This window comes from Streptomyces angustmyceticus, from assembly GCF_040701845.1.
In the GTDB taxonomy this organism is placed as follows: domain Bacteria; phylum Actinomycetota; class Actinomycetes; order Streptomycetales; family Streptomycetaceae; genus Streptomyces; species Streptomyces angustmyceticus_A.
The window spans coordinates 770,072-827,742 of the sequence record NZ_JBFBHQ010000001.1; the positions used below are offsets into that span (position 1 = coordinate 770,072).

Genomic DNA, 57,671 nt, shown 5'->3' on the forward strand with positions numbered 1-57,671 from the left:
GGCGCACAGCCGCTCCAGGGCGGCGGGCAGCGAGCCGGCCTCCAGGTCGGGCGGGCTCAGCGCGCGGACGAAGCGGCGCGCCTCGGCGAGGTTGCCGACGGCGGCGGTGCGGGCCTGCCGGACGTGGCCGAGGGCGGTGCCGGGCCGCTGCGGCAGGGCGCGCTCGGCGGCCCGCAGCAGCAGCTGGATGCTGGACAGGCCCTGGGCGAGGGTGTCGTGGATCTCGCGGGCCAGCCGCTCGCGTTCGGCGAGCACCCCGGCGGCGTGTTCCGCCGCGGCCAGTTCGCTGCGGGCCGCGGTGAGCTCCTCGATGAGGCGGCGGCGCTGTTCGCTCTCCCGGTAGAGGGCCTCGTAGCCGAGGACGACGGCGACGGCTACGGCGGCGCCCAGGGCGGGACCGACCACGGTGCCCACGCTCAGGGTGTGGGTGTGCAGGCCGAATCCGGCGATGGCCGCGGCGGTGGTGACCGTGACGGCGGGCAGTGCCGCGCGCAGCGGCAGCAGGTGCAGCTGGACGAAGAACATCGGGAAGGCCAGCCAGACGCCGTCCTGGGTGAGGGCGAGCAGCACCGTCCAGAGCAGGGCCACGGCGGTGAGCCAGAGGGCGGCGGCGCCGGTGGACGTGCGCAGCCGGGGCAGCCGGGGGCCGACGGCGTAGACGGCGCACAGCACGGCCGCGGTGGCGGTCACGGCGGGTGCGTTCGGGGCGTGCCCGGCGAGGGCGCGTACGACGGCGAGCGCGAGCAGCGCGGCCACCATCAGGTGCAGGCAGCTGCGCAGCACCCGCAGTACGGGCGTGAGGGAGTGGGCGGTCACGGTTTCTTCGGTCACGGCCCCCTCAGGCTAAGTGGCCTTCCGACCTGCGGCATCAACCAAAGGGTTGACCGCGGGCCGCGCCTTTCGGCCCCGGCGGACCACTCCCCGGCGCGATGCCCGCGCCCTGCCCGGGAGGCGACGGTGGTCCCCGGCCGCCGGGCAGTGGAGTCCGGCCCGGATGTGAGGAGGACGGTGCCGGTGTTCGTCGCCTGGAGGGACCTGGGATTCGCCAAGGGGCGGTTCGCCCTGATGGGAACCGTCGTCGTGCTGATCACGGTGCTGGTGGGGCTGCTGTCGGGCCTGACGGCGGGCCTGGGCCGGGAGAACACCTCGGCCATCACCGCGCTGCCCGCCGACCACCTGGTGTTCTCGGCGCCCGCCGACGGCCGGGACGTCGCCTTCACCGATTCGCGGCTGACGGAGCGGACCGTACGGGCCTGGGCGCGGGTGCCGGGCGTCCGGCACGCCGACCCGCTGGGGATCACGACGACGAAGGCCGGGGCGGGCGGCCGGACCGCCGCGGTGGCGGCGTTCGGGGTGCGGCCGGGGTCGGCGCCGGCGCCTGCCGGGGTGGGTGACGGCGCGGTGGTGCTGTCCGCGAAGGCCGCGGCCTCACTGGGGGCGCGGGCCCAGGACGCGCTGACGCTGGGCGGCCGTACCGTCCGGGTCGCGGCGGTGGCGGGCGCGGCGATGTACAGCCACACGCCGGTGGTCTGGACGTCGCCGGCGGACTGGCGGCGGCTCGCGGGCGGCGCCGGCGGGGACGGCGCGTCCGGCGACCGTCCCGCAGCGACCGTGCTCGCCCTGTCGACCACCGGCACGGCCCATCTGGCGGCCGCCGACAAGGCGCTCGGCACGCGGACCGTCGGCACCGGCGACGCCGTGCGGGCCATCGGCTCGTTCGCCGCCGAGAACGGGTCCCTGCAGCTGATGCGCGGCGCGCTGTTCGCCATCTCCGCGCTGGTCGTCGGGGCGTTCTTCACGGTGTGGACCATCCAGCGCGGCGGCGACATCGCCGTGCTGAAGGCGCTGGGCGCCTCGACCCGCACGCTGCTGCGGGACGCGCTCGGCCAGGCCGTCGTCCTGCTGGTGGCCGGGACCGGTCTGGGCACCGCCGTGGCGGCCGCGGTGGGCGTCGCGATCGGCGGCACGGTGCCTTTCGTGCTCGCCCCGTCCACCGTGCTGGCCCCCGCCCTGATCATGATCGCGCTGGGCGCCGCCGGCGCCGCCCTCGCCGTCCGCCGCATCACCTCCGTCGACCCGCTGACCGCTCTGGGGAGTGCCCGATGAGCCTCGAACTGACCGATGTCACCCTGACCTACCCCGACGGCGATGCCCGGCTGACGGCGCTGGACGCGGTCTCGCTGACCGTGCCCGCCGGGTGTCTGACCGCGGTGATCGGCCCGTCCGGGTCCGGCAAGTCCAGCCTGCTCGCGGTCGCCGCCACGCTGATCTCCCCGGACCACGGGCGGGTGGTGATCGACGGCACGGACACCGCGGGGCTCGGCCGGGCGGCCCGCACGGCGCTGCGCCGCACCGCCGTCGGCACGGTCTTCCAGCAGCCGAATCTGCTGCCGTCGCTGACCGCCGCCGAACAGTTGCAGGTGATGGCCCACCTGGACGGCCGCCCGCCCCGTACGGCGCGGGCGCGGGCCCGGGAGCTGCTGGCCGCGGTCGGCCTGGACGGGCAGGCCGACCGGCGGCCGCACCAGCTGTCGGGCGGCCAGCGCCAGCGGGTCAACATCGCGCGGGCGCTGATGAACGAGCCCGCGGTGCTGCTGGTGGACGAGCCGACCAGCGCCCTGGACCAGGAGCGGGGCGCCGCGGTGCTGGAGCTGCTGGTCGCCCTCACCCGTCAGCGCGCGACCGCGACGGTGCTGGTCACCCATGACCCGGCGCATCTGGCGTCGGCGGACGCGGTCGCCGAGGTGCGCGACGGCCGGCTCCGCCCCCGGGCGGCCGCCCGCCCGTGACCGGGCGGGGCGGGGCCGGCGGGCCGGTCAGCCTCCCGCGGTCCCCTGGGGCTGGTCGTCCGCCGCGTGGGAGAACAGCTTGAGGACCGGGACACCGACCTTGTGGCGGGCGCGGGAGGCCCAGTCGCGGTGGAAGAACTCCTCCACGAAGTGCGGGGTGGTCAGCACGATCACCTCGTCCGCCGCGGTCTCGTCGACGACGGAGCGCAGCAGGTCCAGCGGATGGTCCTCGACCACCTGACCGACGGCTTCCGCGCCGGTGTCCCGCAGCGCCTGCAGGGTGTGGGACAGGGCGAGCTCGGCGGGGGCCTCCGCCCGGTCGCCGCCGGGCTCCTCGCCCTCCCGTACGGCGTCGTCGAACTCCCCGAGGGCGACGTCGTCGATGGCCCTTAGCAGAACATCCTGCTTGCCGCGAGGCTGCATGAGCACGACGAACGAGATCCGGTCATCGCCGTGCAGGGTGGTCACAAACTCCACATCGGCGGGCGTCAGTGGCTTCTCGATCATCAATACGCTCGTGAACACGACGGACGCCCTTCTTCTCTTCGGGGCGCCGCATGGCACGGAGCCCGACAGACACCATCCTGCCCCGTAGCCGTGCGGGACTGTTGGCTTTTAGTGTGCCCAACGGAAGCTAAGCGGAACAGACAATTCCGACGATTGTCACGCCCGACGGTAGCGGGTGAAGAGGAACCCGGCCTCCTCCAGCACCGACGCCAGGGCGAACCGCTCCGGCACCGCGACCGCCGGACCGTTCATGATCCTCGCCGCATCGCCCACGGCGACCACCGGCGCCAGCGACAGGCACAGCTCGTCCAGCGCACCGGCCGCCGCGAACTGCCCCAGCAGCTTCGGCCCGCCCTCCGTCAGCAGCCGGGTGTGGCCCCGCTCGGCCAGCACCCCGGTCACCCGGGCCGGATCGACGCCCCGCCCCTCACCGGCGAACAGCACCTCGGCGCCCGCGGCACGCGCCCGCGCCACCCGGTCCGGCGGCGCGCCCGCACCGGTCAGCACCAGGGTGGGCACCAGCGGATCGGTGAACAGCGGCAGGGTGAAGTCCAGCCCGAGCCCGGCGCTCACCACCGCGATGGCCGGGGCCGGTCCCTGGCCGGCGGCGGCCCGGCGGGCGGCGAACGCCTCCCGGGCGCGGGCCGGCCGGTAGCCCTCCTGCCGCACCGTCTCCGCGCCCACCACCACCGCGTCGGCGAGCCCCCGCAGCACCCCGAAGATCCGCATGTCGGCAGCGCTGGAGAGCGGCTGCGAGCGGCCCTCGTGATGGGCCGCGCCGTCCACGGAGGACACCATGTTCGCGCGCAGCCAGCCGGTGCGGCCCGAGCGCTCCGGGGCATCGGCCGCCGGGTACGCGTAGGCATCGGCCAGCTCGTCCAGCGTCCACTCGCGGTCCGTGGGGTCCATCGCCCCCACCACGGTGTTCTCGCTGTCGGGGGCCGGTACGGAGGGAGCGGTGAGGGGGAACAGGCGTCGCATGGCGGCAGTGTGACATGCCTCGCTCAGCGGACCGGCGGCCCCCGCGCAAGAGATAGGCTGGACGGCTGTGTCGCCTTCCCAGCCCTCTTCCCCGCAGCCCGACCCGATAGCCGGACCGCCGGCCGACGGTGACGACGCGGCGCCCGCCGCCCTCACCGCCCGCGCCCCGCACGTCCCGGCCGACCGCCTGGTCGCCGAGATGGTGCCGCCGCCGCGCTTCCAGGGCGCCCGCTTCGACACCTACATCCCGGACCCGAAGCAGCCCAGCCAGGCCGAGGCCGTCCAGGTGCTCAGCGACTTCGCCGAGAGCATCGACGCCGGGCGGGCCGGCTCGGGCAAGCGCCGCTGGTTCGCCAAGAAGCCCGCGGCTCCCCGGGGCCCGCGCGGCGTCTATCTGGACGGCGGCTACGGCGTCGGCAAGACCCACCTGCTGGCCTCCCTGTGGCACGCCACCCCCGCCCCCGCCGAGCGCAAGGCCTTCGGCACGTTCGTCGAGCTGACCAACCTCGTCGGCGCGCTCGGCTTCCAGCAGACCGTCCGCACCCTCGGCGAGCACAAGCTGCTGTGCATCGACGAGTTCGAGCTGGACGACCCCGGCGACACGGTCCTGGTCTCCACCCTGCTCGGCAAGCTGGTGGACGCCGGTGTGGCGCTGGCCGCCTCCTCCAACACGCTGCCCGGCAAGCTCGGCGAGGGCCGGTTCGCCGCGGCCGACTTCCTGCGGGAGATCCAGGGCCTGAGCGCCCACTTCCGCCCGCTGCGGATCGACGGCGAGGACTACCGCCACCGCGGCCTGCCCGAGGCGCCCGCCCCGTACGACGACGAGACCGTCACCCGCACCGCGTACCGCACCCCCGGTGCCTCGCTCGACGACTTCCCCTCCCTGCTGGAGCACCTGTCGAAGGTGCACCCCAGCCGCTACGGCGCGATGTGCGACGGCATCGAGGCGGTCTGCCTCACCGACGTCCAGGCCGTGCCCGACCAGTCCACGGCGCTGCGCCTGGTGGTCCTGGCCGACCGGCTCTACGACCGCGAGGTGCCGGTGCTGACCTCCGGCAAGCCCTTCGACGAGCTGTTCAGCGAGGAGATGCTGCGCGGCGGCTACCGCAAGAAGTACTTCCGGGCCATCTCCCGGCTGACGGCGCTGGCGCGCGACGCGGGCGCCCTGGTGACCGACGCACCCTGAACGACGGACGACACCCGGGCCGCCGCCTGGTTCCCGGCGGCCCGGCACCGTGGTACACACGAGCGGGTCACGTCACCTGTCCGCCAACAGGGAGTTGCCCATGTCCGCGACACGACGTCAGATCCTGGCCAGAACCGGCGTGCTGGGGGCGGGAATCGCCTTCTCCGGCAGCCTCACCGAGCTCTTCACGGGCACCGCGACCGCCCAGAGCATGGGGCAGCGCGGCTACGGCCCGCTGGTCCCCGACCCGCACGGCCTGCTCGACCTCCCCCGGGGCTTCCGCTACCGGGTCCTGTCCAGGGAAGGCGACCCGCTGCGCTCCGGGGAGGGCAAGGTCCCCAGCAACTGCGACGGCATGGCGGCCTTTCCCGGCTCTCCCGGTCACCGCGGCGGCACGTTCCTCGTCCGCAACCACGAGAACCGCACCGGCTCCCGCCAGGCCGTCCCCACGGTCCGCGAGCTGACCTACGACCCGGGCGGCGAGGGCGGCTGTACGGCCCTCGAACTGGACCGGGACAACAGGGTGCGCTCGGAACGGGTCGCCATCGCCGGTACGTCCACCAACTGCGCGGGCGGCCCCACCCCTTGGCACACCTGGCTGACCTGCGAGGAGACCGAGTTCCGGGCCGGTGAGGAGAACTACACCAAGGACCACGGCTTCATCTTCGAGGTCGATCCGTACGACCCGCTGCGCACCGGCGCCGTCCCGCTGACCGCGATGGGCCGCTTCCAGCACGAGGCGATCGCCGTCGACCCCGGCACCGGCATCGTCTACGAGACCGAGGACGCCTTCGAGAAGCCCTTCGGCCTGTTCTACCGCTTCCTGCCCGCGAAGCCGAGGGGCGGCCGCGGTTCCCTCCGGGCCGGCGGCCGCCTCCAGGCGCTGCGGGTCCCCGGGGTGCCCGACCTCTCCACCGTCCAGCGGCCCGGCACCGCCTTCGACGACGTCACCTGGGTGGACGTGCCCGACCCGCTCGCCCGTCAGACCCCCATCCGCTTCCAGGACTTCGGCCCCGGCGGCATCACCCACGCGCAGAAGCTGGAGGGCTGCTACTGGGGCGGCTCCTGCGTCTACTTCGTCTCCAGCTTCGCGCACCGCAAGGACGGCTCGGCGGCCGACCACTACGGCCAGGTCTGGCGGTACGACCCGAAGAAGCGGCGGCTGACCCAGGTCGTCGTCTTCGGCCCGGACAGCGACCTCCAGCTGCCCGGCGAGTCCCCCGACAACATCTGCCTGGCGCCCAGCGGCGGCCTGATGGTCTGCGAGGACGGCGACGGCGCGCAGCACGTCTTCGGCCTCACCCGGCGCGGCGAGGTCTACGCGATGGCGCGCGGCCGGCAGAACATCGGCACCCCGGAGAAGCCGGAGTGGGGCGAGTTCGCCGGGGTGACCTTCTCGCCCGACCACCGGACGATGTACGTCAACTGCTACACGCCCGGGACGACGTTCGCGGTGACGGGGCCCTGGCATCACTGATCCGGGCCCTGGCATCACTGATCCCGGTCCGGCACCACTGATCCCGGTCCGGCACCACTGATGCCGGTGGGGCAGTCGGGCGGGGGTGTGGGGCGGGGGGCTGGTGGTGCCGGGTGGGGTTTCGGGCGTGGGGTTTCGGGCGTGGGGTTTCGAGCGCGCGGCTGCTCCCCCCCCCCACCCCCGAACCCACCCCCGCCCCCTCCCCCGAAGGGGGAGAGGGGGGAGGGGGCGGGGGAGAAATCCGCGGAGCAGAACCGAGCCCTCGCCCGAACCCCGCCGGAGCAGCTCCGTTGCCCGCCTCCCATCCCGCCGTCCGGCGGGCGCCTCACCCCCGGCGGGAGCTGAGGGCGCACGCGGCGGCGGTGGCGGCGGTCGCGAGGAGGACGGTGCCGGCGAGCGGCAGCCACGGGGTCGTGATGGTGCCGTGGAGGGAGCCGGTGATCAGGTCCGAGACGGCGGCGTTGGCGGGCGAGACGCCCAGTACGAGCAGCAGCAGCGCGGCGAGCATGCCCACCGGGATGCTCCAGCCGGGGCTGCGCAGCACCGGCCAGTTGCTCAGCGCGCCGATCGCGGTGCCCGTCAGCAGGCACACCAGCGCGGCGAGCAGCCCGGCGAGCGCCGCGGGCGCGAGCGGGACGGCCCGGTGGTCGCTGGAGTGCGGGTCGGACAGCACCAGGACCAGCGCCGTGCCCATGAGGGCGAGCGGCACCGCGGCGCAGACCGCGGCCAGCACCGCGGCGAGGTGCGACCGGCCGGGCCCGGCGGCCGCCGCGGTGCAATTGCGGGCGGCCGGCGGCTCGTTGGTGACACAGACCCGGGTCAGCCATACGGCGGTCGGCAGCAGACCGCCGGCGGCGTAGCCGAACGCGTCGAGGATCGGGCCGCCGCTCTGGACGCCGATGGCCAGCCAGGCGGCGTAGAGGATCACCGGCGGCAGCCAGCGGTGCGAGCCGATGAGCAGCGCCGCCTGATAGCGGAGGAGAGCGGTCACGGGAGGGGAGCCTCGTCGGGTGCAGGAGCGGATACGGGAGCGGCAGCGGATGCGGGGGAAGCAGGGGCGGATCCGGGAGCGTCCTCGCCCGGGCCGTCCTCCGGCCGCGCTCCGGTACCGGAGCCGGTGCCGGTGCCCGTGCCGGTGCCGGTGCCGGTGCCCGAGCCGGTATCGGAGCCGGTGCCGGAGCCGGAGCCGGAGCCGGTATCGGAGCCGGTGCCGGTGCCGGTGCCGGTGCCGGTGCCGGTGCCGGTGCCGGTGCCGGTGCCGGTGCCGGTGACCGAGCGGATGTGCCAGGGCGGCCGTGCGGTGAGCAGGGCGCGCAGCAGGGCGTCGGAGTGGACGGCGGGGACCGTCAGCCGGGTCGTACCGTCCGGCTGCGGAACGACCTCCGGCCCGCCGGGCAGCCGTGGTGCTCCGGCGGACGGGTGCCCCGGCGCGCCGGGCAGGGCCGTTCCCGGCGCGGCCGCGGCCTCGATGACCGCTCGGGGGCCCGGCGCGGACGCCGCGGCAGCCGCCGGGCCGCTCTCCTCGTGGGGCAGCAACCGCCCGTCCGCGACCCGGTAGCGGGCGTCGGCCGCGCCCGCCAGCCGCTGCGGGTCGTGGTCGACGAACACCACGGTGGCGCCGTCCGCGACGCGCTCGGCGACGGCACGGTCGAGCACCTCCCTGGCGCCCATGTCCAGGCCGGTCCAGGCCTCGTCCAGGACCAGGAGTCCGGGTGCGGCGAGCAGTGCCTGGGCGACCGCGACCTTCTGGCTCGTCCCCTTGGACAGCTCGGCCAGCGGGGTGCGGGCGTGCCCGGCCGCACCGAAGCGGGCGAGCCACTCGGTGGCACGGCGGGCCGCCTCGGGCCCGCGCAGTCCGTGGATGCGGCCGAGGTGGGTGAGGTAGCCGACGGCGGTGAAGGGGAGCGCGGCCGGGAACCGTTCGGGCACATAGGCGCTGCGCGGGCGGCCGGTGATCCGGCCGGTGGTGGGCCGGTCGATCCCGGCCAGCAGCCGCAGCAGGGTGGATTTCCCGCTGCCGTTGGTCCCCTCGATGCGCAGCAGCGCACCTGCGGGCACGTCGAGCTGCACCTCCCGCAGCACCCAGGGCCCCCGCACCCCGTAGCGCCGCCCTACCCCGTCCAGCCTCATGCGTTCCGGTACCTCCGCTGTCTCCGGCGGCCCCGCCCGCTGCCCCGTCGTCGATGGCCCCGCGCGCTCCGCCTGCCCGTCGGCGGCCGCCCGCTCCGCCGTCCCCGACGGTAGCCGGACCGGCTGTCCGGCGCCCGTGCGACGACGCGGACCGCGCGGCCCGGCGCCAACCCGCCTCCGGGCGGGCGGCGTTGGCCTCCCCGGCCGGCCTGTCGGCGAGCGCTCGGCGGGCAGGTGTCCACAGCGGCGGGGGCGCTGTCGGCGGCGGCTGGCAGACTGGGCGGGTGACCAGCACAGAGACCGCCGGACAGCCCGGCAACGACTCCGAGAGCCCCGTACGCCGCGAGGAGACCGACCGGGACGCCGCACCGCAGTTCGTGCTGCCCCTCGTCGCGCGGATCGAGCGGGCCGAGCCGCCGGCGCGTACGGACGCGCTGGAGACCGCGGCGCGGGCGGTGCTGGTGCTGCTGTCGGACGAGCGGGCGGCCGGGGACGGCGAGTGGGCCGCGGCGGTACGGGACTGGCAGGACGCCCGCATCCGGAAGGTGGTGCGGCGGGCGCGCGGCGCGGAGTGGCGGCGCGCCGGGGCGCTGCCGGGCATCACGGTCACCGGTCACCGCGCCGAGGTGCGGGTCTTCCCGCCGGTCCCGCTGGACGGCTGGCCGAAGGACCTGGCGCGCCTGCAGGTCTCGGGCACGGAGCTGGACGACCCCCAGCTGCCCGGGGCGCCCGCCGAGGGCGCGCCGGTGCTGTGGCTCAACCCCGAGCTGGAGATGTCCGCGGGCAAGGAGATGGCGCAGGCCGGACACGCTGCCCAGCTGGCCTGGTGGGAACTGTCCGAGGAGGAACGGGCGGCCTGGCGCGCGGCGGGGTTCCCGCTGTCCGTACGCTCCGCCCGCGGCGCGGACTGGGAGGACCTGACCCGCAGCGGCCTGCCCGTGGTGCGCGACGCCGGGTTCACGGAGATCGCGCCCGGCTCCTGCACGGTCGTCGCGGACCACCCCGCGCTGCGCAGGGCGCTGCCGGGCAACCGTTGAGGAGGGGCCGCGTCGGGGAACCACAGGGGCCGCCCCGCGGCCGGATCGGGCCACCGGCAGGCCGCAGCACGCGCGAGGTACGGCGGGCCCCACCCCCCGCTACGGCACGTTCGAGCGCCCTCCCCCACCCTCGCACCGGAAGCTCAAATCAAGCTCTGAACTCGTCCGCCGCAGGGTTCGCTCCGCCTTGCCGCGGCCATGAGTACCGACACCACGGAGCAAGAGGGGGAGCCATGGAGCGCCTGGGGACGGGGATCGGCTGGCGGCCGGAAATCGCCGCGGAGATCGCGGAGCTGCCCGGGGTGGACTGGGTCGAGGTGGTGGCGGAGAACGTCTGTCCCGGCCACCTTCCGGACGCCTTGCAGGAGTTGCGCGAGCGCGGTACCACCGTCGTCCCGCACGGGGTCTCGCTCGGCCTCGGCGGCGCCGACCGCCCGGACGCCGGCCGGCTGGCCGCACTCGCCGAACGCGCAGAGGCGCTGGGCGCGCCGCTGGTCACCGAGCACATCGCGTTCGTGCGGGCCGGCGGTCCGCTCACCGCCTCCCCGCGCATGGAGGCCGGGCATCTGCTGCCCGTGCCCCGCACCCGTGACGCGCTGGACGTGCTGTGCGAGAACGTCCGCATCGCCCAGGAGGCCCTGCCGGTGCCGCTGGCGCTGGAGAACATCGCCGCGCTGATCAACTGGCCGGGCGAGGAGCTGACCGAGGGGCAGTTCCTGACCGAGCTCGTCGAGCGGACCGGGGTGCGGCTGCTGATCGATGTCGCCAATCTCCATACGAACCACGTCAACCGGGGCGAGGACCCGGTGGTCGCCCTGGACGGGCTGCCGCTGGACGCCCTGGCGTACGTCCATGTCGCGGGCGGTGTGGAGCGGGACGGGGTGTGGCACGACAGCCATGCCCACCCGGTGACCCGGCCCGTGCTGGACGTCCTCGCCGAGCTGTGTGCCCGGACCGCCCCGCCGGGCGTGCTGCTGGAGCGGGACGAGGACTTCCCCGGGATCGGGGAGCTGGCCGGTGAACTCGACGCGATACGCACCGTACTGAAGGAGGCCCGCCATGTCCGCGCGGCGTGAGCCGGCCGCGGGGACCGCGGCGGACGCCCCCGACCGACCGGACGCCCGCAACCAGCCGGGCGGGGTCAGCCGGCCGGACTCCCGCACTCCGCCGGACGCGGCGCCCGACGCCGGCGCGGGTACCGATGCCGCGCGGGAGCGACTGGCGCTGGCGCAGACCGCGCTGCTGTCCGCGCTGGTCGCCGGGACGCCGGCCCCCGAGGGCTTCGACCGGGTGCGGCTGCGGGTGCAGAGCCGGGCGCTGATCGCCAAGCGGGCCGACGTGGTCGCCAAGGTCGCGCCGGAGCTGCCGGAGATCCTCGGCGCCGGCTACCGGCCCGCGTTCGTCGACTATGCGCGGCACCGGCCCATGAGCGGCGGCTACCGCCGGGACGCCCTGGACTTCGCGGCGCATCTGCTGGCCCGGTCGCGTCCCCAGGACCCGGCCGCGCGGCAGCAGTTGACGCGCTGGTGGCGGGAGCGCGCGGGTCCGAGGCCGCTGTCGTCCCGGCCCCTGGCCCGGCTGGCACGTGCCGTGCGGCGCGTTCTGGGCCGGGGGTGAGCGCGATGTCCTTCGCTTCCTGGGCCTTGTGGGGCATCGGTGTCTCGTCGCTGGTGCTCCTGTGCGGCGCGGTCTCGGTACGTCTGCGGACGCCGTCCGTCCGGCGGCGGGACGCCGTGGCCCACGACGTGTGGGAGACGGCGTTCCTCGCCGGCGGTCCCGGCCGGGTGGTGGACGCCGCGATCGCCGGGATGCACGAGGAAGGCCGGCTGGCGGTGGGCGGTCCCGGCGTGGTGACCGTGCGCCAGGCCTTCGCCCGGGACGCGGTCGAGGCGGCCGTCCTGGAGACGATCGCCCGGACGCCCGGCGGCGCGCTGGGGGCGGTGCGCGCCACGGCGATGCGCGGCCCGGCGGTCCAGGGGGTCGGCGACCGGCTGGCGGCCCGCGGTCTGCTGCGCCGTCCGGAGCTCGGCCGGGGCTGGCGCCGGCTGGCGAGCGCCCAGAAGGCGGCCTGTGCGGTCGTCTTCTTCCTGGCGGTGCTGCTCTCCGTCAGCGGGAGCGGTGCGGACGGCCCGCCGTCGGTCGCCCGGGCGTTGCCGGCGCTGCTCGGTGGTCTCGTCGTGGGTCTCGTCGTGGCGTCGCTGTGCAAGAGGGTGTTCACCCGCCGGATCACCAAGGCGGGCTCCGCCGCGCTGCGCTCGGCGCGGGCGGCGCACCCCCGAGGGGCCGGCGCGGGCGGGGCCTGGCAGCCGGCCGCGGTGGTGGTGGCGCTGGGCGGTACGGCGCTGGTCGCGGACGAGTTGCTGCGGCAGCAGTTCGAGGAGGCGCAGCGTGCCACGGCCGCCGCGCCGGGCGGTTCCGGGTCGTCCGGCGGCTCCGCGTCCGCTGACGGCGGGGGCGGTTCGGGGAGCGACGGCGGGTCCTGGTGCGGCTCCTCGGACGGCGGCTCGGGGTCGGGCTGCGGCAGCAGCGGCTCGTCGTGCGGCGGTGGCTCGTCGTGCGGGGGCGGTTCGAGCTGTGGCGGCGGTTCCGGGTGCGGGGGCGGCGGCTGCGGCGGCGGGAGCTGAGGCCCGGCGCCCGCCGCCGCCCGTATCGTGAGAAATTTTGTGGCGGTATTTGTACTCATCCCGTAGAACCTCGGGCATGTGGCTCTTCTTCTTCCTCCTCGCCTCGGGCGTGGCGGCGCTGTCCTGTGCGCTGCTGTGCCGTGCCGCGGTCGCCGCCGCGCGCTCCACCCGGCCGGCGCCGGGGACCGCCTCGGCTCCGGCCGCCGAGGGCGACCGCGCCGGGCTGACCCTCTATGAGATGGCCTATCTCTCCGGCGGCCCGCACCGGCTCGCCGACCTCGTCCTGGTGCTGATGGCCCAGCAGCGGCGGCTGCTGCTCACCGAGACGGGGTGGGCCACCGTCGTCGACCCGGTCGCCGAGGACGCCGTCGAGCGCGCCACCCTGACCGCCATCGGCCCCGGAGGGCAGCGCCGCATACCGCAGATACGGGAGTCCCTCTCCGGGGACGCCGCGGTGCGGGAGGTGGCCGACCGGCTGGTGACCGACGGGCTGGCGCTGCCCGCCGCGGCCCGCCCGGGTATCGCCACCGGGGTCCGCCTGGTGCGGGGTGCCGCGCTGGTGGTGGTGCTGTGTGCCGCCGCTGCCGCCTGGATGGCGCCGGCCGGCGCGGACGGCGGGCTGCTCCTGGGCTGGTTCGCGCTCCCGCTGGTCCTCGCCCTCGGCACCTGGGCCGTGGCCCGCTTCGAGCTCCATCCGTACAGCGACTGGGCCACCGAAGCGGGAGAGCAGCAACTGCCCCGCGCTTCCGGCTCCCCCGTCCCTCTTCCCTCCCTCACCTCGTTCGCCCTCCGCGGCCCCATCGCCCTCACCGACCCCACCTTGCGCGCCGCGCTCCACTCTTCCGGGGCATAGCCTCCGACACCGGTGCCAGGTGCTTTACATCGACAATCGGCGCCCCAACTATCCCTTTTGTATGCACACACGAAGGGACGGCCAGTGAGAGCACTTGCGTTGTACGGCACCATCGGGTCGCTGCTGGTGACCGCCCTCGCCACGGCCCCGGCGGGCGGCGCCACGGGGGCCGCCGCGCCACCCGCGCCCGTGGCGCACCGCATCGGCTTCGGCCGCTGCGCACCGGTGGAGCACATGCCGTCGTCCGTCGAGTGCGGCACCCTCACCGTTCCCCTCGACTACGCGCGCCCCGACGGCAAGAAGATCCACCTCACCGTCAGCCGGATCCGGGCCACGGCGCGCCACGAACGGCAGGGCGCGCTGGTCTTCAACCCCGGCGGCCCGGGCGCGTCCAGCATGGAGTTCCCGCTGTACGGCGGGCTCCCCAAGTGGAACAAGCTGGCCCGCGTCTACGACTTCGTGGGCTATGCGCCGCGTGGTGTGGGCCGCTCGGCGCCGCTGTCGTGCCAGGACCCCAAGAAGTTCGCCACGGCGCCCACCGACAGCCGGGCGCACCCCGACGCGGCCTTCAAGCGCCGCAAGCTGGCCCAGGCCAGGGAGTACGCCCGCGGCTGCGTCCGCCGGGCCGGCGCGGACCTGCCGTACTACAACTCCGTGAACAACGCCCGCGACCTGGACATGCTGCGGGCCGCGCTCGGCGAGCGGCGGCTGAACTTCATGGGCGCCTCGTACGGGACGTACTTCGCCGCGGTCTATGCGACGCTCTTCCCGGGCCACGTCCGGCGGATGCTCTTCGACAGCGTCGTCAATCCCGCGCCCCACAAGATCTGGTACCGCAACAACCTCGATCAGGACATCGCCTTCCAGCACCGCTGGAACGACTGGCTGCGCTGGGCCGCCAAGCACCATGACCGCTACCACCTCGGCAGGACCACGAGGGCGGTGCAGCACTCCTACGACACGGCCGCGCACCGGCTGCGCCACCATCCGCTGGAGGGGAAGATCGGCGCCGGCCAGTTGCAGTCGGCGTTCCTCAAGACCGGCTACAACGACGCCTTCTGGCCGATGCGGGCCGAGGCGCTCTCGGCGTATCTGCGCGGCAACCCCAAGCCGCTGACCGCCCAGGCCCTGCCGCGGCCCGGCGGCAGCAGGGACGAGGAGAACGGCAACGCCGTCTACACGGCCGTGGAGTGCAACGACGCGCGCTGGCCGCACGACTGGCGGACCTGGGACCGGGACAACACCGAGGTCGCCCGGATCGCGCCGTTCGAGACCTGGGACAACGCCTGGATGAATCTGCCCTGCGCCTTCTGGCCCGACCGGGCGGAGACGGCCGCGGCCGGACTCGCCGACGCCGCGCACCGTGCGGACGGCCACGCCGGCGGCCAGGACCTGACCGACGCCGCCGGTCACGCGGCCTCGGTCCAGCTCGACGAGGCGCTCCACGGGCGGCGCGGTCCGCTCGACGTCCGCACGGAGCCCGGCGCGCTGCCGCCGGTGCTGCTGCTGGCGGCGGAGCGGGACGCGGCGACGCCCTACAAGGGGGCGCTGGAGCTGCAGCGGCGGCTGCCCGGCTCCTCGCTGGTCACCGAGAACGGGGCCGGCACCCATGGCATCGCGTTCGGCGACAACGCGTGTGTGAACAGGTTCGTCGAGGCGTATCTGCTGCACGGGAAGATCCCGGCGCGCAAGGTGTACTGCGCGCCGCGCGCGGAGCCGGTGCCGGGCCAGCAGCTGATGCGGGCGCAGCACGCGCTGCCGGGCAAGTAGCGGGCCGCAGGCGCCACGGGCCGTCCCCGAGGGGGCGGCCCGTGGTGCTGGGTGCGGCGGTGCCGGGCCGGGGATCGGGGCCGGCCCCGCGGGTTACGCCAGGCCCGCGACGAGCTCGGAGACCGGCTTGCGGCGCCCGGTGTAGAACGGGATCTCCTCGCGGACGTGCATCCGCGCCTCGGAGCCGCGCAGGTGCCGCATCAGGTCGACGATGCGGTAGAGGTCGTCGGCCTCGAACGCGAGCACCCACTCGTAGTCGCCGAGCGAGAACGACGGCACGGTGTTGGCGCGCACGTCCGGGAAGCCGCGGGCCATCTTGCCGTGGTCGGCCAGCATCCGGCGGCGGTCCTCGTCGGGCAGCAGGTACCACTCGTAGGAGCGCACGAAGGGGTAGACGCTCACGTAGGCGCGCGGCTGCTCGTCGGCCAGGAAGGCCGGGATGTGCGACTTGTTGAACTCGGCGGGGCGGTGCAGCGCCATGTTCGACCACACCGGGTCCAGAGTGCGGCCCAGGCGGGTACGGCGGAAGAGGTTGTACGCCTCCTGGAGGGCGTCCGAGCTCTCCGAGTGCCACCAGATCATCACGTCGGCGTCGGCACGCAGGCCGGACACGTCGTAGGTGCCGCGCACCACCACGTCCTTGGCCGCGAGCTGCGCGAACAGCTCCTCGACCTCCTCGGCGTAGCCGCTGCGGTCCTCCGGGAGGACCTCGCGCAGCTTGAACACCGACCAGAGGGTGTAGCGGATGATCTCGTTGAGGTCCTTGGCCTTCTTGCCGGCGTGCGGGACCTTCTCGGGCGCCGCGGGTGCCTGCGGCCCGGAAGCGGGAGTGGAAGCGTCTGTCATGCCGTCCATTCTCGCTCGGCGGGAGCGGGGACCGGGCGCAGGGTGGCGAGGATGTCGTCGGCGGCCGTCCGGCCCGAGGCGATACAGGCCGGGATGCCGACGCCCCCGTAGAGCGCGCCGCACACCCGCAGGCCCGGCAGCCGCGCCACGGCGTCGTGGATGCGGTCCACCCGCGCCAGGTGGCCGACCGGGTACTGGGGCAGCCCGCCGTCCCAGCGGGTGACCCGCGAGGCGACCGGTGCGGCGGTCAGCCCGACGGCCTCGCGCAGGTCAGCGCGCGAGAAGCCGACCAGTTCGGAGTCCTCGCGCGTGAGGTCCTCCTCGTCGCCGAAGCGGCCGAGGGAGGTGCGCAGTACGAAGAGGTCCGGATCGAAGCGGCCGGACCAGCCCCACTTGTTGCCGGAGAAGGTGGACGCCTTGATCTTGCGGCCGTCCACGGGCGGTACCAGGAAGCCGCTGCCGGTCAGCCGTCCCTCGACGTCGGCGCGGCGGAAGGCCATGGTCACCAGGGCCATGGAGGCGTACTCGACGGACTGCAGCTCGGCGGCGGCGGGCCGGCAGACGGGGGCGAGGAGGCGGGCGGTGGCCGGCGCGGGGGTGGCCAGGACGACGGCGTCGGCGGTGAGCCCGGTGCCGTCGAGGTCGAGCTGCCAGCCGTCGGGGGTCCGCCGCAGGCCGGTGACCGGTGTGCCCGTACGGATCACGCCGCCCCGGGCGCGAACGGCGTCGGCCACCGCGCCCGGCAGCGTCCCGATGCCGCCGTCGATGCCCATGAAGACGGGACCGGTCGCGGCGGCCCCGGCCCGGTGGACGGTCGCGGCGGTCCGCGCCTGGATGCCCCGTACGCCGTCGAGCAGCGAGCGGTGTCCGCGCGCGGCCTCGAACAGCGGGGGCACGGCGGCGCGCATCGAGATCCGGTACGCGTCGCCCGCGTAGACCCCGCCGAGGAGGGGCTCCACGAGCCGGTCGACGACCTCGCGGCCCAGGCGCCGGGCGACATAGGTGCCGACGGCGACGTCCTCGCCGACCTCGGTGCGCGGCAGCCGGGCGTCCTCGTCGATCCGGGCGAGCCCCTCCGGGGAGAGCACACCGGAGGCGGCGAGCGGGCCGAGGTCCCCGGGGACTCCCATGACATGGCCCGTGGGCATCGGGCGCAGCGCGCCGCGCGTCCACAGCGACGCACCTGCCGCGGCGGGCGGCTGCAGCCGGTCGCCGATCCCGACGGCGCGCGCGAGGTCCACCGCCTCCGGCCGCCTGGCCAGCATCGATTCGGCGCCGAGATCGACCGGTACGCCCGCGATCTCCCCCGCCCGCAGCTTGCCGCCGAGCCGGTCCGCGGCCTCCAGCACGGTCACCCGGGCCCCGCCTTCGAGCAGCCGGTGGGCCGCCGCCAGCCCGGAGATGCCTGCGCCGATGACGACCACATGACCGGTGCTGCCGGGCCCGCGGCCCGTGCGGGTGTGCGCTGCGCTCATGCCCCCACTCTCTCAGAGCGCGCCGGCCGTTACGGGACCGGATCATGGCTCCCGCCGCGGCCGGCGCGGGCGGGCACGGTGTCCGGGAGCCCCGTTGACAGCGGGCAGCGGCGGGCAAAGACTCGGGGGCGGCGGGTGGCGATCTTCGTACCGTCCGCAGACCGTCGAGCCGGGACAGCGAGGACAGGGCCTGATGACCGACCCACGCGCACGGGATGTCTACATCGTCGACGCCGTACGGACCCCCGTCGGCAAGTACGGCGGCGCGCTGGCCGCGGTCCGGCCGGACGATCTCGCCGCCCATGTGGTCAGGGCCCTGGTGGACCGCACCCCGGACCTCGACCCGGCGCGGATCGACGACGTCTGTTTCGGTGACGCGAACGGCGCCGGCGAGGACAACCGCAATGTGGCCCGGATGGCGGTGCTGCTGGCCGGGCTGCCGGTGACCGTCCCCGGTGTGACCGTGAACCGGCTGTGCGGGTCCGGCCTGGAGGCGGTCATCCAGGCGGCCCGCGCCATCGCGCACGGGGACGCGCATATCGCCGTGGCGGGCGGTGTGGAGTCGATGAGCCGTGCTCCGTATGTGCTGCGCAAGCCCGAACGCGCCTTCCCGGCGGGCCACCAGGAGATGTTCTCCTCGACGCTGGGCTGGCGGATGGTCAATCCGCGGATGGCCCCGGAGTGGACGGTCGCGCTGGGCGAGGGCGCCGAGCTGATCGCCGACCAGCACGGCATCACCCGCGAGCAGCAGGACGTCTTCGCGCTGGCCAGCCATCAAAAGGCGGTGCGGGCCTGGCGGGAGGGCGCCTACGACGACGAGGTGGTGGCGCTGCCGGAGGTGGAGCTGCCGCGCGACGAGACGATCAGGGAGGCGTCCTCCCTGGAGTCGCTGTCCAAGCTGAAGCCGGTGTTCCGCACGGCCGGCGGCACCGTCACCGCCGGGAACTCCTCGCCGCTCAACGACGGCGCGGCGGCCCTGCTGCTGGTGGACGAGGAGGGTCTGCGGGCCACCGGGCGCGAGCCGCTGGCCCGTATCCGGGCGAGCGCGGTGACCGGCATCGAGCCGCAGCTGTTCGGCCTGGGCCCGGTGGAGGCGGTGCGGCGGGCGCTGGAGCGGGCCGGGCGCGGCTTCGCCGAGGTGACCACGTTCGAGCTCAACGAGGCGTTCGCGGCCCAGGCGTTGGGCTGCATCGGGCAGTGGCCGGAGCTGGACCCGGCCGTGGTGAATCCGCGCGGCGGCGCCATCGCCATCGGCCACCCGCTGGGTGCCTCCGGTGCGCGTCTGGCGGGGGCGGTGGCCCACCAGCTCGCCGCCGCGGGCTCGGGCACCGGGCTCGCCGCGCTGTGCATCGGCGTGGGGCAGGGGCTCGCGCTGGTCCTGGAGCGCTGAGCGCCGCGGCCCGGCGCGGCACACTCGACGAAGCGGTCACACGGCGAAGGGGCACACGGCATGGCGACGGAGCGGCTGGTCATCGTCGGGGGCGACGCGACGGGGATGGCCGCCGCCTCGCAGGCGCGCCGGCTGCGGAAGCCGGACGAGCTGGCGATCACCGCGTTCGAGCGCGGCCACTACACCTCGTACTCCGCCTGCGGCATCCCGTACTGGGTGGGCGGTGAGGTCGACGGCCCGGACGCGCTGATCGCCCGGACGGCGCAGGAGCACCGCGCCCGGGACATCGATCTGCGGCTGCGCCGCGAGGTCACCGAACTCGACCTGGACCGCGGCCGGGTGCTGACCCGGGAGCTGGACGACGGCGGCCGGGAGTCGTGGACCGGCTTCGACAAGCTGGTGCTGGCGACCGGCGCCCGCCCGCGCCGCCCCGAGCTGCCGGGGATCGACGCGCCCGGCGTGCACGGGGTGCAGACCCTGGACGACGGCAGGGCCCTGCTGGACACCCTCGACGCCTCCCCGGGGCGGCGGGCGGTCGTCGTGGGTGCCGGCTACATCGGGGTGGAGATGGCCGAGGCGCTGATCCGCCGCGGCTACGAGGTCACCGTGCTGGAGCAGAGCGCGCAGCCCATGTCCACCCTCGACCCGGACATGGGCGCGCTGGTCCACGAGGCGATGTGCGCGATGGGCATCGAGACGGTGCGGGGTGCCACCGTCACCGGTGTGCTGACCGGCGAGGGCAGCGCCCCCGGGGGAGGCCGGGCCCGCGCGGTCACCACAAAGGACGCGGAGTACCCGGCGGACGTGGTCGTGCTGGGCCTGGGCGTACGCCCCGAGACCACGCTCGCCGCCGCGGCCGGGCTGCCGCTGGGCGCGTCCGGCGGGCTGCTCACCGACCTCGCCATGCGGGTCCGCGGCCATGACCACATCTGGGCGGGCGGCGACTGCGTGGAGGTCCGGGACCTGGTCTCCGGGCAGCTGCGGCACGTCGCGCTGGGCACCCACGCCAACAAGCACGGGCAGGTCATCGGCGCCAACGTGGGCGGCGGCTATGCGACGTTCCCCGGTGTCGTGGGCACGGCCGTCAGCAAGGTCTGCGACCTGGAGATCGCCCGGACGGGGCTGCTGGAGCGCGAGGCGCGCGCCGCGGGGCTGCGCTTCGTCACGGTCACCGTCGAGGCCACCAACCGCGCCGGCTACTACCCCGGCGCCCGCCCGATGCACGTCAAGATGCTCGCCGAGCGCCGTACGGGCCGGCTCCTGGGTGTGCAGATCGTCGGGCGGGAGGGCGCCGGCAAGCGGGTGGACGTCGCGGCGGTCGCGCTGACGGCCGGGATGACGGTGGAGCAGATGACCGCGCTCGACCTCGGCTACGCCCCGCCGTTCTCCCCGGTCTGGGACCCCGTCCTGGTGGCGGCCCGCAAGGCCACCGCCGCCGTACGGGACGCCGGGGCCTGACCGCGCGGGCAGGCCGCCGGCGCCGGTTCCGGCGTCGTGCGGTGCGCCGCGCTCAGCGCGCCGTCCGCGTGTGGACGTAGTCGACGAGGCGGGTCAGCGCGTCCGGGTCGGTGGTCGGCAGTACGCCGTGGCCGAGGTTGAAGATGTGGCCCTCCAGGCCGGCGGCCGCGTCGAGGACCTCGCGGGCCTTGTTCTCGACGGCCTCACGGGGGGCGAAGAGCACGGCCGGGTCGATGTTGCCCTGCAGCGCCTTGCCGGGGCCGACGCGGCGGGCCGCCTCGTCCAGGGGGACGCGCCAGTCGACGCCGACGACGTCCGCGCCCGCCTCGCCCATCAGGCCGAGGAGTTCGCCGGTGCCGACGCCGAAGTGGATGCGGGGCACGCCGAGGCCCTCGACCGCACGGAAGACCTTGGCGGAGGCGGGCATCACCGAGCGGCGGTAGTCGGCCGGCGAGAGCGCGCCGACCCAGGAGTCGAAGAGCTGGACGGCGCTCGCCCCGGCCGCGATCTGGACCTTGAGGAACGCCGCGGTGATGTCGGCGAGCCGGTCCAGCAGGTCGGCCCACAGCTGCGGGTCGCCGTACATGAGGGCCTTGGTGCGCTCGTGGTTGCGCGACGGGCCGCCCTCGACGAGGTAGCTGGCGAGCGTGAAGGGCGCCCCGGCGAAGCCGATCAGGGGCGTGGCGCCGAGCTCGCGGACGAGCATGCCGATGGCCTCGGTGACGTAGGGGACGTCGCCGGGCTCCAGGGGGCGCAGCTGCTCCAGGTCGGCGCGGGTGCGGATCGGGTTCTCGACGACCGGGCCGACGCCGGGCTTGATGTCGAGGTCGATGCCGAGGGCCTTGAGGGGGACGACGATGTCGCTGAAGTAGATCGCGGCGTCGACGTGGTGGCGGCGCACGGGCTGCAGCGTGATCTCGGTGACCAGATCGGGCCGCATGCAGGAGTCGAGCATCGCGATGCCCTCGCGGACCTTGCGGTACTCGGGCAGTGAGCGGCCGGCCTGGCGCATGAACCACACCGGGGTGTGCGGCACCGGCTCACGCCGGCACGCCTTGAGGAAAGCCGAGTCGTGTGTACCGGTCTGCTGCTGGCCCGTGGGGCATTCGTTGGCGCTCACGCCCCAAATCTTCGCACGCCGGGACGACCGCCCACGGGGCCAGGTGGCCGATATCTCCGCATGCGCCCGGGGGCACCTCCGAATGGGCGACGCGCGCACCGGGTGTCCTCCCCGTATGCGGGCCCGGTTCCGCCTAATCTTCCGGGCATGGCTGCGGCTCACGAACACCTCGCGGACAGCGCGGACGACGCCCCGATCCCCTTCCGTCAGGCGGTCGATGCGCTCCGCGCGGCACGGCTGCGGCCGGAGATCGAGATCGACCCGACGCCCGCTCCGAAACGGCTCGCCCCGTACGCGTACGCGCTGGAGGCGGCGGTCGTCGAGCGCGGCTCCGGTCCGGACGGCGAGGACCGGGATCTGGCGGACGGCCGGCTGGTGGTGCTGCACAACCCGGCCGGGGACGACACCTGGCAGGGCACCTTCCGCGTGGTGACCCTGGCGCGCGCGGAGCTGGAGCCGGAGATGGGCGCCGATCCGCTGCTGCCGGAGGTGTCGTGGTCCTGGCTCACCGGTGCGCTGGACGCGCGCGGGGTGCGCTACGGCGCGCCGAGCGGCACGGTGACCCGCGCCGGCTCGCACTACTTCGGCGGGCTCGCGGCGCGTGAGCCCGCCACGCAGATCGAGATCCGGGCGTCATGGACTCCGGCCGAGGGCGCCGGTGGTGTGCCGGAGCTGGCGGTGCATCTGGCGGCGTGGTGCGATCTGCTGTGCCAGGTGGCGGGCCTGCCGCCGGCCACCCTCGACATGACGCCGCGCGGCGGGATCGTCCCGCTGCCGCAGCGCCGCGGTGCGCAGCCCCGCTGAGCTGCGCTTTCCCGCTCTCCCCCCCAGCGCGGTGATCATTTTTGTGCGGAGCCGGTCCGGGCGTGCGCCCGCGCCCGCGGACGCCGTGATCACCGCGCTGCCGCATTCGGTAACGGGTTCGGACGGCATCGCGTACGGCTTTGATCATCTTGGTGCACACCCGGTGTCCACCTCTGATCGATCACCCATCCGATTTGCCCGAATTGCCCCTAACTAAATCGTGATCAAAGTCTAAAGTCCCGCCGGATTGCTGCCGAAGAGGTCAGTGACCCTTCAAACACGGATTATTCCGGCTCCCCCCAGCCGGCTTCCGTCCCCCCGCCACTCCCCCCAGGAGGCCCGGTGTCTGTTCTCCTCGAGCAACCTTCGAGCCTGGTCGCCTACCGCCCGAACAAGCCGACGGCCATGGTCGTCGTCGCCGACCCTCGCGTCCGCTCCACCGTCACCCGCCACCTGTGGGCCCTCGGAGTGCGTGATGTCATCGAGGCGTCGTCCATCGCGGAGGCCCGTCCCCGCGTCGGCAACCCGCGCGACATCTGCGTGGCCGACGTCCACCTTCCCGACGGCTCCGGCCTCACGCTCCTGTCCGAGACCCGGGCCGCCGGCTGGCCCAACGGCCTCGCGCTGTCCGCGGCCGACGACATCGGCGCCGTGCGCAACGCCCTGGCCGGCGGCGTCAAGGGCTACGTCGTCACCGGCACCCGCACCAACCTGGGCCTTCCGGGCCGTCCCGGCACCTCCCCGATCGGCGCCAACGCGGCCCGTATGCAGCGCCGTCCCCCGGGTGCCCCCGGCCACCCCGGCGGCTACCGGGAGCTGTCGGGCCGCGAGGTCGAGGTGTTGCGGCTGGTGGCGGAGGGCCAGTCCAACAAGGCCATCGGCGTCTCGATGGGGCTGTCGGCGCTGACCGTGAAGAGCCACCTGGCCCGTATCGCCCGCAAGCTCGGCACCGGCGACCGGGCCGGAATGGTGGCGGTCGCCCTGCGCACCGGGATCATTCACTGACCGTCCATCCGACCGGCTCGCCCGTCGAGGGAACGTTCCCTCGACGGGCGACGTGCATACACAGATACCCTTGACTGGTGACCGACGCCCAAAAGACCGCAGCAGACACGACACTGCGAGCGACCGGAGACTCTCCTCCGGATCCCCGACCGGCGCCGGTCCCTCTCCTGGAGCCCCGCGAGGGCATCCCCCCGGTGACCGCCACCGACGAGGCGCTCGCCGAGCTCGTGGCCGCCTTCGCGGCCGGCACGGGTCCGGTGGCCGTCGACGCCGAGCGCGCCTCGGGATACCGCTACGGCCAGCGCGCCTACCTGGTACAGCTGCGCCGCGAAGGCGCCGGCAGCGTGCTCATCGACCCGGTCGGCTGCCCCGACCTGTCGGCGCTGGGCGAGGCGATCGGCGACGCCGAATGGGTGCTGCACGCCGCCACCCAGGACCTGCCGTGCCTGCGTGACATAGGGATGGTCCCCACCCGGCTGTTCGACACCGAGCTGGCCGGCCGGCTGGCCGGCTTCGCCCGGGTGGGCCTGGGCGCCATGGTCGAGAACGTCCTCGGCTTCGCTCTGGAGAAGGGACACTCCGCCGTCGACTGGTCCACCCGCCCGCTGCCCGAACCCTGGCTGCGCTACGCCGCGCTCGATGTCGAGCTGCTGGTGGACCTGCGCGACGCGCTGGAGGAGGAACTGCGGCGGCAGGGGAAGCTGGAGTGGGCCCGGCAGGAGTTCGCGGCGATCGCCGCGGCTCCCCCACCGCCGCCCCGCAAGGACCCCTGGCGCCGCACCTCCGGCATGCACAAGGTCAGACGGCGCCGTCAGATGGCGGTCGTACGGGAGCTGTGGACGGCCCGTGACCAGGTGGCGCAGCGTCGGGACGTCTCACCCGGCAAGGTGCTCGGGGACGCCGCGATCGTGGAGGCGGCGCTGAACCTGCCGCCGAACAGCCACGCACTGGCCGCGCTCCCCGGCTTCGGCCACCGCATGGGCCGCCGGCAGCTGGAGCAGTGGCAGGCCGCCGTCGACCGCGCCCGCGCGCTGGCCGAGAACGAGCTGCCGCAGCCCGGCCAGCCGCTCAACGGGCCGCCGCCGCCCCGCGCCTGGGCCGACAAGGACCCGGTCGCCGCGGCCCGGCTGTCGGCCGCCCGCGCCGCGGTCACCGCGCTCGCCGAGAGCCTCAATCTCCCGCAGGAGAACCTGATCACTCCGGACACGGTGCGCCGGCTGTGCTGGGAGCCGCCGGCCGAGCCGAGCCGGGAGTCGGTCGCCGAGGTGCTGTCGGGCCATGGCGCCCGCCCCTGGCAGATCGAGCAGGTCACGCCGATCCTCACCGAGGCGCTGCTGACCGACGGCGACTGACGCCGGCGGCACGGCTTTGCGTGTGCCGCGCCGCCCGCCGTCGCGCGCCGCGTGCCCCGCCGTCACCGTTCGCCGTGGCGGCGGGAGCGTTTCCCGCCGCCACGGCGCGGCGCCGGGACGGTGCGGGGACCGGCACCATGCGTCCCGGCCGGAGAGAGGGCATCGGAGGATCCGGCGGAGCGACCCGAGGGGTGGCGTCCCGCTCCCCGACCGGTCGGGAGTCCGGCGCCACCCCTGGGTTCCCCGGTTCAGTCCTGGTTGACGTGCATCCACAGGACCTTGCGGCTGGCCGCGTCGATCCCGTAGGAGGTCTCGTTCCAGTTGTCGGGGGTCACGACGCCCACGGTCCAGGCCACCGCGTCGCTCCCGTTCTGGGCATCGCCGAGTTCGATGGTGGTGACGGTGCCCTTGGTCTTGTCGGTGGCCGTCTGCGCGGCCTGCTGGGCCGTGACCTTGGCCTTGGACAGCCGGTCGGCCAGCTGCTGTTTGTCGCCGGAGTCGTCCGACTCGGTGTGCGGCTGCTCGGCCTTTCCGGAGACCGCGTCGACGCGGGCGGTGTGCACCGTCCCGTCGGTCGTCGCGACCGCGGTGCTCCAATAGGGGCTGGCGGGCGACCCCTTGAGCTCCGCGGCGATCGCCTTCGAGCCGGGGACGGCCGCGACCGCCGACTTCAGCGCCTGCTCGTAGCCCACCTTGGCCTTGGGGATCAGGGCCTTGCGCTGCGCCTGCTCCGCGCTGAGCGAGCTGCTCGGGGAGGCGGGGGCGGAGGCGGGCACCGCCCGCTTGGGGGCGCTCTCCTTCTCGCTGTTCCCGCAGCCCGACAGCAGCGCGCCCGCGGCGGCGACGGCGCAGACCAGGCCGATCGCGCACGGTCCCACCGGACGCCCATATCGGGTCACGACACCACTCCTTTTCGTATCCATATGGGCACTTTAAGTGTGTGATGGGATGAATTGCGCCAAGACCCGACTGCATTCGGTCGTTTTTGATCAGCAGGTTCCGCCGCTTGCCGCGCGCCCGCCCGGCGGGAGGCCCCGCGCTCCGGTGTGACGTTCACCGCTCCGGGCGGTGGGGGTGTGCAGCTTGGTTACCCGTAAGTAGCATGTCGGTGTGAAGCGTCCCCCGGGGCGCCCCGCAGCAGTGCCATCCCGCACATGGAGGAGAGCCAACGTGCCTCGTACCGCTAGGGACGTCGTCTTCGTCGACGGCGTCCGCACCCCGTTCGGCAAGGCGGGCCCGAAGGGCATCTACCACGAGACCCGCGCCGACGATCTCGTCGTGAAGGCCATCCGGGAGCTGCTGCGCCGCAACCCGGACCTGGACCCCGCGAAGATCGACGAGGTCGCCATCGCCGCCACCACCCAGATCGGTGACCAGGGCCTGACCCTCGGCCGGACCGCCGGCATCCTCGCCGGCCTCCCGCAGTCCGTGCCCGGTTACTCCATCGACCGCATGTGTGCCGGTGCCCTGACCGCCGTGACCGCCACCGCCGGCTCCATCGCCTTCGGTGCGTACGACGCCGTCATCGCCGGTGGTGTCGAGCACATGGGGCGCCACCCCATGGGCGAGGCCGTCGACCCGAACCCGCGGTTCGTGAGCGAGAAGCTCGTCGACCAGTCCGCGCTGTTCATGGGCATGACCGCGGAGAACCTCCACGACCGCTACCCGCACATCACCAAGCAGCGCGCCGACGAGTACGCCGTGCGCTCGCAGGAGAAGGCGGCGAAGGCGTACGCGAACGGCAAGATCCAGCAGGACCTGGTGCCGATCTCGGTGCGCAACACCAACGCGGAGGTCGGCGAGACCGGCTGGGGCCTGGTGACCGCCGACGAGCCGATGCGCCCGGGGACGACCCTGGAGAACCTCGCCGGGCTGAAGACGCCGTTCCGCACCCACGGCCGCGTCACGGCCGGTAACGCCGCGGGCCTCAACGACGGCGCCACCGCCTCGATCCTCGCCTCCGAGGACTTCGCCCGGGAGAACGACCTCCCGGTCAAGATGCGCCTGGTCTCCTACGCCTTCGCCGGCGTCGAGCCCGAGGTCATGGGCTACGGCCCGATCCCGGCCACCGAGAAGGCCCTCGCCAAGGCGGGCCTCGGCATCGGTGACATCGGCCTGTTCGAGGTCAACGAGGCGTTCGCCGTGCAGGTGCTCGCCTTCCTCGACCACTACGGCATCGCGGACGACGACGCGCGCGTCAACCAGTACGGCGGCGCCATCGCCTTCGGCCACCCGCTGGCCTCCTCCGGCGTGCGGCTGATGACGCAGCTGGCCCGGCAGTTCGAGGAGCAGCCGGAGGTCCGCTACGGCCTGACCACCATGTGCGTCGGCTTCGGCATGGGCGCGACGGTCATCTGGGAGAACCCGAACCACAAGGACGCCGGAGGCGACAAGTGAGCACCACCACCACCGCCGAACTCCTGAAGGGTGCGGCCGAGCTGTTCCCGGACGAGGTCGTCACGTCGGCGCACGTCCGCCACCTCGACCTGCCGTACGGCGCGGGCAAGTTCGCGCTGATCACGCTGGACAACGGCTTCGACCACACCAAGCCGACCACCTTCGGCCCCGGCTCGCTGGCGAACCTCAACGCCGCGATCGACCAGGTCGAGAAGGAGGCCGCGGACGGCGACATCGTCGGCGTCGGCGTCACCGGCAAGCCGTTCATCTTCGCCGTCGGCGCCGACCTCAAGGGCGTCGAGCTGCTCAAGCGCCACGAGGACGCGCTGGCCATCGGCAAGGGCGGCCACGAGGTCTTCAAGCGGCTCGCGAAGCTCGCCGTACCGACCTTCGCCTACTACAACGGTGCCGCGATGGGCGGTGGCGTCGAGGTCGGTCTGCACTGCTCCTACCGCACCGTCTCCAAGGCCCTCCCGGCCTTCTCGCTGCCCGAGGTCTTCCTCGGTCTCGTCCCGGGCTGGGGCGGCTGTGCGCTGCTGCCGAACCTCATCGGCGCGGACAAGGCCGTCTCGGTCATCATCGAGAACTCGCTCAACCAGAACAAGCAGCTCAAGGGCCAGCAGGTCTTCGACCTCGGCATCGCGGACGCGATCTTCGAGGGCGCGGACTTCCTGGAGCAGTCGCTGATCTGGACCGCGAACGTCCTCAAGGGCGACGTGGCCGTCGAGCGCGCCGAGATCGACCGCGGTGAGGCCTGGGACCAGGCCGTCGCCAAGGGCAAGTTCATCGCCGACGGCAAGGTGCACGGCGCCGCCCCGGCCGCCTACCGGGCGCTGGACATCATCGCCGCCGCCAAGGACGGCGACCTGCAGGCCGGTTTCGACGCCGAGGACCAGGCCCTGGCGGACCTGATCATGGGTGGCGAACTCCGCGCCGGCATCTACTCGTTCAACCTGGTGCAGAAGCGTGCCAAGCGGCCCGCCGGTGCGCCGGACAAGAACCTGGCCCGCCCGGTCAGCAAGGTCGGTGTCGTCGGCGCCGGTCTGATGGCCTCGCAGCTGGCCCTGCTGTTCCTGCGCCGCCTCGAGGTGCCGGTCGTGCTGACCGACATCGACCAGGAGCGCGTCGACAAGGGTGTGGGCTACGTCCACGCCGAGATCGACAAGCTGCTCGGCAAGGGCCGGATCAACCAGGACAAGGCCAACCGCCTCAAGGCCCTGGTCTCCGGCGTGCTCGACAAGGCCGAGGGCTTCTCCGACGCCGACTTCATCATCGAGGCGGTCTTCGAGGAGATCGGCGTCAAGCAGACGGTGTTCGCGGAGGTGGAGGCCGTCGCCCCGGCGCACGCCATCCTCGCCACCAACACCTCCTCGCTGTCGGTCAGCGAGATGGCCTCGAAGCTGAAGCACCCCGAGCGGGTCGTCGGCTTCCACTTCTTCAACCCGGTCGCGATCCTCCCGCTGCTGGAGATCGTGCGCGGCGAGAAGACCGACGACGCCTCGCTGGCCACCGCCTTCGCGGTCGCCAAGAAGCTGAAGAAGACCGCGGTGCTCACCAAGGACGCCCCGGCGTTCGTGGTCAACCGCATCCTGACCCGCTTCATGGGCGAGATCCAGAACGTCATCGACGAGGGCACCCCGGTCGACGTCGCCGAGAAGGCCATCGAGCCGCTCGGTCTGCCGATGTCGCCGCTGGTGCTGCTGGAGCTGGTCGGCCCGGCGATCGGTCTGCACGTCTCCGAGACGCTCAACCGCTCCTTCCCGGACCGCTTCACGGTCTCCCCGAACCTCAAGGCCGTCGTCGAGGCCGGCAAGCGCGGCTTCTACGTCTACGACTCCGGCAAGCCGGAGCTGGACCCCGAGGTCGCCGCGCTCCTCAAGCAGGGCGACTCGGTGCTGACCCAGGAGCAGGTCCGCGACCGCGTCCTGGACGCGGTGGCACAGGAGATCGGCCTGATGCTGGACGAGGGCGTGGTCGCCGAGGCGCAGGACATCGACCTGTGCCTGATCACCGGCGCCGGCTGGCCCTTCCACCTGGGCGGCATCACGCCGTACCTGGACCGCGCGGGTGTCTCCGAGCGGGTGCGGGGCAAGAAGTTCCTGGCCCCGGGCATCGCGAGCGTTCCCGCGTAAGGACGCACTGATCACCACGGCGCGGGCCGGCTCGGCGGAGCCGGCCCGCGCTGTCGTGCGCCGGGAAGCCGCCGGACCTGCCCCGCGGCATGGACGGCTGCGCCCGGCGTGGGAAGGTGGCGGCATGGAATCCATGGTCGTGGTCGATGCCGCCAATGTCGTCGGCTCGGTGCCGGACGGCTGGTGGCGCGACCGGCACGGCGCGGCGGAGCGGCTGCGCGACGCGCTGGTCGAGTACGCCGGCACGGGACTGCCCGGGCTGGTGGCACCCCCCGTGGAGCTGGTCCTGGTGGTGGAGGGCGCGGCCCGCGGGGTCGAGTCCGTCGAAGGCGTGCGGGTGGTATCGGCGAGCGGCAGCGGCGACGACCGGATCGTGCAGCTGGTCGCGGAGGAGTGCGGCGACCGGGACTGCCTGGTGGTCACCGCGGACCGCGAACTGCGCACCCGCGTCCAGGCACTGGGCGCCCGGGTCACGGGCCCGCGAGCGGTGTGGGGCCGGGGGCGGGGCGGGGACTAGCGGCCACCAGGGCGGCAGCCGGGGGATCTTCGCCCGGGCCGGGGCGGACGCCGGGCGCGGCCGCCGCGTCCGCCCGGGCCCGGGACGCGGTCAGGGCCGGTTCAGGTAGGTGAGGACGGCGCGGACGCGGCGGTTGTGGTGGTCGTCGTCGGTGATGCCGAGCTTGCCGAACAGGGAGGTGGTGTACTTGCTGATGGCGCTGTCGCTGAGGAAGAGCCGTCGGCCGATGGCCTGGTTGGACAGGCCCTCGGCCATGAGGGCGAGTACGGAGTGCTCACGTGCGGTGAGCCCTTCGAGGCGCCGGCGGGAGGGCCCGCCGGCCAGCAGTTTGGCGATGACGGCCGGGTCCATGGCGGTCCCGCCGCGGGCGACGCGTTCCAGGGCGTCGATGAACTGGTCGGCGTCGAACACGCTCTCCTTGAGGAGATAGCCGACGCCGCCGGAGCCGTCGGCCAACAGCTCGCGGGCGTAGAGCTGTTCCACGTGCTGGGAGAGGATCAGGACGGGCAGTCCGGGCAGTTGGCCGCGGGCGGCCAGCGCGGCCCGCAGGCCCTCGTCCGACTGCGCCGGCGGCATCCGGACATCGACGACGGCCACATCGGGGCGCCGGGCCAGCAGCGCCTCCAGCGTCTCGGGCCCGGTGGTCGCGGTCGCCACCACCTCGTGCCCGTACGCCTCGAGGAGACGGACCATGCCGTCGCGCAGGAGATAGAGGTCCTCGGCTACAACGATGCGCATGGCACCATCATCCTCGCCCGGGTCGGACCGCCTTCCGGGCTGGTGATCTCCAGCGTGCCGTCGAAGACCGCGAGCCGGCGGCGCAGCCCCGCGAGTCCGCCGCCGGGCCGCACCGCCGCACCGCCGCGGCCGTCGTCCTCGACGTCGACGACGAGGCCGGTGCCGTCCCGGGCGACGACGATCCGCGCCCGGGTCGCCCGGGCGTGCTTGACCGCGTTGGTCACCAGCTCGGCGATCCCGAAGTACAGGGCGGACTCGATCGGCGGGTCCAGGCGGAGCCGGAGCTCGGCCTCGACCGCCACGTCCAGCGGGCTGTCCAGGGCGAAGGCGCGTACGGCGGCGAGGAGGCCGCGCTCGTTCAGCACCGGCGGGCTGATGCCGCTGACCAGTTCGCGGAGCTCGGTCAGCGAGGTGGCGGCGCCCGCCCGCGCCTCCCGCAGCAGCGCCCTGGCCCGGTCGGGGTCGGTCTCCATCAGCTTCTCCGCGGTCGCCAGGGAGAGCCCGAGCCCGACCAGGCGCGCCTGTGCCCCGTCGTGCAGGTCCCGTTCGATCCGGCGGATCTCGGCGGCCTGCGCGACCGTGGTGTCCGCGCGCTGGGCCGTCAGCTCGTCCACGCGTTGTGCCAGCGCCATCGCGGGCGAGGCGCGCAGGAAGCGGACGGCCACCGGTTCGGCGCACCGCCAGGCGTACGGGGCGGTGGCGAGGGCAACGGCCAGGCCGAGCACGCCGATCGCGCGCGCGGCGGGCTCCATCCGGCCGAGCCCGAGGACCGCCGCGGCCACCCCGGCCGGCGGGAGGGCCGCGACCGCGCCCGCGGTGAACGGTGCGATCGCCGTGAACCGCAGGTCGCGCCGGGTGGCGGGGTCGCTCCAGCGGATCCGCCACTTCTGGTCCAAAAGGGCGTCGCGGCTGGTGCGCTCATAGCCGAAGCCGTTCCACCAGTAGCCGGTGGACATCCGCGTCACCGGCCCGGCCTGCCGGTATCCGGCGGGCACGACGGTGGCCGTCCACCGCGCGACGAGGTGGCGGAACATCCGGCACACCGGGCGGGACAGGGCGAGAGTGCCCCCGCACACCAGCACGCACGGGGCCGTCCACGACCACGGGTTGCCCGCCCCCCACCGGATCCCCAGCGCCACGGCCCCGGCCCACACGGCCGGGACCAGCAGGCTGACGACCAGCACGGCGCAGGCGCGCACGAACCCCGTGCAGGCGCTCGCCGCCCACGACCTCAGCTGTCGCATGTCTCTTCCTCTCCCCTACGGCTCGGTGGCTCCACTGTGCGCCGCGCGGAGCCCGGTCCGGCCCGGATCGGCCCGGAAGTGGGTCCGGCCCCACCCGGTCGTGCGTCCAGGCCGATACCGGGCCGCCTCCGCGCTTCCTAGCGTCGGGGCCACAGCCACACCTGCCGGCACAAGGGAAGAAGGAACCATGGGGACCACCCGCCGCACCACGGCCGAGCCCGCCCGCCTCGGACATCCGCAGGCCCAACAGGCCTTCGGCAGGGCGAAGATCCTCGTTGCTGCCTACGGTGCGCTGAGCGCCGCCGTCCTCGCCGCCGTCGCCGTCCGCGCGCTCACCGGGCACCCGGTGACCTCGTTCCTGTGGGGCCGGTCGGCCGGGGTGCTGGCGAGCGCCGCGGTGACCTACTGGCTGACCGTCCTCGCGGCGCGGGGAGCGCGGTGGGCCTTCCTCCGGGTGCGCGTCATCTCCGTCCTCATGCCGCTCGTGATCGTCGGCGTCGACCTGATCCCCGGTCTCTGCCCGGCGTGGTTCGCCCTGGTGCAGGCCACGTGCGCGCTCGCCGTCGGCGCGGCCGCCTTCGTCGTCAACGGGCCCCTCCTGCGCGCCGCCTTCCGCCAGGCGCGCTGACCTCCCGCGCTCGCGCGGACGTTGCGCGGCCGGGCCGCGGTCCGCGGGTCCCTCGCGGGCAAGGACGAGCCCCGTACTCCGCGGCGAGCGGCGTACGGGGCTGTCCGGCGCCGGGCGGGGATCGGACCGGGCGGGATCGGAGGTGCGCGCCGGTCTCAGTCCTTGCCGCCGCCCTGCCGGTTGCGCAGGCCGAGGCGGCTGTGCGAGCGCCCGTACAGGAAGTAGACGCCGAACCCGACGACCATCCAGATCGCGAACCGGACCCAGGTCTCCGCGGGCAGGTTGAGCATCAGCCACACCGAGGCGATCACCGACAGCATCGGCACCACCGGCACCCACGGCGTACGGAAGGAACGGGGCAGGTCGGGCCGGGAGCGGCGGAGCAGGACGACACCGATGGCGACCACGACGAACGCGAAGAGCGTGCCGATGTTGACCAGTTCGGCGAGTTCGTCGATCGAGGTGAAGCCGGAGACGACGGCGACGACGCCGCCCAGCGCGAGGGTGGAGCGGTAGGGGGTGCCGAAGCGGGGGTGGGAGCGGGAGAAGGCCCGCGGCAGCAGGCCGTCGCGGCTCATCGCGAAGAACACCCGGCTCTGGCCGAGCAGCAGGATCATGCTGACCGAGGTCAGGCCGACGGCGGCGCCGAAGCTGATCACGCCGGCGAAGAAGGGGTGCCCGAGGTCCTTGAAGGCATCGGCGAGCGGAGCGTCGGTGGAGAGCTTGCTGTACTTCTCCATGCCGGTGACGACGACCGAGACGGCCACATAGAGCACCGTGCAGATGGCCAGCGAGCCGAGGATGCCGCGGGGCACGTCGCGCTGCGGGTTGCGGGTCTCCTCCGCCGCGGTGGCCACGATGTCGAAGCCGATGAAGGCGAAGAAGACCACGGCCGCGGCGGCGAAGATGCCCATGGTCCCGAAGTTGGACGGCTCGAAGCCGAACAGCAGCTGCGACAGCGGCGCGGCCAGCCCGCCGCCGGCCTCGCTGGACTTGCTGGGCGGGATGAAGGGCGTGTAGTTGGCGCCGCTGATGAGGAACGCCCCGGCGACGATGACCAGCAGGACGACGGTGACCTTGACCGCGACGACCAGCGCAGTCACCCGCGAGGACAGCTTCATCCCGAGCACCAGGATGCCGGTCAGTGCCAGGACGAGGAGGGTGGCGAGCAGGTCGAAGCCGAAGTGCCCCTCATGGGTGCCGGAGAGCCCCGCCGGCAGATGCAGTCCGGCGCTGTCCAGGAGGGAGCGGACATAGCCGGACCAGCCGACGGCGACCACCGCACAGCCCAGGGCGAGTTCCAGGATCAGGTCCCAGCCGATGATCCAGGCCGGCAGCTCGCCGAGTGAGGCGTACGAGAAGGTGTAGGCCGAGCCGGCGACCGGCACGGTGGAGGCGAATTCCGCGTAACACAGCGCCGCCAGCGCACAGACCACGCCCGCGACGACGAACGACAGCGCCACGGCCGGCCCGGCCTGCTCCTTGGCGATTTTTCCGGTGAGGACGAAAATGCCGGTGCCGATGACGACACCGACCCCGAAGACGGTCAGATCGAGCGCCGACAGGGACTTTTTGAGCGAATGCTCCGGCTCCTCGGTGTCCAGGATCGACTGCTCCACAGTCTTCGTCCGGAACATGCCGCGATTGCGGCGCGCATCGTGTGGTGTGCCGTGCTGTGTGCTCATGGGCGAACCTCCGCCTGGACGACCCTCGCAACTCTCCTGAACTGACCGAGTCTCCGCAATGTCAGGAAACAGTCAGCTTCGGCGGGCCTCCGGACGGCCGGGATTCACCCGATGGAGTGCGGCCGTGAACATGCCGATGGGCCGGGCGGAACATCCGTACGGATGACCGGCCGGCCCATCGAGCGGGCGTCCGCGGGATCAGTCGCGGGCGGCCTCCGCCCGCTCGGCCACGCCGTTGGTGCCGGCGGGCTCGGAGCGGAGCCGGGACTGCGGCAGGCCGTCGATCTTGGACACCAGGCCGGTCACCTGACGGGCGATGTCCGGTGCGGTGAGCCCGATCTCCGTCATGATCTCCTTGCGGGAGGCGTGGTCGAGGAACCGCTCGGGGATGCCGAAGTCGCGCAGCGGCAGGTCCACGCCGGCGTCCCGCAGGGCCTGCGCCACGGCCGAACCGACGCCGCCGGAACGGACGTTGTCCTCGACGGTCACCACGACCCGGTGCTTGGCGGCGAGGCCCGGCAGCGCCGCGTCGACCGGCTTGACCCAGCGCGGGTCGACGACGGTGGTGGAGATGCCCTGCTTGTCCAGGAGGTCGGCGATCTCCAGGCACATCGGGGCGAGCGCACCCACGGAGACCAGCAGGACGTCCGGGTGCTTGACGGCCTCGTCGGGCCTGCGCAGCACGTCCATGCCGCCCACCCGGTCGAGGGCCTCGACGGCCGGGCCGACCGCGCCCTTGGAGTACCGCACGACGGTCGGCGCGTCGTCGACCTCGACGGCCTCGCGCAGCTGGGCGCGTACCTGGTCGGCGTCGCGCGGCGCGGCGATCCGCAGACCGGGCACGACCTGCAGGATCGACATGTCCCACATGCCGTTGTGGGAGGCGCCGTCGGTGCCGGTGACACCGGCCCGGTCCAGCACGAAGGTGACACCGCACTTGTGCAGCGCCACGTCCATCAGCACCTGGTCGAAGGCGCGGTTGAGGAAGGTGGCGTAGACGGCGAAGACCGGGTGCAGGCCGCCGGTGGCCATGCCGGCCGCGGAGACCGCACCGTGCTGCTCGGCGATGCCGACGTCGTAGACCCGGTCGGGGAAGGCCTTGGCGAACTTGTCCAGGCCGACGGGCTGGAGCATGGCCGCCGTGATGGCCACGATGTCCTGGCGCTCCTTGCCGAGCTCGACCATCTCGTCGCCGAAGACGGAGGTCCAGTCCTTGCCGCCCGAGGAGATGGGCAGACCGGTGTCGGGGTGGATCTTGCCGACGGCGTGGAAGCGGTCCGCCTCGTCCTGGAGGGCGGGCTGGTAGCCGCGGCCCTTCTCGGTGAGGCAGTGCACGATGACCGGGCCGCCGAAGCGCTTGGCGCGCGTCAGGGCGGACTCCAGCGCCTCGATGTCATGGCCGTCGATCGGGCCGACGTACTTCAGGCCCAGGTCCTCGAACATGCCCTGCGGGGCGATGAAGTCCTTCAGGCCCTTCTTGGCGCCGTGCAGGGTCTCGTAGAGCGGCTTGCCGACGACGGGCGTGCGCTCCAGCAGGTCCTTGCCGCGGGCCAGGAAACGCTCGTAGCCGTCCGTGGTGCGCAGCGTCGCCAGGTGGTTGGCGAGGCCGCCGATGGTCGGGGCGTAGGAGCGCTCGTTGTCGTTGACGATGATGACGAGCGGGCGGTCCTTGGCCGCGGCGATGTTGTTGAGCGCCTCCCAGGCCATGCCGCCGGTCAGCGCGCCGTCACCGATGACCGCGGCGACCCGGTCGTCCGACCCGAGCACCTCATTGGCCTTGGCGATGCCCTCGGCCCAGCCCAGGACCGTGGAGGCGTGGCTGTTCTCGATGACGTCGTGCTCGGACTCGGCGCGGGACGGGTAGCCGGACAGGCCGCCCTTCGCCTTGAGCTTGGAGAAGTCCTGACGGCCGGTGAGCAGCTTGTGGACGTAGGACTGGTGCCCGGTGTCGAACAGCACCTTGTCCTTCGGGGAGTCGAAGACACGGTGCAGGGCGATGGTCAGTTCGACCACGCCGAGGTTCGGCCCGAGGTGTCCGCCGGTCTTGGACACCTCGTCGACAAGGAAGGTACGGATCTCCCCCGCCAGCTGCTCGAGCTGCTCCGGGCTCAGTCGGTCCAGATCGCGCGGTCCCCTGATCCGGGAGAGCAACGCCCTCCCGTCGCCTGCCGCCACCCCGGCCGGACGCGCTTTGCGCGGCACCTCCTGCACCCCTGCCTCCTTGCTGCTTGCTGCCGTGGATCGAGCTTGCCGATCAGATGAGTCTAATGTCGCGCCCGCCGCGCCGACGCCCGGGCCTTGCGATGTATGTCACTCGGGTGAAACCGGATCCGGCGCGCCGCCCGCGGGGCGCCGCCGCACGCGCACCGGCCCCCACCGGATGATGCCCGGTGGGGGCCGGTGCCGTCGGAACAGGGGCGCGATCAGGTGCGTCCGGCCGTTTTCTGCGTGCGGCGGGAGACCGAGTCGATCACCACGGCGGCGAGCAGCACCGCGCCGGTGATCATGTACTGGATCTCGCTCGCCATGCCGAGCAGGTTCAGGCCCTGCTGGATCGACTGGATGACCAGCATGCCCAGCAGCGCGGACCAGATCTTGCCGCGGCCGCCGAAGAGGCTGGTGCCGCCGATGACGGCCGCCGCGATGACGTTCATCAGGGTGTTGCCGGAGCCCAGGTTCTTGGTGGCGCCACCGGAGAGGCTGGCGATGAACAGGCCGCCGAAGGCCGCGAGCATGCCCGAGATGGCGAAGACGCTGATCCGGATCCGGTTCACGTTGATGCCGGCCCGGCGCGCCGCCTCGGCGTTGCCGCCGACCGCGAAGATCTGCCGCCCGTAGGGGGTACGGCGCACCACGAAGTCGGCGATGACCAGGACCGCGAGGAACAGCACCAGGGCCAGCGGCAGACCGCGGGCGCCGGCGGGCTCGTTCAGGACGTAGGCGACGGCGAAGGCCAGCACCGCGACCACGCCGGTGCGCAGCAGGATCTCGCTGAGCGGCCGGGAGGGCAGCGCGGCGGCCTTGCGGCGCTTGCTGTCGAGCAGCAGCGATCCGGCGTAGGCGAGGACCGCGATCAGCGCGAGACCGTAGGCCGCGGCCTTGTCCTCGAAGTAATAGCCGGTGAGGTTCTCCACCACGCTGCCGCTCGGCGTGTTGATGGAGCCTTCCTGGCCCATCATCCAGATCTGCAGGCCGCTCCAACCGAGAAATCCGGCCAGTGTGACGACGAAGGCCGGCACTCCGATCTTGGCGAAAAAGAACCCGTGCAGGGCACCGATGGCCACACCGGCCACGAGGGCGATCAGGACGGCGAGCCAGTCGTTGACGCCGTGGGTGACGCTGAGCACGGCCCATACGGCCGCGCCGACGCCCGCCACCGAGCCGACGGACAGGTCGATCTCGCCGAGCAGCAGCACGAAGACGATGCCGACGGCCATGATGCCGAGACCGGAGGTGTAGACACCGATGTTCGCGAGGCTGTCGGCGGACAGGAAGCTGCTGTTCTTGAGCTGGAAGACGACCGCGATGACGATCAGGCCGATGACGACCGGCAGCGAGCCCAGCTCACCGCCGCGCACCCGGCGCTTGAAGTCGTTGAGATAGCCGGCGAAGCCCTGTTCGCGGACGAGCAGACGCGGGTCGACGGCGGCCGGCTGGGGGGTGTCGGCGGCCGGGGCCGCCGCGGCCGCCTCGTCCTGGCCCGCGGCGGGCTGCTTGGTGAGATCACTCATGCGCCGGCCTCCTTCTTCACCTGGTCCGTACGCGCCTTGCGGCGGGTCACGGCGTTGTCCGAGGCGCCGGTGATGGCGGCGATGATCTCTTCGTGGGAGGTGCCCTCGACATCGAAGACACCGTTGTTGCGGCCCAGGCGCAGCACCGCGACCCGGTCCGCGACGGCCTGCACATCGGCCATGTTGTGGCTGATGAGGATGACGCCGAGCTCGCGCTCGCGCAGCCGCTCGACGAGGTCGAGGACCTGGGCGGTCTGCTCGACGCCGAGGGCGGCGGTGGGCTCGTCGAGGATGACGACCTTGGGGTCGCCGATCAGCGCGCGGGCGATGGCGACGACCTGCCGCTGTCCGCCGGAGAGCGCGGCGACGGGGATGCGGACGCTCGGGATGCGGATGGACAGCGTGTCCAGCAGCTCCTTGGCGCGCTTCTCCATCGCGATCTCGTCGAGGACGCCCGCGGTGCGGATCTCGTTGCCGAGGTAGAGGTTGGCGACGACATCGAGGTTGTCGCAGAGCGCGAGGTCCTGGTAGACGGTGGCGACGCCGAGTTCCTGGGCATCGTGCGGCTTGGTGATGCGGACCGCCGTGCCCTCCCATTCGATGGCGCCGTCGTCGACCGGGTGGACGCCCGAGATGGTCTTGACGAGGGTGGACTTGCCGGCGCCGTTGTCGCCGACGAGGGCGACCACCTCACCGGGGTGGATCTCCAGGGTGACGTCCGTGAGTGCTTGGACGGCGCCGAACCGCTTGGAGACTCCGCGCAACGCCAGCACAGGCGTAGCGGACACGTGAATCATCTCCTTCGCCGCCGTCACAACGGCGGGGATGGTGGTGCATGGAGCGGGGGGCTTGCGGGGAACGGTCCGGCGCGGCGCCCGGGACGGGACGAAGGCCGGGCGGGGTACGGCCGGGGCAGGGGCCGCGGGCGCAGTGCCGCGCGGCCCCGCCCGGCGGGGGCCCGGGGCCGGGGACCCGGGTGTGGGGAGTGCCGGTGGGCCGGGGCCCGGGGTGGAGAGGTGTACCGGTGGGCCGTGGCCGGGAGGCGTGGCCGACGGGCCCGGGGCCGGCGGCGGAGGCCGGGGCCTACTTGATGCCGGCCGCCGCGCAGGCCTTCTTGACGTCGCCGGTGCAGATCTGGCTCGCCTTGTAGACCTTGTCCTTGAGGATCGTGGAGGCGATGTTGTCCTTGGTCACGATCTGCGCGTCGTACAGCTTCGCCGGGATGCCCTTGACCTCGCCGCTGAGGCTGTCGACCTTGGTGTCCGTCAGGGCACCGATCTTCTCGCCCTTGAGCAGCTTGACCGCGATCGCGGCGGTGGAGTCGGCCTGCGGCTTGATCTGCTTGTAGATCGTGAAGGCCTGGTCGCCCTTGAGGATCCGCTGCAGGCCCGCGAGCTCGGCGTCCTGGCCGCCGACCGGGACCTTGACGCCCTTCTGCTTGAGCGCGGTGATGATGCCGCCGGCCATGCCGTCGTTGCCGGAGTAGACGCCCTGGATGCCGTCCTTGCCGAGCGAGTCGAGGGCCGCGTTCATCTTCTTGTTGGCCTCGTCGGTCGACCAGTCCGGGATGTCCTGCTCGTACGCGACCTTCTTGACCTGCTTGTCGAGGACGCTGTGGGCGCCCTTCTTGAAGAACGGCATGTTCGGGTCGGTCGGCGAACCGTTGATCATGACGACCTGGCTGTCCTCGGCCTTGTCGCCGAGCGCCTTGACCAGCGCCTGGCCCTGCAGGCGGCCGATCTTCTCGTTGTCGTAGGACACGTAGGCGGAGAGCTTGCCCTCGGCCAGCCGGTCGTAGGCGATGACCTTGACGCCCTTCGCGGCGGCCTGGTTCACCCAGGACTTGGTGGCCTTGAAGTCCACCGCGTCCAGGATGATCACCTTCACGCCCTGGGTGATCAGCGCGTCGAACTGCTTCTTCTGGGTCTCGGTCTCCTGCGCCGCGTTGTTGTACTTGACCTTGCAGTCGCTGCACAGCGCATGGATCTTCGCCTCCATCAGCGGGCGGTCGAAGGTCTCGTAACGCGTGGTCTTGTTCTCCGGCAGGAGCAGGCCGATGGTCTTGTTGTCGCCGCCGCCCTTGGCGTTGTCGCCGGCCTTGCCGCACGCGGCCACGGAGAGCGCCATCGAGACGGCGGCGGTGCCTATGACGACGCGACGCGTCCAAACGTTCATGGGGTTGCCTCCCTGACGAGGCCGCGTCGTTGCGGCCGAGGTGGCTGGAAGTCAACTCGGCCCCCAGCCGACCGTCAAGGAGTAAATCCTTAACGAGATGACAACGGTGCCATGCGTTAGCTGTATGAACTCAGTGATCTCATGCCAGGGCCGGAGCGTCCGCGGACTGCGCTCCGTCGAGCAGGGTCGAATCGCCCATCTCGCTCAGCACCAGCGCCAGCGCTCCCAGCACCTCGGCCCGGCCGCCGAGCGTGCCGGGGACGACGCCCAACTGCCGTGCCGCACTGGGGATCGCGTACCGCGACACCGATTCGCGGATCGGCGCCAGGACCAGCTCACCGGCCTCGGCGAGATCGCCGCCGAGCACCACCCGGCTCGGATTGAGCAGATTGCACAGATTCGCCACACCACTACCGATATGGCGGCCCACGTCCGCAATGACCCGCCGGCAGCCCGGATCGCCCTCGCGGGCCAGCTGCACCACCCGCGCCATGGTCAGATCCGGACCGTGGCTCGGCTGCAGCAGCGGGAGGACGTAGCGGGCCGCGGTGAAGGTCTCCAGGCAGCCGCGGTTGCCGCAGCGGCACACCGGGCCGGACTCGTCCAGGGTGATGTGCCCGATCTCCCCGGCCGTGCCGCCCGGCCCCCGGTAGATCTGCCCGCTGATCACCAGGCCGGCCCCGACACCGCTGGCGACCTTGATGTACGCCAGGTCGGCGGCGCCCCGGCCGCCGCCCCAGACCAGCTCGCCCAGCGCGCCGAGGTTGGCGTCGTTGTCGACGTGGACGGGCACGCCGAGGCGCCCGGACAGCTCCTCGCCGGGGTTGGTCCCCGACCAGCCCGGCAGGATCGCCGTCGAGCCCAGTGTCCCGGACTCGACGTCGATGGGTCCCGGTACGCCCAGGCCGACGCCGATGACCTTGCCCGCGTCCAGCCCGCTGGCCGTGATCAGCCGGTTGACCAGCTCTTCGGCCCGGTCGAAGCCCTCGGCCGCGGAGGCGTCCACATCGATCGGCTCGGCCTCCTCGGCGAGCACCTGGTGGGCGAGGTTGCCGACCGCCACCCGCAGATGGGAGTGCCCGAAGTCGACCCCCACGACGATGCCGGCGTCACCGGACAGGGAGACGCTGCGCGCCCGCCGCCCGCCCGCCGAGGTCGGGGTCACCTCGACGGTCCCGCCGTCCTTCAACTCGCGAACGATGTTGGAGACGGTGGCCGCGGACAGCCCCGTGCTCCGGGCGATCTCCGCCTGCGTGAGTGAGCCCGCCATACGCACCGCACGCACGACCCGCTCCAGATTGGCCCGGTGCAGCGAGGACTGCGACCCCGGAGTCTCCATCGACTCATCCACTCCCGTCTGGGGCCGGGGGTGCCTCCCAGTGGTGACTGGGGAGCACGACGACCGCCCACCGGCCGCGCCCACACCTTTGTGGAACGGCCCTCGATTCAACATGTGAACTCTAAGCAGAACTCCAGCCGGGAAGTCTCGTCAAGGCGTTGAGCCCACACATGATCGGTGACCGGCCCTCGGGGCGGTCGGCGCGGCGGTCCCACGGCAGCGGAAGCACCCCGGGGCGGCTCGCGGCGCTACGCACGGTTCGGCGCGTACCCGCCCCCCGCATCGCCGCCGGCGTACGGCGCGCGCCCGGGACCGCTCCCCCGCCGGCCCTCGGCACCGCTCCCCTATTTGAGTGCGCCCGCGGTCAGCCCGGCCACCACCTGCCGCTGGAAGATGATGTACGCGGCGAGCACCGGCAGCATCGCGATCGTCAGACCCGCGAACAGGCCCGACCAGTCCCCCTTGTAGCCCTGGCTCACCGCCAGCGCCACCAGCCCCTGGGTCAGCATCTTCTTGTCCGGGTCCCCGACGTTGAGCACCGTCGGCAGCAGGTACTGGTTCCACTGCCCGAGGAAGTTGAAGATGCCGACGCTGATCAGGCCGGGCTTGGCCATCGGCAGCATCACCTGGAAGAAGGTGCGGGTGTGCGAGGCGCCGTCGATGAGCGCCGCCTCGGCCACCGAGGTGGGCAGCGTGCGGAAGAACCCGCTGAGGAAGAAGACCGTGAACGGCAGGGAGTAGGCGATGTAGACGAGGATCAGGCCGTGGTAGGTGTCCAGCAGCGCCATGTTCTTCATGACGAAGAACAGCGGGACCAGCGCCAGGATGACCGGGAAGCCCATCCCGCCCACGAACAGGAAGTACACGAAGCGGTTGCCCGGGAAGTCGAAGCGGGCCAGCACATACGCCGCCATCGCGCCCAGCAGCATGGTGCCGATCAGCGAACCGCCCACGACGATCAGCGAGTTGAAGAAGTACTGGCCCATGTTCGCCTTGTCCCAGGCGCGTGACCAGTTGTCGAAGTGCAGGACCGAGGGCAGCCCCCAGGGCGAGCCGAAGATCTCGGTGTCGTCCTTGAAGGAGCTCACTACCGCCCACAGCAGCGGCATGGTGACCAGGAGGCCCCAGATCACCAGCACTCCGTGCGAGAAGACATTGAGGACCGCGCCCTCACCGCTCCCGCCGCCGGACGGGGCGCCGCCCTTGGGGTCCCGGCCGCCGCGCTGCCCGGGAAGCCGCGGGGCACCCGACGCCGGCCCCTGCTGTTTCGTCACACCGGGGAGGTCCGCGGGATCCGTCTGCGCACTCATCAGAACTCCAGTCGCTCGCGTCGTCCCAGCCGCAGCACGACGGCCGAGAAGACGAGGGTCACGATCAGCAGGGAAACGCCGATGGCCGTCGCGTAACCGGCCTGACCGTCGCGGAAGGTCTTCTGGTACACGTACAGCGGAAGGACCTCGGTCGAATAGTCGGGGCCGCCCGGGCCGACACTCATGATCTGGACGAAGGCGAATGCCGAGACGTCCAGGGCGAGGATGCCCATATAGATCCAACCGGTCTGGACGGTGTCCCACAACAGCGGCAGGGTGATCCGGAAGAACGTGTTGAGGCGGTTCGCGCCGTCCAGCAGCGCGGCCTCGTAGAAGTCCTTCGGAATGGAGCTCATACCGGCGGAGAACAGCACGACATAGAAGCCCACATTGGCCCACACCATCGCGGCCATGACGCACCACAGCGCGATCTGCGGATCGCCCAGCCAGTCCGGCTGCACCCGGCCGAGCCCGATCGCCTTGAAGAAGGCGTTGAGCGCGCCGCTCTCCGGGTTGTACGCGAACTGGAACAGCAGCGCGACGATCGGGACCGACAGCACCTGCGGGAAGAAATAGAGGATTTTGTAGGCGCCCGAGCCGCGCACCCCGCCGATGACCGCCTTCTTCCTGCGGCGGCCACCGACGTTGAGCATGAAGGCGAAGAAGAGCCCGAGCGAGAGCGTCACCACCGGCAGCAACAGCAACAACGTCACGCTGTTGCCCACGGCGGACCAGAAGACGTCGTCGCGGAAGAGGCGCGCATAGTTGTCGAAGCCGACCATCTTCATGTCCGGACTCAGCCCGGTCCAGTCCGTGAAGGAGTAGTAGATGGCCTGGACGAACGGCGAGATCACGAAGATCGCGTAAATCGCCAGCGGGAGGGCCAAGAACCCCGCGATGAAACGGTACTTGCCGTGTTTCATGACTACCGATCCCGTTCTCTCCCCGCGTCTGCCGCCGCCGGTGACGCGCCCCAGCCCGTGCTGGGAGGTTCCCCTGCGAACTCGTCGGTCAGCGCTTGTACTTCTTGACGCTGGAGTCGTCGCGGGTGTCGTCCGCGTACTTCTGGATCTTCTTGATGGCCTCGTCCGGCGTCATCCGGCCGGCCATCATCTCGCCCAGCGCACCGACGCCGATCCGCTCCTTCTGGAGCGCCACATACCAGTCCTGCAGCCGCGGGTTGACGATGTTCTGGCCGGCCTTCTGCAGCGCCACCTGCGCCGATGCCAGACCGGGCGGGAGCGTCAGCCCCTCGGTGCCGCCGTTGAGCGAGGTGAGCGAGGAGACCTGCTTGATGAAGTTCTGCGAGGACTTCTTGCTGAGCATGATGCGCAGCAGTTCCATCCCGCCCTCGGCGTTCCTGGCCTTCCGCGGCACGATGTACGGCTCGCCGCCGGAGGCCCAGAGGGTGCCGTACGGCATCTTGTCGGAGTCCGACAGGCTGGAGGGGGCGCCCACCGCGAGGTCGAAGTGCGGGTTCTTCGCGATCTGCTTGGCCGACTCGTTCTCCACCCAGGAACCGTTGGGGATGAACAGCGCCTTGCCCTCGGCCCACGCCTTCTGCGACTGCAGGTGGTCCAGCCCGGGCGAGCCCTTGAGGACATAGCCCTTCTTGTACAGCTCGTAATAGGCGTCGAAGGCCGCCTTGACCGCCGGGTCCTTCCAGGCGTCCGGCTCCAGATTGTCGATCTTCCGCAGGACCTCCGCGCCACCGATCTTGGCGATGAACGGGTACAGGCTGAAGGGGAGGTAGTACGGGTACTTCCCCGGGTACGTCCAGCCGGCGACGCCCTTCTTCTTCGCCTTGGCGCAGAGGGCCAGCATGTCGTCCCAGGTCTCCGGGTATTCCGCATCCAGCTTCTGCAGATTGCTCTTGGAGTACCAGACGCCGTAGACGGTGTAGGCGTAGTAGAGGATCCAGGTTTCCTTGCCGCCGAACTGCCCCATCTCGACGACACCGGGGCGCAGGGTGTCGCGCACCTTCTTGTTCGGGTCGTCGACGGAGGGGGCGTCGAGGAGCGCCGAGAGGTCGGTCAGCTGGTCCTTGGCCACCAGCGTGCCAAAGTCCATCTGCTCCGCACCGGAGTTGTCGACCAGGTCGGGCGGGTTTCCGCCGTTGAAGCGCGGCTGCAGCGTCGACTGGATCTTCTGGGTCGACGAGAGTTTCACCTTGCCGTCGGCCTTCGGGAAGGACTTGAGGTATTCGCCCTGCGCGTCCTTGGCGTACTTGTCGCCGAATCCGCCGTCGAAGATGACCACGTCGAGGCCGGCCGACTCATTGACCGCGAGCGGGTTCTTGGCCGACTTCTTGCCTTTTTCGACCTTGTTGTCGCCGTCGCCACTGCCGCCGCCGGCACACGCCGACAGCACGCCCATGGCCGGTACGGCGATGATTCCCAGGGCCGCGGCCCGCTTGACCAGATCGCGACGGTTGAATTCCGAGGTGGATCCCATGCTCAAGTCCTCGCCTTCTTCAGGACTCAGGCGGTGTACCGGAGCCACCCCGGCACCGCGGGTCAGATGAAGCTGAGTTGTACGGGATGTGCACCGGGCGCGCTAGAGAAATGCGGGGCAGTCATCCGTTCCCGCCTTCCCCCCGGATCCGCGGCCATGGTCGTACGGCCGGTCGGACGCCGACAGGTATAGTCCACTTCCGGCCGCAGGGGCAAGATCGAATGCAGGGTTGGCCGGGAGTCTTTCCCTAGTTGAGACCTCCCCGGTATGCACGGGATTGCCCGGCCCTCCCCCAGCCGGACGACCCCGCGACACGGCGCCCACCGATCTCAGCCGCACCCTTGACACCAAAGTCCCCACGCACCTTACTTATCTCTGTTTATCTCGGCGTCATGTAACTGACAACGATGTCAATCTCGTTGAGAGGGCTCGCGTGCGGCTCAGACACCGGCACCGTCCACTGCGGGGGATCGCCCGCCCCGCCGCCCTCGCGGCGGCCGCTCTGCTCGTCATCACCGTGCCCGGTCCGGCGGGGGCGGCCCAGGCCGCGCCCCGAAAGCCCCGGGAGGCAGCGGAGTTCCGCTCGTCCTTCGAGGCCGGCGACCCGCAGCCGGACTGGACCGACAGCGTCGACACCGGCCCCGACGGGAAACCCCGGGCCTCCGGCGTCGAGCCGCGGACCGCTCCCGCGGCCCCCGGCATGAACACCGCCACCGACACCGGCCCCGACGCCTCCCCCACCGCCAAGGCGCACGCCGGCTTCAGCGGCACCCGTGCGCTGCGCTACTCCGGCACCCACACCGCCGACGGCCGCGGCTACGCGTACAACAAGATCTTCGATGTCAACGTCCCCGTCACGGCGGCCACTTCGCTCTCGTACAAGCTCTTCCCCGAGATGGCGAAGAGCGATCCGGACTATCCGGCGACCCACGCCGCCGTGGACCTGGCCTTCACCGACGGCACCTACCTCAGCGAGCTGTCCGCCGTCGACCAGTACGGCGCGCCGCTGACACCGCAGGGCCAGGCCGCGGCCAAGACGCTCTACGCCAATCAGTGGAACCACCGGGAGTCGCGGATCGGCGCGGTCGCCGCCGGAAAGACCGTCGACCGGATCCTGGTCGCCTACGACGCGCCCCGGGCTCCGCGCACCGCGCCGGCCTTCCGCGGCTGGGTCGACGACCTCGTCCTCGCCCCCAAGGCCCCGGAGAAGCCGCTCGCCCACCTCTCCGACTACGCCGTCACCACCCGCGGAACCCTCTCCAGCGGCAGCTTCTCGCGCGGCAACACCTTTCCCGCCACCGCGGTCCCCAACGGGTTCAACTTCTGGACGCCGGTCACCAACGCGGGCTCCGCCGACTGGCTCTACGAGTACGCGCGCAAGAACAACGCCGACAACCTGCCCACCCTCCAGGCGTTCAGCGCCAGCCATGAACCGAGCCCGTGGATGGGAGACCGGCAGACCTTCCAGGTCATGCCGTCCGCCGCGGCCGGCACCCCGGACGCCTCCCGCACCGGCCGTGCGCTGCCGTTCCACCACTCCCGCGAGACCGCGAAGCCGCACTACTACGGCGTGACCTTCGACAACGGCCTCAAGACGGAGATCACCCCGACCGACCACGCCGCGCTGATGCGCTTCACCTTCCCCGGCGACCAGGCGAGCCTGATCTTCGACAACGTCAACAACAAGGGCGGGCTGAGCCTGGACACCGAGCGCGGCGTCGTCACCGGCTTCTCGGACGTCAGGAGCGGCCTGTCCGTCGGCGCCACCCGGCTCTTCGTCTACGGCGTCTTCGACGCCCCGGTCACCGGCGGCGGCAGGCTCCCCAACGGGGGGTGCGGCGTCAGCCGCTCCAGTGGAGCCGGTGCTTGCACCGGGGGCAAGGACGTCACCGGCTACCTCCGCTTCAAGCCCGGGGCGGACCGCACCGTGACCATGCGGATCGCCACCTCCCTGATCAGCGTGGACCAGGCCAGGGCGAATCTGAACCGGGAGATCCCGGCCGACGCGTCCTTCGCCGGGGTCAGGGACCGGGCGCAGGCGCAGTGGGACGATCTCCTGGGCAGGATCGAGGTCCAGGGCGCGAGCCGTGATCAGCTCACCACCCTCTACTCCAGCCTCTACCGCCTCTACCTCTACCCCAACTCCGGCTTCGAGAAGGTCGGTTCGCGCAGCCGCTACGCCTCCCCCTTCTCGCCGCAGACCGGCCAGGACACCCCGACCCGCACCGGCTCGAAGATCGTCGACGGTGAGGTCTACGTCAACAACGGCTTCTGGGACACCTACCGGACCACCTGGCCCGCCTACTCCCTGCTCACCCCGAAGCGGGCCGGGAGGATGGTCGACGGTTTCGTCCAGCAGTTCAAGGACGGCGGCTGGATCTCCCGCTGGTCGTCGCCGGGCTATGCGGACCTGATGACCGGTACCAGTTCCGATGTGGCCTTCGCCGACGCCTACGCCAAGGGGGTGAAATTCGACGCCGAAGCCGCCTACGCCGCGGCCGTCAAGAACGCCACCGTCGCCCCGCCGAACCCCGGCGTCGGCCGGAAGGGCATGAACACCGCGCCGTTCCTCGGCTATACGAGCACCGACACCCGCGAGGGCATGTCCTGGGCGCTGGAGGGCTACCTCAACGACTTCGGCATCGCCCGTATGGGCCAGGCACTGTACGAGAAGACCAAAAAGCCCCGCTACAAGGAAGAGTCCGCCTATTTCCTGGGCCGCGCCCGGAACTACGTCCGCCTCTTCGACGACAAGGTGGGCTTCTTCCAGGGCAAGGACGCCCAGGGCCACTGGCGGCTGCCGCCGGACAGGTTCGACCCGCGGGTCTGGGGCAACGACTACACCGAGACCAACGCCTGGACCGCCGCCTTCACCGCACCGCAGGACACCCGGGGCCTGGCCAACCTCTACGGCGGCCGCGCGGGCCTGGCCAAGAAGCTGGATGCCTATTTCGCCACCCCGGAGACCGCTTCGAAGGAATTCGCCGGCTCGTACGGCGACGTGATCCACGAGATGACCGAGGCGCGCGACACCCGTATGGGCATGTACGGGCACAGCAATCAGCCCTCGCACCACATCGGATATCTGTACGACGCGGCCGGGCGGCCCTGGAAGACTCAGGAGAAGGTCCGCGAGGCGATGGCCCGGCTCTACCTCGGCAGCGAGATCGGCCAGGGGTATCCGGGCGACGAGGACAACGGCGAGATGTCGGCCTGGTACGTCTTCAGCTCGCTCGGCTTCTATCCGCTGGTGATGGGCCAGGGCGAATACGCGGTGGGCTCCCCGCTGTTCACCAAGGCCACCGTCCACCTGGAGAACGGCCGGGACCTCACCCTCAGGGCACCGCGCAACAACGCCCGCAACGTCTACGTCCAGGGCCTCCGGGTGAACGGCAGGGCCTGGACCTCCACCGCCCTGCCGCACCGGCTCCTCGCCCGCGGCGGCACCCTGGACTTCACCATGGGCGACCGCCCGTCCGCCTGGGGCACCGCAGCGGACGCCGCCCCGACGTCGATCACCCGGGACGACAAGGTGCCCGCGCCGCCCGGGGACGTGACCGGCGCCGGCGGCGGTCCGCTCTTCGACAACACCTCGGACACGGCGGCCCAGCTGACCGGCGCCCCGGTGGACCTGGCCCGGCCGGCCCGGGTCACGTCGTACACCCTCACCTCGTCGGACCGTGCCGCGGCACCCGGCGGCTGGACCCTGGAGGGCTCCCCGGACGGAGAGCGGTGGACGCGGCTGGACCACCGCGCGGGCGAGTCCTTCGCCTGGGACCGCCAGACCCGCGTCTTCGCCGTCGGCCGGCCCGGGAGCTATGCGCACTACCGGCTGGTCCCCGACGGCGCGGGCACCCTCGCCGAGATCGAGCTGCTCGGGTCGCCGTAGACCCGGCCCGTGGCCGGAAGCCGACGCACGGACGGGCCGTACCCCCTCGCCCGAGGGAGTACGGCCCGTCCTGGTGCCGCGGGTGGACCTACTTGCGGATCAGCGAGCGCAGCACGTACTGCATGATGCCGCCGTTGCGGTAGTAGTCCGCCTCGCCGGGGGTGTCGATGCGGACGACCGCGTCGAACTCGACGCCGCTGTCCGTGGTGACCTTGACGGTGCGCGGGGTGGTGCCGTCGTTCAGCTCGGTCACGCCGGTGATCGAGAAGGTCTCCTCGCCGGTCAGGCCGAGGGACTCGGCGGACGCGCCCTCCGGGAACTGCAGCGGAAGGACGCCCATGCCGATGAGGTTCGAGCGGTGGATGCGCTCGTAGGACTCGGCGACGACGGCCTTGACGCCGAGCAGCGCGGTGCCCTTGGCGGCCCAGTCGCGGGACGAGCCGGAGCCGTACTCCTTGCCGGCCAGGATGACCAGCGGGGTGCCGGCCGCCTGGTAGTTCTGCGAGGCGTCGTAGATGAACGAGACCGGCGCGCCGTCCTGGGTGAAGTCGCGGGTGTAGCCGCCCTCGGTGCCCGGCGCGATCTGGTTGCGCAGGCGGATGTTGGCGAAGGTGCCGCGGATCATGACCTCGTGGTTACCACGGCGCGAGCCGTAGGAGTTGAAGTCACGACGCTCGACGCCGTGCTCGGTGAGGTACTGGCCGGCCGGGGTGTCGGCCTTGATCGCACCGGCCGGGGAGATGTGGTCGGTGGTGACCGAGTCGCCCAGCTTCGCCAGCACCCGGGCGCCGGAGATGTCCGAGACCGGGGTGGTCTCCATCGTCATGCCCTCGAAGTACGGGGGCTTGCGCACGTAGGTGGACTGCGGGTCCCACTCGAAGGTGTTGCCGGTGGGGATCGACAGCGCCTGCCACTGGGCGTCGCCCGCGAAGACGTCCTGGTAGGACTTGTTGAACATGTCCTCGCCGATGGCGTTGGCCACGACGTCGTTGACCTCGGCCTCGGTCGGCCAGATGTCCTTCAGGAAGACCGGGTTGCCCTCGGTGTCGGTGCCCAGCGCGTCCTGGGTGATGTTCACCTTCATGGAACCCGCGAGGGCGTACGCGACGACCAGCGGCGGGGACGCCAGGTAGTTCATCTTGACGTCGGGGTTGATCCGGCCCTCGAAGTTGCGGTTGCCGGAGAGCACCGAGGTGACGGCCAGGTCGTGGTCGTTGACGGCCTTGGAGACCTCCTCCGGCAGCGGGCCGGAGTTGCCGATGCAGGTGGTGCAGCCGTAGCCGACGAGGTTGAAGCCGACCTTGTCGAGGTACGGGGTCAGGCCCGCCTTGTCGAAGTAGTCGGTGACGACCTTGGAGCCCGGGGCGAGGGTGGTCTTGACCCACGGCTTGCGGGTCAGGCCCTTCTCCACGGCCTTCTTCGCGACCAGCGCGGCGGCGACCATGACGTACGGGTTCGAGGTGTTGGTGCAGGAGGTGATGGCCGCGACCGTCACCGCACCGTGGTCGATCTCGTAGGTCGAGCCGTCGGGGGCGGTGACCGTGGTGGGACGGGTCGGTACACCGTTGCTGGAGGCCGGGGCGTCGGAGGCCGGGAAGGACTCCTTGCCCGCCTCGTCGTCGTCCTCGACGTAGTTGCGCACGTCCTGCGCGAACTTCTCGGCGGCGTTGGCCAGGACGATGCGGTCCTGCGGACGCTTCGGGCCGGCGATCGACGGGACGACCGTCGCCAGGTCCAGCTCCAGCTTCTCGGAGAAGTCGGGCTCGGCGGCCGGGTCGAGCCAGAGGCCCTGCTCCTTGGCGTACGCCTCGACGAGCGCGACCTGCTGCTCGTCGCGGCCGGTCAGGCGCAGGTACTTCAGGGTCTCGTCGTCGATCGGGAAGATCGCGGCGGTGGAGCCGAACTCCGGCGACATGTTGCCGATGGTGGCGCGGTTGGCCAGCGAGGTGGCGGCGACGCCCTCGCCGTAGAACTCGACGAACTTGCCGACGACGCCGTGCTTGCGCAGCATCTCGGTGATGGTCAGCACCAGGTCGGTGGCGGTGGTGCCGGGCTTGAGCTCACCGGTCAGCTTGAAGCCGACGACGCGCGGGATGAGCATGGAGACCGGCTGGCCGAGCATCGCGGCCTCGGCCTCGATGCCGCCGACGCCCCAGCCCAGGACACCGAGGCCGTTGACCATGGTGGTGTGCGAGTCGGTGCCGACGAGGGTGTCGGGGTACGCCTGGCCGCCCCGGACCATGACCGTGCGCGCCAGGTGCTCGATGTTCACCTGGTGGACGATGCCGGTGCCGGGCGGGACGACCTTGAACTCGTCGAAGGCGGTCTGGCCCCAGCGCAGGAACTGGTAGCGCTCCTTGTTGCGGCCGTACTCCAGCTCGACGTTCTGGCCGAAGGCGTCCTTGGTGCCGAACTTGTCGGCGATGACGGAGTGGTCGATGACCAGCTCGGCCGGCGCCAGCGGGTTGATCTTCGCCGGGTCACCGCCCAGCTCCTTGACGGCCTCACGCATGGTGGCGAGGTCCACGACACAGGGCACGCCGGTGAAGTCCTGCATGATCACGCGGGCCGGCGTGAACTGGATCTCCTGGCTGGGCTGGGCCTGGGAGTCCCAGCCGCCGAGCGCCCGGATGTGGTCGGCGGTGATGTTCGCGCCGTCCTCGGTGCGGAGCAGGTTCTCCAGCAGCACCTTCAGGCTGTAGGGAAGACGCGCGGCGCCTTCGACCTTGTCCAGCCGGAAGATCTCGTACGACTCGTCGCCCACCTGCAGCGTGCTGCGGGCGTCGAAGCTGTTCGCCGACACGACAGTCTCCTTCATGCATGAAATTCGCGCGTACCACCGCCATGCTGCCGTCACAGCTTCTTGCCCCGTCCGCTAAGGTATGCCTAAGTTAGGCACGCCTTACTGGCGCGGCGGCGGTACGCCTCTCGGCAGATATCTCGATGTCGAGATAACTCTAGTACATCGTCGCGGCCTGGTCATGCCCCGACCTGTGTCCCCGCTCACGCATCGCCCGCCCGGCCGGGACAAAACGGCAGGCCGCAACGTCACCGCCGAGCCTTCCTCTCGTGCCCCATCCGGCTCGCACCACCCGCGCCTCGTGTCGCCCACGGCCCGGCCCGTGCCACCTCCCGCCCGCGGCCACATCCCGCTCGCGCCGCATCCCGCCCGCCCCGCCGCCCGGCTCGTGTCACATTCGTCCCCCGGCATCCGTCATGTCGGTGACGGAACCCGACGGGGGAGGAACGAGCACCATGAACGACGACCACGAATGGCTGGCGGAGCGGTTCGAGGAGAACCGGGGCCACCTGCGGGCCGTGGCCTACCGCATGCTCGGCTCGGTGAGCGAGGCCGACGACGCCGTCCAGGAGGCGTGGCTGCGGCTGAGCCGGTCCGGCACGGACGGCGTGGAGAACCTGGGCGGCTGGCTGACCACGATCGTCGGGCGGGTGTGCCTGGACCAGCTGCGGATGCGCAAGGCGCGGCGCGAGGACCCGCTCGGCGTCCATGTCCCCGAGCCGATCGTGAGCCCCGCGGACGCCGCCGGGCCGGAGCAGGAGGCGCTGCTGGCCGACTCCGTCGGGCTCGCGCTGCTGGTCGTGCTGGAGACCCTCGCCCCCGCCGAGCGGCTGGCCTTCGTCCTGCACGACATGTTCGCGGTGCCCTTCGACGAGATCGCACCCCTCGTCGACCGCACCCCCGCCGCCGCCCGGCAACTCGCCAGCCGCGCCCGGCGCCGCGTCCAGGGCACCGCCCCGGCCGCCGACACCGACCTCGCCCGTCAGCGGGAAGTGGTCGACGCCTTCCTCGCCGCCTCGCGCGGCGGCGACTTCGAGGCGCTGCTCGCGGTCCTCGACCCGGACGTCGTCCTGCGCGCCGACGCGGGCGACGCGCCCGAAGGCGTCTCGAAGCTGGTCCGGGGAGCGCGCGCGGTCGTCGAGCAGGCGCTCACCTTCTCGCGCTTCGCGGCCTTCGCCCGACCGGCCCTGGTCAACGGCGCGCCGGGGCTCGTCACGGCGCGGGGCGGCCGGCCGTTCTCCGTCATGGGCTTCACGGTCGCGCACGGAAAGATCGTCGAGATCAACATCCTCGCCGACCTGGCACGGCTGAGCCGGCTGGACCTGACGATCCTCGACGACTGACGCCGGGCGGGCGGGGCAGGGCCGCCGCGCCTACCGTCCCGCCAGCCCCGTACGCACCACCGTCACGATCTCCTCGTCGGAGAGTCCCAGGTTGCGGGCCTCGGCGATCAGCCGCTGGGCGGCCTCGCCGAGGCGGGCGCGGGCCGGGGACGCGGCGCCGGTGACCACCGCGCCCCGGCCGCGCCGGAGTTCGATCAGCCCCTCCTCCTTGAGGCGCTGATAGCCGCGCAGCACCGTATGGACGTTCACGCCGAGCGAGGCGGCGAGCGCGCGGGCGGCCGGCAGCCGCTCCCCGGCGTCGACCGTGCCGTCGGCGATGGCGCCGCGGACCGAGGCCGCGATCTGGTCACCGAGCGGGACGGACGAGCCGGGGTCCACCCGGAAGAGCACCTCAGCCTCCTTGCCGCGCCCGTGCGCGGTCCGTGTACGTATTGAGCAGGGCCACGGCGGTCGCGGCATCGTCGACCGTCACCACGAACTCCCTGCCATTGGTCAGCCGCACCACGATGCCCTCGCCCGAGCGCAGGACGAGGCCGCTGCCGCCGGCCCGGATGCGGTAGCCCCAGCCGCCGAACTCGGCGAGGCAGGCGATCCGGCGGCTACCGGCCTCCACGATGCGGTCCAGCGGGATACGGCGGAGACGGACACGATAGGGCAGCAGCGCCGGCGACAGGGCCAGCCCGTGCCGGTCCACGGTGACCCGGACGGAGGCCAGCGGAAGGACCGCGACACCCCCGAGCAGCAGCCCCGCACCGCCGAGCCATCCGGCGAGGACGCCCAGGACGACGCCGGCGCCGAGCATCGCCACCCCGAGCACGACCAGCGGGGGCGAGCTGATGGTGCGCGACCAGCCGGCGGTCGCACCGTCGGGGAGGTCCAGCCGGGGCGTGGCGCCGCGCGCCCGCCGTGGCGCCGCGGGCGCCGCCCCGGCGAGCAGCCGCCCCAGCACGCCGGCGAGCAGCGCCGCGCCGAGGCTCACGGCCGTCTGCCACAGCGGCTGCCGGACGGCGGCGGGGTCGGGGACGTCGACGTTGGCGAGCCGTGTCAGGCACATGACGTAGCCGAGCCCGGCGGCGGTGGCGCAGGAGCCGGCGATCAGCCAGGGCACTTCGGGGGTGTGCTCACGCAGCCGGACGGACAGGCCGGCCCCGACGCCGAGGACGAGGAGCACGGCGAGGCATCCGGCGACGAAGCCGGGCGCCGAGGAGAAGCCGTCGGCGCGGTCGCCGGTGAAGTGGGTGGCGAGCGGATCGGGCAGCCGCCCGGCCACCACGGCGTAGAGGCCGCCGAGCACCACGATCACGACAACGAAGGGGAGGACGGCGAACCAGGTCCGCCGAGAGCCGGTCGAGGGGGAAGCCGAACGCTCTGCACTCTTCATGACTACCTCTCAGTTGTTCGGATAGTACTAGAACAACTCGGCACGCCACAATTGCGCATCCATCTCATATCTGAGATACGGTCACCTCATGGCAGACGACTACCTCGTACGCATCGGCAGGCTCATCCGTGACGCCCGGCAGCACCGTGGCTGGACACAGACGCAGCTCGCCGAAGCTCTCGGCACCAGCCAGAGCGCGGTCAACCGCATCGAACGCGGGAATCAGAACATCAGCCTTGAGATGATCGCTCGTATCGGCGAGGCGCTCGACAGCGAAATCGTCTCGCTCGGCTACGCCGGCCCGATGCACCTGCGGGTGGTCGGCGGACGCCGGCTGTCCGGCAGCATCGACGTGAAGACGAGCAAGAACGCCTGTGTTGCGCTGCTGTGCGCCACGCTGCTGAACGCGGGCCGCACAACTCTGCGCCGGGTGGCCCGCATTGAAGAGGTCTACCGCATCCTCGAAGTGCTGGGCAGCATCGGCGTGCGGACCCGGTGGATCAACGACGGGAACGACCTGGAGATCGTCCCGCCCGCGGAACTCGACCTCGACTCGATGGACACCGAGGCCGCCCGCCGCACCCGCAGCGTCATCATGTTCCTCGGCCCGCTGCTGCACCGCATGGACCACTTCAAGCTGCCGTACGCGGGCGGTTGCGACCTCGGCACCCGCACCGTCACGCCCCACATGACGGCACTGCGCCACTTCGGCCTGGAGATCACCGCGACCGACGGCACCTACATCGCCGAGGTGGACCGCACTGTCGCCCCCAAGCGCGCCATCGTGCTGACCGAACGCGGCGACACCGTCACGGAGAACGCGCTGCTGGCCGCCGCCCGGCACGACGGCGTCACCGTCATCCGCAACGCCTCGTCCAACTACATGGTCCAGGACCTCTGCTTCTTCCTGGAGGAGCTGGGCGTCCGTGTCGACGGCATCGGCACCACCACCCTCACCGTCCACGGCGCCGCCCGCATCGAACGCGATGTGGACTTCGCACCGTCCGAGGACCCCGTCGAGGCAATGAGCCTGCTGGCGGCGGCCGTTGTCACCGAGTCGGAGCTGACCATCCGCCGGGTCCCGGTCGAGTTCCTGGAGATCGAACTGGCCGTCCTGGAGGAGATGGGCCTGGACCACGAGCGCAGCGCGGAGTACGCCGCCGACAACGGCCGTACCCGGCTGATCGATCTGACGGTCCGCCCCTCCAAGCTCCAGGCCCCCCTGGACAAGATCCACCCGATGCCCTTCCCGGGCCTCAACATCGACAACGTCCCCTTCTTCGCGGCCATCGCCGCCAGCGCCCAGGGCCAGACCCTCATCCACGACTGGGTCTACGACAACCGCGCCATCTACCTCACGGACCTCAACCGCCTCGGCGCCCAGGTCAAACTCCTCGACCCGCACCGGGTCCTGGTCGACGGCCCGACGCGCTGGCGCTCCTCGGAAATGATGTGCCCCCCGGCCCTCCGCCCCGCCGTCGTCGTCCTCCTCGCCATGATGGCCGCCGAGGGCACCTCCGTCCTCCGCAACGTCTACGTCATCAACCGCGGCTACGAGGACCTGGCCGAACGCCTCAACTCGCTGGGGGCGCAGATTGAGATCTTCCGGGACATCTGACACGCGAGTGCCGCCGCGCTCTTTCTGACCTGCGAGGAAGTGGGTCAGAAGGAGATGCGGCGGCGCTCCTGGGGCTCCTGGGGCGGTGCGACCGAACCGGACTCCGGGGGCCTCGGCCGGGCCCGACCTGTCCGGCCCGCGCCGCACGAAGACCGCATCGGTGGCGGCGCTGCCCCGCGCACCCGCCGGAGTCGTGCCCCCACCTCTCGGGGCCCGCCGGCGGGACGGCGTTATCGCGCCGGTTCGGCTTCTTGCCGCGAAGCGAGGGCCTCGACCAACCAGCAGTGTGTGATCCCCAGGTTGGGACGCTGCGCGGCCGTGATCGTGGCGACGTGTTGCCAGTAGCGGCGGAAGAGGGGAATGGTGCTGTGCAGCTGCGCGCCTATGAAGGCGCGGAATCCGGGTGTGTCGTCCTCGCCGCGGGAGCGGGCGCAGGCCCGGGAGAAGTGGTCCAGGGCCTCTCCGGGCTGGGGTGGCAGGCCGTCGGCGACGGTGCCGGCGGCGAGCTCGGAGGTGTCGAGGAGTTCCGAGTACAGCGACGCCTTGTCGCGCACGTGGGGGCAGGCCCAGTAGACGGGGAAGTCCGGGTGCCTGGTGAGTGTGTGCAGTTCGGCGTAGGCCAGGACCACTTCCGCGGTGGGGTTCGGCGGAGGTTCCGGAACGGCCTGTGCGGTGATGGCATCGGCGAGGCGCGCCGTCACGGATGCGGGAATCGTCCGCCCCCATGCCTCTGCGAGCCGGTCCTGGGCTTCGGGCAGACGCTGGACCCGGGACAACACTTCCAGGCGGCGGAGCCGCTCCTGTGCGGAGCAGTTGTCCAGTGCCTCCAGGGTGGCCTGGCGCCAGTGGAGTTCGGTTAATCGGCTCCGCACCAGACCCATCTCGTCGGCGATGAGGTCGCCGAGGCTGCGTTCGCCGGAGGCCAGCTGGGCGAGGGTGGAGATCGGGGTGTCCAGCGCGCGCAGCCGCTGGACGAGGTGCAGTTGTTCCAACGCCTCCGGCCGGTATCGGCGGTGACCCCCGGCGCTTCGCTCAGCGACGGGCAGCAGGCCCACGTCGGAGTAATACCGGACCGTCTTCACCGGCAGCCCGGTGCGGGCCGCCAACTGCCCAATGGTCCATGTGACCTCTCTCACAGCTACTTGAACCTCCAGCGCACGGGAGCTCTTAGCGTACGAAGTGCCGGTCGAGCACGAGACACAAGAAACCGGCCAACACCGCACTCCTCTCACGGAGTTCACGTGGGAGCCGACCCGAGGGGAACACCTCATGCGTATCCGTCACATCGTCGCCGCGGGTGCCGCCGCGACCGCACTCTCGCTCGGTGCCGTGCTGCCGGCCTTCGCCGACGATCACGCTCCGGTCGCCCAGCAGGCCGCCGCCAAGCGGAAGGTCAAGGTCTACCAGGACGCCGAGTACAGGAACCGGAACACGACCTTCACCGAGAACATGCGGAACCTGAAGAAGGACGGCTGGAACGACACCA

The 57,671-nt window shown here is 72.3% G+C and carries 44 protein-coding genes and 2 pseudogenes (2 of these 46 running past the window's edge); 22 read left to right on the plus strand and 24 right to left on the minus strand.

Going from position 1 to position 57,671, the window contains the following annotated elements; translation table 11 throughout:
* Window positions 1-831 carry the 5' portion of a sensor histidine kinase gene (locus tag AB0411_RS03275; RefSeq protein WP_366415458.1) on the minus strand. 411 nt of this gene lie to the left of the window's left edge, so only the first 831 of its 1,242 coding nucleotides appear in the window; its start codon is at window positions 829-831; its stop codon lies beyond the left edge, outside the window.
* Between the two features lie 183 nt (window positions 832-1,014).
* On the opposite strand from AB0411_RS03275, the gene AB0411_RS03280 reads away from it, so the two are divergent.
* Both AB0411_RS03280 and AB0411_RS03285 read left to right on the plus strand, forming a co-directional pair.
* Window positions 1,015-2,106, plus strand: coding sequence for an ABC transporter permease (locus AB0411_RS03280; RefSeq protein ID WP_366415459.1), 1,092 nt, complete (start codon window positions 1,015-1,017; stop codon window positions 2,104-2,106).
* On the plus strand, window positions 2,103-2,789 hold the full coding sequence (locus AB0411_RS03285; protein WP_366415460.1) for an ABC transporter ATP-binding protein: 687 nt from the start codon (window positions 2,103-2,105) through the stop codon (window positions 2,787-2,789). Before AB0411_RS03280 ends, AB0411_RS03285 begins: the two co-directional genes overlap by 4 nt.
* 27 nt (window positions 2,790-2,816) lie before the next feature.
* Here the strand turns inward: AB0411_RS03285 and AB0411_RS03290 are convergent, their stop codons facing one another.
* Window positions 2,817-3,314 carry an indole-3-glycerol phosphate synthase gene (locus tag AB0411_RS03290; RefSeq protein ID WP_366415461.1) on the minus strand — a complete coding sequence of 166 codons (498 nt, stop codon included), beginning with the start codon at window positions 3,312-3,314 and terminating at the stop codon, window positions 2,817-2,819.
* A 138-nt stretch (window positions 3,315-3,452) separates the two neighbouring features.
* Entirely contained in the window at window positions 3,453-4,277 is an 825-nt protein-coding gene (locus AB0411_RS03295; RefSeq protein WP_366415462.1) for a dihydrofolate reductase family protein, read from the minus strand.
* Between the two features lie 67 nt (window positions 4,278-4,344).
* On the opposite strand from AB0411_RS03295, the gene zapE reads away from it, so the two are divergent.
* Entirely contained in the window at window positions 4,345-5,463 is a 1,119-nt protein-coding gene (gene zapE / locus AB0411_RS03300; protein WP_366415463.1) for a cell division protein ZapE, read from the plus strand.
* 100 nt (window positions 5,464-5,563) lie between these two features.
* Window positions 5,564-6,940, plus strand: coding sequence for an alkaline phosphatase PhoX (locus AB0411_RS03305; RefSeq protein ID WP_366415464.1), 1,377 nt, complete (start codon window positions 5,564-5,566; stop codon window positions 6,938-6,940).
* 325 nt (window positions 6,941-7,265) lie between these two features.
* Here the strand turns inward: AB0411_RS03305 and AB0411_RS03310 are convergent, their stop codons facing one another.
* The gene (locus AB0411_RS03310) at window positions 7,266-7,931 is read right to left on the minus strand and encodes an ABC transporter (RefSeq protein WP_366415465.1); all 666 of its coding nucleotides are present in this window, start codon (window positions 7,929-7,931) and stop codon (window positions 7,266-7,268) included.
* Between the two features lie 278 nt (window positions 7,932-8,209).
* A pseudogene (locus tag AB0411_RS03315) lies at window positions 8,210-9,070 on the minus strand (ABC transporter ATP-binding protein); the annotation flags it as partial.
* A gap of 284 nt (window positions 9,071-9,354) precedes the next feature.
* Between AB0411_RS03315 and AB0411_RS03320 the strand changes: the two are divergent.
* The 5 genes and pseudogenes from AB0411_RS03320 to AB0411_RS03340 all read left to right on the plus strand — a co-directional run bounded on the left by AB0411_RS03320 (window position 9,355) and on the right by AB0411_RS03340 (window position 15,354).
* A complete protein-coding gene (locus AB0411_RS03320) occupies window positions 9,355-10,107 on the plus strand; it encodes an aminoacyl-tRNA hydrolase (protein WP_366415466.1) in 753 nt (250 codons plus the stop codon).
* A 233-nt stretch (window positions 10,108-10,340) separates the two neighbouring features.
* A pseudogene (locus AB0411_RS03325) lies at window positions 10,341-11,724 on the plus strand (DUF692 domain-containing protein).
* Between the two features lie 5 nt (window positions 11,725-11,729).
* Window positions 11,730-12,731 (plus strand): TIGR04222 domain-containing membrane protein, encoded by a 1,002-nt coding sequence (locus AB0411_RS03330; protein ID WP_366415467.1) that lies wholly within the window; start codon window positions 11,730-11,732, stop codon window positions 12,729-12,731.
* 76 nt (window positions 12,732-12,807) lie between these two features.
* A complete protein-coding gene (locus AB0411_RS03335; protein ID WP_366415468.1) occupies window positions 12,808-13,584 on the plus strand; it encodes a TIGR04222 domain-containing membrane protein in 777 nt (258 codons plus the stop codon).
* Window positions 13,585-13,668: 84 nt separating this feature from the next.
* Entirely contained in the window at window positions 13,669-15,354 is a 1,686-nt protein-coding gene (locus tag AB0411_RS03340) for an alpha/beta hydrolase (protein ID WP_366415469.1), read from the plus strand.
* A 93-nt stretch (window positions 15,355-15,447) separates the two neighbouring features.
* On the opposite strand, the gene hemQ is transcribed toward AB0411_RS03340, so the two are convergent.
* Entirely contained in the window at window positions 15,448-16,200 is a 753-nt protein-coding gene (hemQ, locus tag AB0411_RS03345; protein WP_366415470.1) for a hydrogen peroxide-dependent heme synthase, read from the minus strand.
* A complete protein-coding gene (gene hemG / locus AB0411_RS03350) occupies window positions 16,197-17,675 on the minus strand; it encodes a protoporphyrinogen oxidase (protein ID WP_366415471.1) in 1,479 nt (492 codons plus the stop codon). The genes hemQ and hemG overlap by 4 nt, the downstream gene beginning before the upstream one ends.
* A gap of 193 nt (window positions 17,676-17,868) precedes the next feature.
* On the opposite strand from hemG, the gene AB0411_RS03355 reads away from it, so the two are divergent.
* The gene (locus AB0411_RS03355) at window positions 17,869-19,065 is read left to right on the plus strand and encodes a thiolase family protein (protein WP_366415472.1); all 1,197 of its coding nucleotides are present in this window, start codon (window positions 17,869-17,871) and stop codon (window positions 19,063-19,065) included.
* Between the two features lie 60 nt (window positions 19,066-19,125).
* Entirely contained in the window at window positions 19,126-20,523 is a 1,398-nt protein-coding gene (locus AB0411_RS03360) for an FAD-dependent oxidoreductase (RefSeq protein WP_366415473.1), read from the plus strand.
* 52 nt (window positions 20,524-20,575) lie between these two features.
* Here AB0411_RS03360 and hemE read toward each other — a convergent pair whose 3' ends face one another.
* The gene (hemE, locus tag AB0411_RS03365) at window positions 20,576-21,643 is read right to left on the minus strand and encodes a uroporphyrinogen decarboxylase (RefSeq protein WP_366415474.1); all 1,068 of its coding nucleotides are present in this window, start codon (window positions 21,641-21,643) and stop codon (window positions 20,576-20,578) included.
* Window positions 21,644-21,790: 147 nt separating this feature from the next.
* Between hemE and AB0411_RS03370 the strand changes: the two genes are divergently transcribed.
* From AB0411_RS03370 to AB0411_RS03380, 3 genes are all read left to right on the plus strand, one after another.
* Window positions 21,791-22,447 carry a DUF3000 domain-containing protein gene (locus tag AB0411_RS03370; RefSeq protein WP_152104285.1) on the plus strand — a complete coding sequence of 219 codons (657 nt, stop codon included), beginning with the start codon at window positions 21,791-21,793 and terminating at the stop codon, window positions 22,445-22,447.
* A gap of 342 nt (window positions 22,448-22,789) precedes the next feature.
* Complete coding sequence (locus AB0411_RS03375; protein ID WP_018536954.1) at window positions 22,790-23,452, plus strand: response regulator transcription factor; 663 nt, start codon at window positions 22,790-22,792, stop codon at window positions 23,450-23,452.
* 77 nt (window positions 23,453-23,529) lie between these two features.
* Complete coding sequence (locus tag AB0411_RS03380) at window positions 23,530-24,804, plus strand: ribonuclease D (RefSeq protein WP_366415475.1); 1,275 nt, start codon at window positions 23,530-23,532, stop codon at window positions 24,802-24,804.
* A gap of 248 nt (window positions 24,805-25,052) precedes the next feature.
* On the opposite strand, the gene AB0411_RS03385 is transcribed toward AB0411_RS03380, so the two are convergent.
* Window positions 25,053-25,703: a PepSY domain-containing protein gene (locus AB0411_RS03385; RefSeq protein ID WP_366415476.1), complete on the minus strand. Its 651-nt coding sequence runs from the start codon at window positions 25,701-25,703 to the stop codon at window positions 25,053-25,055.
* A 271-nt stretch (window positions 25,704-25,974) separates the two neighbouring features.
* Between AB0411_RS03385 and AB0411_RS03390 the strand changes: the two genes are divergently transcribed.
* The 3 genes from AB0411_RS03390 (at window position 25,975) to AB0411_RS03400 (ending at window position 29,850) form a co-directional block, all read left to right on the plus strand.
* The gene (locus tag AB0411_RS03390; protein WP_366415478.1) at window positions 25,975-27,201 is read left to right on the plus strand and encodes a thiolase family protein; all 1,227 of its coding nucleotides are present in this window, start codon (window positions 25,975-25,977) and stop codon (window positions 27,199-27,201) included.
* Window positions 27,198-29,333, plus strand: a complete 2,136-nt coding sequence (locus AB0411_RS03395) for a 3-hydroxyacyl-CoA dehydrogenase NAD-binding domain-containing protein (RefSeq protein WP_366415479.1) — start codon at window positions 27,198-27,200, stop codon at window positions 29,331-29,333. Before AB0411_RS03390 ends, AB0411_RS03395 begins: the two co-directional genes overlap by 4 nt.
* Before the next feature lie 124 nt (window positions 29,334-29,457).
* Entirely contained in the window at window positions 29,458-29,850 is a 393-nt protein-coding gene (locus AB0411_RS03400) for an NTP pyrophosphohydrolase (RefSeq protein WP_366415480.1), read from the plus strand.
* 90 nt (window positions 29,851-29,940) lie between these two features.
* On the opposite strand, the gene AB0411_RS03405 is transcribed toward AB0411_RS03400, so the two are convergent.
* On the minus strand, window positions 29,941-30,588 hold the full coding sequence (locus AB0411_RS03405) for a response regulator transcription factor (protein ID WP_366415481.1): 648 nt from the start codon (window positions 30,586-30,588) through the stop codon (window positions 29,941-29,943).
* Window positions 30,573-31,832, minus strand: a complete 1,260-nt coding sequence (locus AB0411_RS03410; protein ID WP_366415482.1) for a sensor histidine kinase — start codon at window positions 31,830-31,832, stop codon at window positions 30,573-30,575. Before AB0411_RS03410 ends, AB0411_RS03405 begins: the two co-directional genes overlap by 16 nt.
* 187 nt (window positions 31,833-32,019) lie before the next feature.
* Here AB0411_RS03410 and AB0411_RS03415 point away from each other — a divergent pair, with 187 nt between their 5' ends.
* Entirely contained in the window at window positions 32,020-32,460 is a 441-nt protein-coding gene (locus AB0411_RS03415) for a hypothetical protein (protein WP_366415483.1), read from the plus strand.
* Between the two features lie 155 nt (window positions 32,461-32,615).
* Here the strand turns inward: AB0411_RS03415 and AB0411_RS03420 are convergent, their stop codons facing one another.
* The 9 genes from AB0411_RS03420 to ngcE form a co-directional block, all read right to left on the minus strand.
* Window positions 32,616-34,145 (minus strand): amino acid permease, encoded by a 1,530-nt coding sequence (locus AB0411_RS03420; protein WP_366415484.1) that lies wholly within the window; start codon window positions 34,143-34,145, stop codon window positions 32,616-32,618.
* A 198-nt stretch (window positions 34,146-34,343) separates the two neighbouring features.
* Window positions 34,344-36,356 carry a 1-deoxy-D-xylulose-5-phosphate synthase gene (gene dxs, locus AB0411_RS03425; RefSeq protein WP_366415485.1) on the minus strand — a complete coding sequence of 671 codons (2,013 nt, stop codon included), beginning with the start codon at window positions 36,354-36,356 and terminating at the stop codon, window positions 34,344-34,346.
* 212 nt (window positions 36,357-36,568) lie between these two features.
* Window positions 36,569-37,876, minus strand: coding sequence for a sugar ABC transporter permease (locus tag AB0411_RS03430; RefSeq protein WP_366415486.1), 1,308 nt, complete (start codon window positions 37,874-37,876; stop codon window positions 36,569-36,571).
* Complete coding sequence (locus tag AB0411_RS03435; protein WP_311624587.1) at window positions 37,873-38,673, minus strand: ATP-binding cassette domain-containing protein; 801 nt, start codon at window positions 38,671-38,673, stop codon at window positions 37,873-37,875. Before AB0411_RS03435 ends, AB0411_RS03430 begins: the two co-directional genes overlap by 4 nt.
* A 286-nt stretch (window positions 38,674-38,959) precedes the next feature.
* Complete coding sequence (locus AB0411_RS03440; RefSeq protein WP_366415487.1) at window positions 38,960-40,051, minus strand: sugar ABC transporter substrate-binding protein; 1,092 nt, start codon at window positions 40,049-40,051, stop codon at window positions 38,960-38,962.
* Between the two features lie 139 nt (window positions 40,052-40,190).
* Entirely contained in the window at window positions 40,191-41,390 is a 1,200-nt protein-coding gene (locus AB0411_RS03445; protein ID WP_366415488.1) for an ROK family transcriptional regulator, read from the minus strand.
* A gap of 344 nt (window positions 41,391-41,734) precedes the next feature.
* Window positions 41,735-42,700, minus strand: a complete 966-nt coding sequence (locus tag AB0411_RS03450) for a carbohydrate ABC transporter permease (RefSeq protein WP_366415489.1) — start codon at window positions 42,698-42,700, stop codon at window positions 41,735-41,737.
* Window positions 42,700-43,623, minus strand: a complete 924-nt coding sequence (locus AB0411_RS03455) for a carbohydrate ABC transporter permease (protein WP_366415490.1) — start codon at window positions 43,621-43,623, stop codon at window positions 42,700-42,702. The genes AB0411_RS03450 and AB0411_RS03455 overlap by 1 nt, the downstream gene beginning before the upstream one ends.
* Before the next feature lie 88 nt (window positions 43,624-43,711).
* On the minus strand, window positions 43,712-45,154 hold the full coding sequence (ngcE, locus tag AB0411_RS03460; RefSeq protein ID WP_366415491.1) for an N-acetylglucosamine/diacetylchitobiose ABC transporter substrate-binding protein: 1,443 nt from the start codon (window positions 45,152-45,154) through the stop codon (window positions 43,712-43,714).
* 433 nt (window positions 45,155-45,587) lie between these two features.
* On the opposite strand from ngcE, the gene AB0411_RS03465 reads away from it, so the two are divergent.
* Window positions 45,588-49,043, plus strand: coding sequence for a GH92 family glycosyl hydrolase (locus AB0411_RS03465; protein WP_366415492.1), 3,456 nt, complete (start codon window positions 45,588-45,590; stop codon window positions 49,041-49,043).
* An 88-nt stretch (window positions 49,044-49,131) separates the two neighbouring features.
* On the opposite strand, the gene acnA is transcribed toward AB0411_RS03465, so the two are convergent.
* On the minus strand, window positions 49,132-51,846 hold the full coding sequence (acnA, locus tag AB0411_RS03470; protein WP_366415494.1) for an aconitate hydratase AcnA: 2,715 nt from the start codon (window positions 51,844-51,846) through the stop codon (window positions 49,132-49,134).
* A 452-nt stretch (window positions 51,847-52,298) separates the two neighbouring features.
* Between acnA and sigJ the strand changes: the two genes are divergently transcribed.
* On the plus strand, window positions 52,299-53,186 hold the full coding sequence (gene sigJ, locus AB0411_RS03475; RefSeq protein ID WP_366415495.1) for an RNA polymerase sigma factor SigJ: 888 nt from the start codon (window positions 52,299-52,301) through the stop codon (window positions 53,184-53,186).
* A gap of 30 nt (window positions 53,187-53,216) precedes the next feature.
* Here the strand turns inward: sigJ and AB0411_RS03480 are convergent, their stop codons facing one another.
* Together AB0411_RS03480 and AB0411_RS03485 are read right to left on the minus strand one after the other, a co-directional pair.
* On the minus strand, window positions 53,217-53,576 hold the full coding sequence (locus AB0411_RS03480) for a GntR family transcriptional regulator (RefSeq protein WP_366415496.1): 360 nt from the start codon (window positions 53,574-53,576) through the stop codon (window positions 53,217-53,219).
* A 1-nt stretch (window position 53,577) separates the two neighbouring features.
* Complete coding sequence (locus AB0411_RS03485) at window positions 53,578-54,567, minus strand: DUF1648 domain-containing protein (RefSeq protein ID WP_366415497.1); 990 nt, start codon at window positions 54,565-54,567, stop codon at window positions 53,578-53,580.
* An 88-nt stretch (window positions 54,568-54,655) separates the two neighbouring features.
* Between AB0411_RS03485 and AB0411_RS03490 the strand changes: the two genes are divergently transcribed.
* On the plus strand, window positions 54,656-56,185 hold the full coding sequence (locus AB0411_RS03490) for a helix-turn-helix domain-containing protein (protein ID WP_366415498.1): 1,530 nt from the start codon (window positions 54,656-54,658) through the stop codon (window positions 56,183-56,185).
* 230 nt (window positions 56,186-56,415) lie between these two features.
* On the opposite strand, the gene AB0411_RS03495 is transcribed toward AB0411_RS03490, so the two are convergent.
* Window positions 56,416-57,321 (minus strand): MerR family transcriptional regulator, encoded by a 906-nt coding sequence (locus tag AB0411_RS03495; protein ID WP_366415499.1) that lies wholly within the window; start codon window positions 57,319-57,321, stop codon window positions 56,416-56,418.
* Window positions 57,322-57,454: 133 nt separating this feature from the next.
* Here AB0411_RS03495 and AB0411_RS03500 point away from each other — a divergent pair, with 133 nt between their 5' ends.
* Window positions 57,455-57,671: the 5' portion of a peptidase inhibitor family I36 protein gene (locus AB0411_RS03500; RefSeq protein ID WP_366415500.1), read on the plus strand. Its footprint extends 161 nt past the window's final position; the window shows 217 of its 378 coding nt (coding positions 1-217); its start codon is at window positions 57,455-57,457; the stop codon falls past the right edge of the window.

What these genes read in the sequence shown, in the direction of transcription:
- AB0411_RS03370 (WP_152104285.1), top strand. Translation starts at nt 21,791, where the DNA reads ATGGCTGCGGCTCACGAACACCTCGCGGACAGCGCGGACGACGCCCCG.
- AB0411_RS03360 (WP_366415473.1), top strand. Translation starts at nt 19,126, where the DNA reads ATGGCGACGGAGCGGCTGGTCATCGTCGGGGGCGACGCGACGGGGATG.
- AB0411_RS03450 (WP_366415489.1), bottom strand. Translation starts at nt 42,700, where the DNA reads ATGAGTGCGCAGACGGATCCCGCGGACCTCCCCGGTGTGACGAAACAG.
- AB0411_RS03405 (WP_366415481.1), bottom strand. Translation starts at nt 30,588, where the DNA reads ATGCGCATCGTTGTAGCCGAGGACCTCTATCTCCTGCGCGACGGCATG.
- AB0411_RS03415 (WP_366415483.1), top strand. Translation starts at nt 32,020, where the DNA reads ATGGGGACCACCCGCCGCACCACGGCCGAGCCCGCCCGCCTCGGACAT.
- hemG (WP_366415471.1), bottom strand. Translation starts at nt 17,675, where the DNA reads ATGAGCGCAGCGCACACCCGCACGGGCCGCGGGCCCGGCAGCACCGGT.
- AB0411_RS03285 (WP_366415460.1), top strand. Translation starts at nt 2,103, where the DNA reads ATGAGCCTCGAACTGACCGATGTCACCCTGACCTACCCCGACGGCGAT.
- AB0411_RS03430 (WP_366415486.1), bottom strand. Translation starts at nt 37,876, where the DNA reads ATGAGTGATCTCACCAAGCAGCCCGCCGCGGGCCAGGACGAGGCGGCC.
- AB0411_RS03330 (WP_366415467.1), top strand. Translation starts at nt 11,730, where the DNA reads ATGTCCTTCGCTTCCTGGGCCTTGTGGGGCATCGGTGTCTCGTCGCTG.
- AB0411_RS03410 (WP_366415482.1), bottom strand. Translation starts at nt 31,832, where the DNA reads ATGCGACAGCTGAGGTCGTGGGCGGCGAGCGCCTGCACGGGGTTCGTG.
- AB0411_RS03355 (WP_366415472.1), top strand. Translation starts at nt 17,869, where the DNA reads ATGACCGACCCACGCGCACGGGATGTCTACATCGTCGACGCCGTACGG.
- AB0411_RS03455 (WP_366415490.1), bottom strand. Translation starts at nt 43,623, where the DNA reads ATGAAACACGGCAAGTACCGTTTCATCGCGGGGTTCTTGGCCCTCCCG.
- AB0411_RS03295 (WP_366415462.1), bottom strand. Translation starts at nt 4,277, where the DNA reads ATGCGACGCCTGTTCCCCCTCACCGCTCCCTCCGTACCGGCCCCCGAC.
- AB0411_RS03420 (WP_366415484.1), bottom strand. Translation starts at nt 34,145, where the DNA reads ATGAGCACACAGCACGGCACACCACACGATGCGCGCCGCAATCGCGGC.
- AB0411_RS03440 (WP_366415487.1), bottom strand. Translation starts at nt 40,051, where the DNA reads ATGAACGTTTGGACGCGTCGCGTCGTCATAGGCACCGCCGCCGTCTCG.
- AB0411_RS03435 (WP_311624587.1), bottom strand. Translation starts at nt 38,673, where the DNA reads ATGATTCACGTGTCCGCTACGCCTGTGCTGGCGTTGCGCGGAGTCTCC.
- sigJ (WP_366415495.1), top strand. Translation starts at nt 52,299, where the DNA reads ATGAACGACGACCACGAATGGCTGGCGGAGCGGTTCGAGGAGAACCGG.
- AB0411_RS03305 (WP_366415464.1), top strand. Translation starts at nt 5,564, where the DNA reads ATGTCCGCGACACGACGTCAGATCCTGGCCAGAACCGGCGTGCTGGGG.
- AB0411_RS03335 (WP_366415468.1), top strand. Translation starts at nt 12,808, where the DNA reads ATGTGGCTCTTCTTCTTCCTCCTCGCCTCGGGCGTGGCGGCGCTGTCC.
- AB0411_RS03400 (WP_366415480.1), top strand. Translation starts at nt 29,458, where the DNA reads ATGGAATCCATGGTCGTGGTCGATGCCGCCAATGTCGTCGGCTCGGTG.
- AB0411_RS03445 (WP_366415488.1), bottom strand. Translation starts at nt 41,390, where the DNA reads ATGGAGACTCCGGGGTCGCAGTCCTCGCTGCACCGGGCCAATCTGGAG.
- hemQ (WP_366415470.1), bottom strand. Translation starts at nt 16,200, where the DNA reads ATGACAGACGCTTCCACTCCCGCTTCCGGGCCGCAGGCACCCGCGGCG.
- AB0411_RS03490 (WP_366415498.1), top strand. Translation starts at nt 54,656, where the DNA reads ATGGCAGACGACTACCTCGTACGCATCGGCAGGCTCATCCGTGACGCC.
- AB0411_RS03485 (WP_366415497.1), bottom strand. Translation starts at nt 54,567, where the DNA reads ATGAAGAGTGCAGAGCGTTCGGCTTCCCCCTCGACCGGCTCTCGGCGG.
- ngcE (WP_366415491.1), bottom strand. Translation starts at nt 45,154, where the DNA reads ATGGGATCCACCTCGGAATTCAACCGTCGCGATCTGGTCAAGCGGGCC.